The sequence below is a fragment of the Wolbachia endosymbiont (group A) of Apotomis capreana genome, from assembly GCF_964027025.1.
Lineage (GTDB): Bacteria > Pseudomonadota > Alphaproteobacteria > Rickettsiales > Anaplasmataceae > Wolbachia > Wolbachia pipientis.
Genome location: NZ_OZ034721.1, coordinates 749,730 through 807,400 on the forward strand (window position 1 = coordinate 749,730; position 57,671 = coordinate 807,400).

The window sequence follows — 57,671 nt, forward strand, 5'->3', positions numbered from 1 at the left end:
ATAACTTTCAAGTCACAAAATCATTAGAAGCATTCAAAAGAGGTCAATTAACTGGAGTTGGGCCTGGTGAAGGTAGCGTAAAAGCCTCTCTTCCTGATTGCCATACAGATTTTGTGTTTTCTGTTTTAGCAGAAGAATTTGGTTTGATTACGTGCTTAGCCACATTGATGTTATTTGGCATCATTTCCGCCCGCTTGCTTTACATTGCATATAGGGAAAATGAATTATTTAATCTGTTGGTGATTCTCGGTATCTCAATTCAATTCATCACACAATTCATAATAAACATAGGGGTAACATTGAGTGTTTTTCCAACCACCGGCATAACCCTGCCGTTACTTAGCTATGGTGGTTCTTCTCTTTTATCTTCGAGCATCGCACTTGGCATAATGCTGTCTTTCAGTAGAAACCAAGCTATCGCATTAAAGTTTCGTGAGCGTGTTATGCTTGGAAGGTATATGGACTAAACTTGTACCGCTCACAACTATTATTGGTATCCCTCCAAAATGGGTATCTGTTCAGATGAGTGGCAAAATAAGGTAGACGAGAAAAGCAACTATAGGAACAAATGGGTGTCATGCAAGTAGCTGACACTGGTATCCAGTCCTTTTGCACAGTTCCATCAAAAACGTTGTAAAGCGCTTTCGTGTTTACCAACTTAGTGCCCAATCTGGATCCCAGACTGGGATGACAAAAAAAGGAGCACTGGAATTTTTGTTTCAGCATTAGCCATGCATCTGAACAGATACCAGAAAATATTCCACTGACATGCTGAACAACAAATACATCACTATGTCGTTTATCGCAAAAACTTATATTTTTCGTAACCATTCACACTTAATTCTGCAATTCTTTGATCTCACTCATAGAAAGACCAGTAGTTTGAGCTATAATATTAAAAGAAACACCTGCTTTAAGTAGATTCTTTGCGACTTCAATTTCCCTCTCTTTTCTACCTTCCTCTTTAGCAAGATCAAGTCTATATTCAAGAATGGCTTCTTCTTTGCGCAGATCCATTATTCTTTCTTCATAAGCTACTAGATCTTTTTCATTCCAGTGAAACTTATCTAATTCATCATATGCTAGCTTTATTATTGGTGATTTTTCCGCAATTTTTCTGAGATCTTCGTCCGTTGTTTCATCTGCATATTTGAAAAAAAATAGCCAACGGTCTACTACACTTTCTAGTTGTTCTTCTCTACTCTTAGGAAATTTTGGCAGCTCTATGAAGATAAATTGAAAATCTTTTAAGTCATGCTCATTGGTTTTTTCATCTCTTATGGTATGGCTAGATATATAGTCAAGCTTATCAGGGAATAAGGTACAATTTGAAATCGCGATAAAGAAAATCTTCTTTAAATCAACGTATTTACCAGATTTATCAGCTTGTCTTGAGTAAGCCTTAGCAGCATAAAGTTGTGCGCGTTTTTCAAAGCCTTTATCACGAGTGAGCTGGTCAGGTAAGGAAGCAGTATTACTACTACCCCCTCCCTTAGAAACGCAGCATGCAGGTTTCCCAACACTACGCTTGAGCCCCTTATCTAAGTTCTTCTTTTCTAGAACCGGCTTGTCCTTCATGATTCCTCAGGAAACATCATTCTTAATGGTGACACCAACAGTAGAGAACCTTCTCTTGAGAAAGAGCTTGCTAACATTCTTGTTCGTTTCACTCTCTCATCAAAATACTTTTTCCATTTTAAGTCAAGGGGATTTGCATCCGCTCTGATTTTAACATGTCGTCTGATAGGTATATCAATCAGCTTAAGCAGTCTTAAATACCGTATCTCTTTTGGTTTGTTCTTGCATAGGGGTGCAGCAAAAACCCATTGGCGTTGACCCATTACTTTGAAGTAACGATTCTTTATCCAACGTAATCCTTTACGAGGATGTCTTTTCTTTGCCCATTTCCATAAACTATGCCAAATTTCATTGTCGATCTTTCTAAACGCTTTTTTAGCACACACATGGTGATAGTAATTTCCCCATCCTCTCAGTAGAGAGTTGAGTGACTTAATTACTATAGCCTGAGTGTTCGCTATATTTGCTTTTATCAATGTACGTGCTTTATTAAGAAGTCTTTTAATACTTTCTTTCGAAGGTTTAATAATTAACTTCTTATTATATCTACGTACATTACAACCAAGAAAGTCAAACCCTGTTGTGATAGATGTAATCTTTGTCTTCTCTTCTGACAGAATTAAACCTCGCTCATGAAGAAAAGATGATACTGAAGGCTTAACTTCCTTTTCCAGTACTTCATGTGTGAAATCTGAAATAATAAAGTCGTCTGCGTATCTGATTACATTCACTCCACTTCTGATTTTGTTTCTTTTTCTACTGCCGAGTTTACCAAATCGACTTTCCAATAACTTTTCAAGTCCGTTTAAGGCTAAATTGGCTAGTATTGGAGAAATTATACCACCTTGCGGGGTACCTGCAGTTGTGGGATACAGAGTTTTTGATTCTAGGAAGCCAGCTTTTAACCAACTATGCAGAATTTTTTTCTCCATAGGAATATGCTTCATAAGCCATTCATGATTAATGTTGTCAAAGCATCCTTTGATATCACCTTCAAGTATCCATTGTAGTTGATTACGACTTGCCAGTAACAAATGACAAGCTACTGTAGCATCTGCACAGGATCTTTTAGGTCTAAAGCCATAGGAGTGACGATCACTGATCGTTTCAGCTATCGGTTCCAGAGCAAACAGATATAATGCTTGCATGGCTCTATCTTTTATCGTGGGTATTCCAAGAGGTCTTCTTTTGCCATTAGATTTACTGATATAAATCCGTTTTAGCGGAGAAGGTTTATATCCTCTTTGCTTTAACTGCTTTATTCCTTGAAATTTAGCATTGCAAGTTGACCATAGTTGACGATCTACACCCGCTGTGTTTTTTCCTTGGTTTTCAGTTACTCTCTTAACAGCCAAAGCTTTTCCGCTAAAAGAGCGTGTGAGAAGATGTTGTAAAGTTTTTACCTTACCCCATCTTCCTTCTTGGACAGCCTTAACAATACGTCTTTGTAGCCTCACAATAACTTTCTGGCATTTCTTCCATGGCAACTGCTTCCATGCTTCAAAGCTTTTGGTAGATGCACTTACAGGTTTACTTGTAATCATCTGCTTTCCTACCTTAAGTGGTTAACAAAGTTTCTTGTCACGAGGGACCAAACGGAAGTCTGCTCGTTTTCACGCGAATTAATGTTACAAATTCTATCCATTTCGTTACAAAATGGCATTCGCTTTCTCCATTCTCCTTTACCTGCACTTCCATCAGCATTCCTTGCGGTTTGCTTGCCATGTAGGCGAAAATACAGGCTTACCCTGTTTCTCCAGTCATACAATAGTGGGTTAGGTGGCTTCTCTATACCGGTGGAGTTATTATTTGCGTACATCTAGAAATGAAAAAATGTAACTTATCCACATTACCTTTTGGTCAGAGCTTATCAGCATCTTTAGCTCTTTCATCGTATCGGTACTTATAAAGCTTCACTTACGTTCACCATACCACTAGCCTAGCCCTCCAACCACATGATGCTTGCAGTTTATGCCCCTCTCACGATTGAGCATCTTCTTTTTCAAGAGGAGGTTCATTGTCCGCATCGCTTGGCACCAACCGGTTGCCCGATTCGCACTGATGCGTAGACTCAGACGGCAAAACATCTGGTTTAATAAGTTTTAGAATCCTTTCAGTTTCTTTCTGAATGAATTCCTCTCCTTTTAAACAATATGACCGAAGACTTTCAGGTCGCACCATCTCAATTATATACCTGTTTCCACTAGAATCCCTGCAAAGAACATCAACAATGCTTTGTTTATCAGAAGCAATTTCAGGGTCCATAATGGTGCTTAAGAATTCTACTTCTTGTATAGTGTTGACTTCAGTACATCCTAAAATATCGTTTAAAAAATGGATAAGAATATTCTTATTTTTTTCAGTGCCAAAGATTTTCTTAAATGTTAAATCTAACTTTGGATCGAGAAATTTAGAAAGAGCCATAGTAAAAATACTGAGAAAAGATTAATAATTATACACTATTATTAACAACTATTCAACCATATTTTTAAGTATAGCTATACCGCCGCGGCGCTAACACGTAGCGGGATGACGAGCTTATCGTCACGCCGCCACGAACCGTCATACCGCCGCGGTATCTCTTAACATAGATCCCTTACTTAACCGTCATACCTTAACATAGATCCCGCTAACATGTAGCGGGATGACGATTGTCGTTTAGCCATAAATACTTAAGAAATTTACCAAACGAAAAAAAAGGCAAAAGAAGCCCTAGGTCTTGTCGACATAAAAAAAATAGTGATATAGAGTACTCTTTATTAATAGGTAAAGAGAATGCTATATGATTTAAAAGATGAGCAATGGGAGAGAATAAAAAACAGTCTGCCAGGTAAGGAAGGAGATAGAGGAAGAAGCGCAAAAGATAACAGGAGATTCGTAGCTGCAATAATGTGGATAGGTAGAACAGGAGCAACATGGAGAGCATTGCCGGCTGAGTATGGAAAATGGTCAAGTGTACATAAACGTTTTATAAGGTGGGCAAAATCTGGTGTTTGGCAGATGATTTTCAACACATTAGCTGTTAATGGAGACACAGAGTGGCTCATGATAGACTCAACAATAATCAGGGCACATCAACATGCTGCTGGTGCAAGAAAAAAATGTGGAAACTGGTAGACAAGAACAAGAGCTGGGACGGTGCAAAGGAGGATTTTCAAGCAAATTACACGCTGCTTGTGATGCTTTGGGCAACCCACTGAGATTCTTTGTTACTGCAGGGCAAAGATCGGATTACGTAAAAGCTTTAGACCTGATAGAAGGCAAGAACATGGAGGCACTTATTGCCGATAAAGGGTATGACGCAAATTATATGATTGAGGCTGCAGAAGCTGTAAATGCTGAGCCAGTAATCCCACCGCGTTCCAACAGAAAAACACCAAGAGAATATGACAAAGAATTGTATAAAGAGAGAAACTTAATCGAAAGGATGTTCAACAAAATCAAGCACTTCCGCAGAGTTGCTACACGCTACGACAAATTGGCCATAGCTTTTCTGTCTTTTGTTCACATTGCTGGCATTTATCTTTGGTTAAAATAAATGTCGACACTGCCTAGTCATTGTCTATTTTCAGTATTGGCGTTTTTTAAGTCTTAAACACTGCAATTTAGCTGCTTTTAAATGCAACTCACCTTAGTTTAAATGTTTAAGAAATTTACTAAGCAGAAAAAAAGGCAAAAGAAACCCCGTGTTAGCTAGTTGTCACTCTCTAATCCTGCAAATTGGCGTACTATACTGTCTTAAACGACTTATAAGCGCGTTTCAGCTTATATAGGTAAAAACCTAGAAATGTTGTGAAGACATAAGGTGCACATAGTGCAAAAAATTAAAAATAAGACGCCAACTACGTTGTTTTCTTGCTGTTTAATCTGCACAGATGAAGATAACTGAATACCTTCAATACCATGATAAGAGGACTGGCGGAGTTTGTCAAGCAAGTTTTTCGTTTCTGCGGGCTACTACCCTTTCTTGGTGGACTATAACAGCTGCAGAACCTAAATTGCTTCATACTACACCTTTCCCCTTTCCCCTGAAACTAGAATCTATATACTTAACTTTAGAAACTTTAAAATACGATGCGATCTAATATTAGGCAGTTATTTTACTATATAAAGCCTAATCTATCCTATTTTGTCATAGCTTTTATTGCAGTTTTATTTTCAGCCTTAACGATCCTCCTCTTTGGCAGAGGCTTAAGCAATATAATTGATTCTGGCACAGAGCACGATTTTACTACCAAACTATTAGTTGCAATACTTATAGTTTTAGCCATTTCTCTCACTGCATTTACTCGGTTATATTTCATTGGCATTGGCAGCGAGAAAGTTATCGCAAGAATCAGATATGACTTATATAGCAGTATCACTAACTTGCAACCAAGTTTCTTTGAGAACACAGGCGTACAAGATGTTATCTCAGCGTTAATTACTGATACCTCTGTGCTGCAATCAATAATAAACAGCAGCTTACTAACCATATTACGAAATTTTGTGATTCTGATTGGTAGTGTTGCTATGTTATTGTATACAAATATACAACTAACTGCGTATGCAGCCGCAATAATACCTATACTACTCATTATCATGACCTCACTTGGAAAAAAAGTGCGTAGCCATGCACGCTTTGCCCAGGATAAATTAAGTGAGCTTGCGTCATTTAGTGAGGAAAATTTTAGATCTATAGTGACTATCAAATCGTTTGTACTCGAGGAAAACGAAAAAATCCGTTTTAAGGAACATTTAAACTCAGTATCAAAATCATACGTAAAATTAGTACTCTTGCGTGCTATTTTAGTAACTCTAGTTATCACGTGTGTGATAGGTTCACTAGTTGTTTTGCTCTTTTTTGGTATTAAAGAAGTCTTAAGCAATAATATAACTATTGGAGAACTCTCCTCATTTGTGTTTTATTCAGCGCTTGCGGCAGGAGCTATAAATAATTTGAGCGATAATATCAGTGATTTACAACGAGGTCTTGGAATAGTAGAGCGTTTATTTGAATTTAAAAATATGAAAAGCTCTATAGCAGATCCCGATGATCCTATAAAAATTTGTAGTGTTCAAAAGGGAATTTCGTTTAATGGCGTAACATTTTTTTATGAATCTCAGTCTGATAAGCCAGCGTTAAATAACGTATCATTTTCTATAGAGGCAGGTCAAGCAGTATCAATTGTTGGACCATCTGGCAGTGGTAAAAGCACCATTTTAAAGCTTCTGCTCCGTTTTCATGATCCAAACAAAGGTAGCATTACTATCGATGGGCACAATATTAAGTCAATTGCGCTAAATGACCTCAGATCGTTGTTTGGCTTAGTGCCACAAGATCACATGATATTCTCTTGCTCAATAATGGAAAATATACTATATGGCAAACCAGGTGCCGAATATGAGGAAGTGAAGCAAGCAGCCATCAGCGCTTATGCGATGGAATTTATTGATAAGCTGCCTGATAAATTTGATACATTTGTAGGAAAAAGAGGATTAAAACTTTCTGAAGGACAAAAACAACGTATTGTAATAGCAAGGGCCATACTCAACAATCCTCAGGTTTTAATACTGGATGAAGCAACCTCTGCCCTTGATTACAAAAGTGAGAACCTCGTGCAAAAAGCATTGAGCAAGTTAATGCAAAACAGAACAACAATCGTAATTACACACAGGCTATCAACCGCACTCAAGACTGACAAGATTATAGTAATTAATCATGGAAAAGTAGAAGAAGTAGGCACTCATGACTCTCTAATAAGTAAAGACGGGCTATATGCAAAACTGGCGAAGATACAGTGGAATTGAAAGAAAATTTAAATCATACCGTTAGTTGATATGCTAGATTTATAATTAAAATTATTAAATTTTTAATTTTATTATTTTATAATGGTTCCATAGTTATCCGGAAATTTCGTGATCTGTAGTTTCTTTCATTCACGTTATATTCATAGCTTGTTCTATCTTAATGTAATTCCAATTTTGACTGTATAGGAGGTCTCTATGTTAAAACATAACTATAGTGATAAAATCAATAATCGCTATTCATATACTAACAAATTTTCTTATAGTGATGAGGGTGTAGACGAGACGATCAAGGATAAAATCACAACTGAAGATCAGGTAGTAACTGATGATGTTGAAGAGCCTGATGCTGGTAATGATGGTTACAGCGAAGGTATGGCTTTCTCTTACCATGGTTACGGCAACGACTTAATATAAACTCTGATCCAGGAAGATAAAATAGTTAAGATAAACCTTCAACTAGTCCCACTTATTCACTATACTGCTATAGATTTTATAGCAATATAGTGAATGAACATTTTTAAGCAGATTTCTTCTCTAATCTTTAGTAAATTGAATGAGTTGAAACAAAGGGGTGTTATAAGCACAAGTGCAGCAAACTTTATCATAGAGCCTCCAAGCAATAGAGTCCATGGAGACATTTACACAAATGTTGCTATGGTGCTTGCAAAGCATGAAAAGAAGAATCCCATTGAAATTGCAGAGGTTTTAGCCAAAGAATTTGAACTTTTTGATGAAGTTGCAAAAGTGGAAATAGCAGGCTCTGGTTTCATCAACATGCACTTAAAAATAGAAGTGTGGCATGGAATTTTAAAACAAATAAATGAGCTAAAAACAGAGTTTGGCACCCTAGATATAGGGAACAATCAGGCCATTAATGTTGAATTTGTATCTGCAAATCCAACTGGTCCACTGCATATTGGTCATGCAAGAGGGGCAGTATTTGGTGACGTTCTGGCAAATTTATTGAAAAAAGTTGGTTATAAAGTTACTAAGGAATACTATATTAATGATGCTGGAGCGCAGATAGATACACTAATAAAGTCAGTATATCTGCGGTACAAAGAAGCTCTGGGAGAAAAAATCAGCATCGAAAAAGGTTTATACCCAGGTGAATATTTAAAACCAATAGGGACTGGGCTGGCCAAAAAATATGGCGCAGAGCTTCTAGAAAAGCAAGATAATCAAGTGATTAGAGACTATACTTTAAGTTCTATCTTAGAAATCATAAAGGAAGACATGAACTTACTTGGAGTAAGTCATGATGTTTTTACTTCAGAGTATGAGCTACAAAAAAGTGGCAAAATTGAAGAGAGTATAAAGATATTGTCTGACAAGGGTCTAGTGTATGAAGGGTACTTGGAGAAACCAAAAGGCAAAGAAAGTGAAAATTGGACTTCCAGAAAAGAAATGTTATTTCGCTCTACAAAATTTGGCGATGATGTTGACCGCGCACTGAAAAAAGAGGACGGCAGTTGGACTTATTTTGCCTCGGATATTGCTTACCATTTTGATAAGATATCGCGTGGTTTTAACAATATGATCGTAGAGCTTGGTAGTGACCACGGCGGTTATGTCAAAAGACTCAAAGCAGTCGTCTCTGCGCTCAGTGATGATCAAGCAAAAATAGAGGTAAAACTGCATAATATTGTGAATTTTTTCGAGAACGGCAAACCTGTTAAGATGTCCAAAAGATCAGGAAACTTCCTAACAGCAAGAGATGTAGTGGAAGAAGTTGGCAGGGACATAACTCGTTTTATAATGCTAACACGCAAGAATGATATGGTCTTGGACTTTGATTTTGCTAAAGTTAAAGAACAGTCAAAAGACAACCCTATTTTTTACGTGCAATATGCGCATGCTCGTGCTCATTCGTTAATGCGTAATGCTCCAAAAGAGCTCCCAACAGCAGATCCTTCACTTTTAAGGACAGGTGGAGAGCTCTTCCTCATAAAAACCTTAGCAAAGTGGCCAGATGTGGTAGAAATTGCAGCAAGGCTTTGTGAGCCACACAGAATTACTTTCTACTTACTTGAAGTTGCAGAAGCGTTTCACGTTTTATGGGGGTATGGCAAGAGTGATTTAAACATGCGTTTCATACTGGAAGACAACTTAAACCTCACCGCTGCAAGAATGTTTCTCGTGCAGGCCTTAGCACACGTCATCGCTTCTGGACTTTCTATCTTCAATATAGAGCCTTTGGAAGAGATGAGTTGATTTTTTTATGCAAGATTGTTTTTTCAACGAATAGAGAAGTTGACAAAATTAAGTAAAAATGTTATAGTTTATAGTAGTATTTTCTGGTTAATATATGGCTCACAGTCAAAAAAAGCTCAATGTTAATGTAAGTTTTGACAGTAAATTGGCTCAGTATCTTACAGAAATGGCAGAGACTCAAAATAAAACTATTCCTGAAGTTTTAGTAGATTTAGTGGAAGAAGAGTTCGAAGAAGATGTAGAGCTATCCAAAATAGCTGACGATCGCCTCTCTGAAGGTGAAGAAGAAGTAGAGGATGATGAAAACATCTGGAAATAAAACTTACACTATAAAATTCTTAAAAAATGTTATTGAAAAAGAAATTCCAGCTCTTCCGGCAAAGATTAAATTAATGGTTCAGGAGGCCATAAAGAAACGCCTTACAGTTGATCCTTTTAATCTAGGAAAGCCTTTATGTCATAGCTTTAGAGGGCAATATAGGATAAGGGTTAGCAACTACTGTATAATTTACAGCATAAATCATTCAGAGTGCAGAGTACTTATTACTGCAGTGGGGCATAGAAAAAACATTTACAAACACAGGAGATTACACAATTAAAAATATAAGAAAGATCTCACCGCTGCAACTTGTCCAAGCCTTAGCACACGTCATTGCTTCTGGACTTTCTATCTTTAATATAGAGCCGTTAGAAGAAATGAGTTGATTTTTTTTTGTTACAATATGTAATGATCAAAATATTATTCAAAGTAGGGTAAAGTTATGACGATCAGTTTTAGGGAGTATTCAACTGTATTCACTGAAGTTGCGGAACAGACAGATTTAAATGGAAATAACATAATTGAAAGAATAAAAGGGCATTAGCATAGATCCCGCTAACAAGCAGCGGGATGACGGTTGTCAGGGTGTCAGGCTAGTACCTTCTCTTGTCATCCCAGTGCCCAGACACTGGGATCCAGAAAAGTTTGCTTGTTCACAAGCAAACTAGCATGGAAAGTGGTTACAACATTTTCGATGAGATTATATGGAAAACTGTATTCCAGTGTCAAGCACTGGAATACATCACAGGGGCACTGGAATGACACCCTTTACGGGCTCTTAAATTGTAACTATAAATGTTTAAGAAATTTACCAAATAAAAAAAAGGCAAAAGAAGCCCCGTGGTGGTTGGCTATTTACCATGTACTAAAATACCGGCGTTTTTTTTATTCTAAAACGCTTGATTAAGAGCGATTTAGCTGCTTTTAACTTGCAACTAACCTACACCGCAAGTGTTTAAGAAATTTACTAAGCAGGAAAAAAGGCAAAGAAACCCCGTAGTAGCTAGCATTCAAATTCTCCCTTGTCAATTTGACGTTTTTTGCTGTCTTAAACGCTTTGTAAGCGCGTTTCGGCTTATATAGATAAAAACCTAAAAATTTTTAAAGACATGCGATGCACGTAGTGCGAAAAATTAAACATGAGACGCCAAATACCCTAAGTTTTTTGTCATTAACCTGCACAGATTGCGAAGATAAATAAATAGCTTCAGTTTCATGATAAGGGGGTTGGCGAAGGGTGTCAAGTAATTCCGTTCCTTATGGGTAAAAAAAGAGAAACTCTAAGTTGCAGCCGCACAATGTTTCTCTTTTCTGCTGTTGATGATTATTTCGCCTATTGTAACTGCCGCTAGAATAAAGCAATAATATACCTGTGTTAATAAAGAAATAGGTGATACAGAGGCGATGCTACCTGCTAGCAATAGTTGGGAACCATAAGGTAAGATACCTTTTGTAGCACAAGCAAAAACATCTAATAAGTATGCGCTGCGATGTGGCGCAATACTGTGTTTTTGTGCAAGCCTTTTTGCAATGCCACCACTTAGTAAAATAGCAATGGTATTATTGGCAACTAAGGTAGTAAACATAGACGCAATTCCTGCTATCACAAATTCAGCTTTAGTTTTTGTGATATTGCTTTCATCGATGAGTTTATGCAACGCTTTTTGACCTTGCTTGTACATTATATGGCTCAATCCACCGATAAATAGAGCAAATATCACTATTTCGTTTACTTTTTTGAAACCGTCATACACGTCATGAGGAAATTGAATGATAGCATAGTCAAAAAAAGTTATTCCTAGCACACCAGCAATAATTATGTTTATAGTTATTGTTACTAAAGTGGCGACTTCAAGCAGCCCCATGATTATTAAAGAAATGTAAGGAATAATTTTTATTATAGAATAATAATCTAAATTTGATATAGAAATAATTTTTGTACTATTTGAGGCAACTGCTAGGTAGATGAGTGTTATAATGCTGGCAATAAGTGCAACTTTAGAGTTCATTTTAAGTTTATCTTTTGCTGAAGCTTCCTGTGAAGAAACAGATGCAATGGTGGTATCAGATATCATCGAAAGGTTATCGCCAAACACGGCACCACCTACTACAGTTGCAGTTCCTATTTCGAGACCAAAAGCTCCACTTTTTGCCAGATTAACAGCTATAGGTGCCATCAGCGCAACAACTCCCATAGATGTGCCAATTGCAGTTGAAATAAAAGCAGAAGCCAAAAATACTCCAGGCAGCAGTAATCTTGCTGGAAGGAAATTAAGAATTAAATTAGCAACAGTGTCTGCGCTACCAATTGATTGAGTAACTGCAGAAAATGCTCCAGAAAATAAAAAAATTAAACACATAGTAAGGGTGTTTTTGTCACCCATGCCCTTGATAACAGTATCGATGTTATGCTGAGTTTTATTTGTACCACGTGAGACAGCAAAAAATAGTGCTGGTAACAAGCATATTACTGGTGAAACCTGATGAAGTGGATTATCAGTTCCGATAAAAGAAAAATAAGCACCACTTCCAAGATACAAGATTAAAAAAATAATCAAGGGGACAAAAGCTGTCATTTTACTGTACCTAAACTTATAACTATAACTAATTAAGTGGTTTTAAGCAAGTTTGGTTTTCACTAGTTCTACAGGAAGTCAATAGCAGAGTTTTAAACTTTATATTTAATCTACTAAATAAATAGCACATGTAGCTTATTGCTTGACAATAGGATCTAATTGTTGTCTAGATTCCAGCATCACGCGCACAACTGTACGAACATTTGTTTGCGAAGAAATGTTATAGCTGGTTTTGCCTCAAACACAAAGATGTCATCCGAGTAGCTGACTACTTGGATCCAGAAAATTTTGCTGCGAGTAAGCAAATTTGTTTGGTGAGCATAGAAAGTGGAATGTGTAAGCGCAGCCTCAACAGGTTGTCATCCAAGTAGCTGACTACTTGGATCCAGCTGAGTTGGTGAGTATAAAAGTATAGCTAACGCGAGCTCTACGTCATACCGCCGCAGAATAATTAACCGTCATACCGCGATTCATTCGCAGTATCCCTTCGCGGTATCCCTTAGCCGCTAACAAGCAGCGGGATACTATCTACACCGTCATACCGCGATTCATTCGCGGTATCTCAGCCGCTAACAAGAGATCCCGCTAACAAGCAGCGGGATGACGAGTTACTATACCGCTGCGAACCGTCATACCGCCGTGGTATCTCTAGATCCCGCTAACACGTAGTGGGATGACGATTGTCAGGGTAGCTGTCATCCCAGTAGCCTCTTTCTCTTGTCATCCTAGTGCCCTGACTACTTGGATCCAGAAAAAAGAATGGTGTCATGAAAGTAGCTGACACTGGTCTCCATCCAAAAGGGTGTCATCCGAGTAGCTTGACTACTTGGATCCAAGAAACTTAATTGCAAGTAATGCATTGGGTTTGGTGAGTATGGGTTTTGCGTTATAGAATGAAGCACTTTTTGTGAATTTGTAAAGAAAACTGGATCCAAGTAGTCAAGCTACTCGGATGACATCATCCTTTTTTTTGGATTCCAGACTGGAATGACAGCAGTCCTACGTCATACCGCGATTCATTCGCGGTATCTCTAGATCCCGCTAACAAGCAGCGGGATGACGGTTGTCGTTTAGCTATAAATATTTAAGAAATTTACTAAACAGAAAAAAAGGCAAAAGAAGCCCCGTAGTTGGCTAATTACTTACATTATACTTTCAAGTATGGCGTTTTTTTATTCTAAACGCTTAATAACCGCGACTCAGCTGCTTTTAAATGCAACTAACCTTAGCTATAAATATTTAAGAAATTTACTAAACAGAAAAAAAGGCAAAAGAAACCCTAGGGTAGCTAGTTATTCACTATCCATTTTTTAAGTTGGCGTTTTTTTATGTTTTAAACGCTTTATAAGCGCGTTTCAGCTTATGTAGGTAGAAGTTTGATAAAGACATAAGGTGCACATAGTGCAAAAAATTAAACATGAGACGCCAGATACGTGAGTTTTTTTGTCATTTAATCTGTACAGAGAAGATAAATAAATAGCTTCAGTGTTTATGATAAGGGGGCTGGCGGAGTTTGTCAAGCAAGTTTTTTATTTCTAGCGGTTGTTGCCAAAAACTATACAAGAAGTCTATTGAAATTACGTATATCAATCGTTGTAAAATCACACAATTGCTCTGTAGAGCTATGCCCTGTAATAATTACTATACCATTTTGCTCAGAGCGTATTGAGATTAGGTTCAGCACTAATTCACACGTTGCACTATCAAGATTACAAAATGGTTCATCTATCAGCCAAACGTTTGCATTAGAAATCAAGAGGCGAGCAAGCGCAACTCTCCTTTTCCAGCCTGCAGAAAGTTCGCCATATCTAATATTAAGTACAGGTTGCAACTGCAAGCAACAAATAGCTGCCACAATCAATTCTCTAGTATTTCGTATTCCTGCCCAGAATTCTACGTTTTGAGCAACAGTTAAGCTATCTTTACAGGCATTCTTATGGCCTATATAGACCATAGAAGGTATATAGGATTTTGGATCATCATATATATCTTTTCCGCAGTGCCTTATATTGCCTGATACCGGTGGTAAAAGTCCAGATAAACTTCTAATTAAGCTGGTTTTACCACTACCATTTGGACCAGTGATTAGAATCTTTGATTTTAGCTCAGCTTTAAAACTGAGATTCTTAAATAGTACCTTATTATTACGAGCGCAGGATAAATTTTCACATTCAAGCATGGATTATCTGCCCTTCCCCTTATGTTTACCTTGAGTTGAAGCCTGAGCTTTAACAAACAGCTCCCAAAATCCTTTCTGTCCGCCTTCTCTATGTATCAATTGTGCAAAACGCTGCATTAAACCATTACCCATCATAACCATCTTTGTCCATTTACCTACCGGTTTTGCTATGTCAACTATTTCTGGATCTTCTTTATAAACTTGCACATCTTTTTGTTTCTCGCGTAGCGTTTCTTGTTGTTTCATCAACTCTTTTTGCTTATTTTTTTGATATAATTCATTGAATTTTCTGTCTTCTTCCCACTCTTCTTTAAAAACTTTTCTAGGAAATATGATTTTTCTAATGCGATTTTTGTATATTTTTCTCAAAAAGAGAAATACTGCAGCTACAGCAAGTAATGTTACGCTATATAATATGATCTGTGTAAGTGGCATTTCCTGTATCTAATTCATTAAAAATACCCTTACTATTATACCATAATTATAGAAATTGTGCAATTTTTTTGCGGGTAAAGACAATATAAAAGCAGTACTGCTCTATTTCGAAAATTGCGCAAATATCTGACGAACGGGCTTGTATGTAATAAGGTTTATTTCTATACTTCTTAAAGAATTTAGAAGTAAAACAAATATGAACTGCTATAAAACTCATACGTGCAATGAACTGAGGAAGAACGACGTAGAAAAGGAAGTTACCCTTTCTGGATGGTTATATCGTAAGCGCGACCATGGTAACCTAATTTTTGTTGATTTAAGAGACTTCTACGGAATCACTCAGCTAGTATTTAATAATGACAAAGACTTTTTTGATGAGATATCAAATTTAAAATTAGAGAGTGTAATTACTGTTACAGGAATAGTTGAAGCTAGAACTGAAGATACGGTAAACAGCTCTATTTCTACCGGAGAAATCGAGGTGATAGTCAACAATTTGCGCGTTGAGTCGGAAGTTGAGTTCCACTTTGATGAAGAAATAGCAAAAGAAGAAAGAAGTATATTGGCAAGCATTACCGGCGAGCAAGAATACCCAGAAAACATGAGATTTAAATATCGATTTCTTGACTTAAGACGTGAAAAAGTCCGCAACAATATTATTTTGCGCTCACAAATTATTGCAGAGCTCCGCAAGCTCATGATAGAGCGAGGATTTTTAGAGATTCAAACTCCAATACTCACTGCTTCCTCTCCTGAAGGAGCACGCGACTACCTAGTGCCAAGCAGGCTAAATCCTGGCAAGTTCTATGCATTGCCACAAGCTCCGCAGATTTTCAAACAGTTGCTCATGGTTTCAGGGTTTGATAAATATTTCCAAATTGCACCGTGTTTTCGTGATGAAGACGCAAGGGCTGACCGTTCTCCGGGAGAGTTTTATCAGCTAGATCTTGAAATGTCTTTTGTAACTCAAGAAGACATCTTTCAGATTATTGAGTCTACCTTATATAGAGTGTTTGCTAAATTTTCTCGTAAGTCTGTTGATAAAGATTTTCCACGTATTACATATAAAGAAGCAATGCTTAAATATGGTTCTGATAAGCCAGATCTGCGCAATCCACTATTAATCAGCGATGTTACAGAAATTTTTCGTGATTCAGGGTTCAATATTTTCAAAAGCAATATTGAGCGTGGTATGGTAGTGAGAGCCATCCCTGCACCTAAAACAGCAGAGGAACCACGCAGCTTCTTTGATAAAAAGATAGAACATGCGCAAAAAGAATTCGGTGCTAAGGGTCTCGGATATATAACGTTTGATAAAGATGGAACTGCGAAAGGCCCAATTGCTAAATTTCTTGATGAAAATAGGCTAAATCACATAAGAGAAGCAACAAACATAGAGCCAGGAGATAGTGTATTTTTTGCTTCTGACAAAGAGAATGAGGCGGCAAACATTGCAGGAAAAGTACGCACTCTTTTAGGGTCAGAACTCAGTCTTATAGATGATAATATCTTCAAGTTTTGTTGGATCATTGATTTTCCATATTTTGTATATGACGATAAAAGTAAAAAAATCGATTTCTTTCATAACCCATTCTCCATGCCACACGGTGGTCTGAAAGATTTAGAGGACAAAAATCCACTGGATATCCTTGCTTACCAATATGATCTTGTTTGCAATGGAATAGAACTGTCAAGTGGGGCGATTCGTAATAACAAACTGGATATCATGTATAAAGCTTTTGCCATTGCAGGTTATAGCCGGGGAGAAGTTGATACAAGATTCGGTGCACTTGTACGTGCATTCAGATTTGGTGTTCCTCCTCATGGTGGAATAGCACCAGGAGTTGATAGAATAGTTATGCTGCTTGCTGATGAGCCAAATATTCGTGAAGTAATCTGTTTTCCTATGAACCAGCAAGGTGAAGATGTTCTAATGGGTGCTCCTTCCAAGGTGGAGGATAAGCATTTACGTGAATTATCCTTGAAGGTTATTGAATGAAAAATTTTATAGCAAGGAGCACCGGTTAATGATATATTAGGTTATGTTAAATTCAAAGACCATGAATAATATCCAAAAAGCAATACTATCGGGCATGATCTGTAACATGATTGTGTGGTATGAACTCACTCTTTTTGGAGTATTAACAGATACAATCATCAACGTTTTTTTCCCATCAGAAGATCATTATTTGAGTACACTCAAATTCCTTGGTGTTTTTGCAATTGGTTTTGCGTTTAGACCAATTGGTGCAGTAATTTTTGGTTATATGGGAGATAAGTATGGCAGAAGAAAGACTTTACTTACTTCAGTAATATTAATTTCAATATCATCCACAATTATGGGAATTATACCTGGGTATAAAGAAATAGGGTTGCTTTCACCTGTATTGCTTGTGTTTTGTAGAATAGTGCAAGGAATAACTGCAGGAGGTGAAACAAGCATTAATACAGCATTTACGATAGAGCATTCAAAAGATAAAAAAAATCTAGGTTTCTTAGGAAGTATGAAGCCCTTTAGCGGAGCCCTTGGAACGCTCTTATGCATAACAATGATATTTATCTGCAAAAGAGTTACAGGTGAGAACTATGAAATATGGGGATGGAAGTTGCTTTTTTATTTTTGCTTTTTTTTGGGGACAATAGGTTTTTTAACTAGGTACATATTAAAAGAAAGCTTAGCATATAAAACTAATAAGTACGCTAATAATTTAGCACATTCACCATTGTTAGAACTAGTAAGAAACTATAAAAGACCGCTTATTATTTCAATCAATCTGGGAATTGCTCAGAATGCAATTGTCTACGCAGCAATAATGTTTTATAATATATCAATAAAAGAGCTAGTTATTTTATCTATTAGTGTTAAAGATTTAATGAGGATAGTAATACAGGTTGTATTTGCAGCATCTGCGGTACTTTTTGCAATTTTATCTGATAAAGTTGGAAGAAAACGCGTAATGATTCCTGTACTGATTATGCTATCTCTGATTGGTACATGTGTATTACCATTATTATCTTCCGTTAACCACTATGTCGTAATAATAACTTACTTATTGATTACTATACCAGTAGGTGCATCTTTTGGAATATATGGTTCTGTTATTTGTGAACTGTTTCCAACAAAAGTAAGATGCACTGGCGTAAGCTTAGCAAATAATATATCTGCAGGAATTTTTGGTGGCCTTTCTCCATACATATGCATGTGGCTTATAGAAAAAACCGAAACAAAACTTGCAGCAGGCATTTATCTTACTGCCTGCGCATTAATTAGCCTAATATCTGTGCTTCAAATTAAAGCCAAAGACAGAAAAGTTGATTGGTGAAATCGTTTCAGTCGAAAAATAGCGCTTCAATGGATTTTTCGATGTGTTTAGTGATAGGAGTGGTGATAGTGATTTCTTTATTGTTTGGCAGTTTTAAAGATAAAGAATGCGAATGAAGGTGAATTTTATTTGCTATCCCATCAATAAAAGCTTTTTTACCACCATATTTACCGTCACCAAGAATAGGGCAATTTATATGAGCTAAATGTGCACGTAACTGATGGGTTCTGCCGGTAATTGGTTGTAATTTTAAATAAGCAACATTGTGTTTGGATTTTGCTATAATTGAAAAATGCGTAGTGGCATTCTGAGGTGAATTTTCATCAACGACCACTTTTTCTTGACCTGAAACATATTTTTTCACCAATGGATAGTCTATTGTTCCACTATCCTTGCTCGGTATGCCAGAAGTTAATGCTAAATAAGTTTTTTTTACTCTTCGTCCTTTAAATTCTTCCATAAGGTATCTGGCAACATTAGCGTTGCGTGCGAATATTATCACTCCACTCGTATCTCTATCTAGCCTATGGACAATTTTAAATGTTTCTCCCTCTCTTATTTGGTCAAGCAAATCACTCATGCTAATCTTTACTTTTACGCCACCTTGAACGATGACCCCTGCGGGTTTGTTTATAGCTAGTATATATTCGTCTTCATATAATATGTTCTCTCTTAGTAGATTCACTAACTTTTCATTATATTTGCGATCAGAATTAGCGTTTTCAATATAATGCAAGTGCTTCAGCGTTATAGTTTGCCCAGAATTTACTCTATCACTGGACTTTGCTTTGCAATCATCAACTTTGATTAATCCTTTCCTTAAAGATTTTTCAATTACAGATTGCTTTAGATCAGGAAAGATTCTTCTGATGTACCTATCCAGCCTAACGTTATCGTCTTCTATTAATATGGTTTTTATACTTTGTAGCATTCCATTATTTATAATGAATATCTAGTGAAATGTCAATTATTGGTGTCATTCCAGTGTCAAGCACTGGAATGACACCGAAGGGGCTACTGCCGTCATAAAGGAACCAGTGTCAGCTACTCGGATGACAGGAGAAGGAGACTACTGAGATGACAGCTAGCCTGACAACCGTCATCCCGCTGCTTGTTAGCGGGATCTAGAGATACCGCGAATGAATCGCGGTATGACGGTTCGCGGCGGCATGACGTAGAGCTTGCGTTAGCTATACTTTTATACTCACCAACTCAGCTGGATCCAAGTAGTCAGAGCACTGGGATGACAAAAAAAGGAGGGCACTTGGATGACGGGAGAAGGAGCTATTTGGATGACATCGTTTACTATACAATGTTTGTACAGTTCTGGATAAAAAAATTAGCTAACAAATTTATAAACATCAGTATACAGCTCATCAACGCTTGGTTCTTTACTATTTTTGGCAAAATCTTCCGACTTTTTTACTAAATCACGTATTTCCTTATCAATTACTTTGCACTCTTCTTCTGAAGCCATTTTATTATCTGTCATGTATTTCTTTAAAGTGCTTATAGGGTCATGATTTTGCTTCATATCTTCAACTTCTTCTTTTAAGCGATAAGTAGCAGGATCTGACATTGAGTGACCGCGATATCGATATGTCTTCATTTCAAGCAGGATAGGCCCTTTTCCGCTGCGTGTGTGTTCCGCTGCTTCGCTTGTAGCCTCATAAACAGAGAAAAAATCCATTCCATCAACTTGTTTTCCAGGAATACCAAAACTTTCTCCTCTTTTATATAACTCTGTTACTAAAGTTGACCTTTGCACGGAGGTTCCCATTGCGTATTCATTATTTTCTATGATGTAAACCACAGGCAACTCCCACAAAGATGCCATATTAAACGATTCATATACTTGTCCTTGATTTGCAGCACCGTCGCCAAAATATGTAAATACCACATTATCTTTTTTCTTATATTTATTAGCAAATGCTATTCCTGTGCCAATTGGAACTTGTGCTCCCACTATTCCATGCCCGCCGAAGAATTTTTTTTCAACGTCAAATACGTGCATCGAACCACCTTTACCTTTCGAGCATCCTGTTTCTTTGCCGGTAAGCTCTGCCATTACAACATTTGGATCAGAATCACATGCGAGCATTAAGCCATGGTCTCTATAACTTGTGATAAAAGCGTCACCTAATTTTGATGCAGCTTGAGTTCCAACTGCAACTGCTTCTTGTCCTATTGATAGGTGACAGAACCCGCCTATTAATCCCATCCCATATAATTGTCCTGCTTTTTCCTCAAATCTGCGTATGAGTAGCATTTTCCTGTAGAATCCAATTATCTGTTCTTTAGTGAAATTTTCTGCTTTCATATCGATTTCTTTTTCATTAAACTAACACAATACCAGGAATTTTAAATTTTTGCTAATGAACTATTACCACTGGCTTGAGGCTTTTCACGTTATCTCTGTTATCATGTGGATGGCAGGTATGCTTTATTTACCCAGGCTTTATGTCTACCATGCAACTGTAAAACCGGGATCGGAAAATGATAGCTTGCTTCAAACAATGGAAAAGAGGCTACTTAGATATATCATAAACCCTGCAATGCTTTTCTCACTTGGTCTTGGAATTACACTAATGGTTATTAGGGAAGCATATCGTGAAGGATGGTTTCATGTAAAAGCATTTGCAATACTTTTGATGTTAATTATTCATATGCTACTTGCAAAATATAGGAAAAATTTTGCAATGGGTTCGAATAAGAAGTCACATATTTATTTTCGCGTTTTAAATGAAGCAGTTACAGTATTGATAATAGTTATAGTTATTATGGTTGTTGTAAAACCTTTTTGACTGACCTTACCCAAAAAAAGCAGAAAGCTCGTATCTGTTCAGATGCATGGCTAATGTACAATACTGAAATAAAAATTCCAGTGCTCCCTTTCTTGTCATCCCAGTGCTTGACACTGGGATCCAGCTTTCTTTACAAATTCACCAAAAGTGCTTCATTCTATAACGCAAAACCCATACTTACCAAACTCAATGCATTACTTGCAATTAAGTTTCCTGGATGCCAGTGTCAAGCTACTCGGATGACACCGTTCTTTTTCCTGGATCCCAGTGTTAGCTACTTGCATGACACCATTCTTTTTCCTGGATCCCAGTGGGCTTTGTTGCATCGCTAGCTATGATGGATAAAGATAAAAAAGGTAGAGAATATCAGTAGCTTATTATTCTGGTATTTATAACAAGAACGGTCAGTGAATACCTAAATTTGAGTAAAAGAAATTTCACTACCACTCACTAATCCGGCTAAAATTCAAGAATTTCAATGCTTTAGCTATTTTCAATAGAATTAAATTTATTAATATAAATAATAAATTACTATTCTTAAATTTGATCAGATTGATTGCAAAAAAACAAGATTTTCAATAGGTTGCTTATAATCCTAACTATAGTTAGCCTTTCATAAGTAGCGATGCAACAAAGCCATCCCAGTGTCAAGCACTGGGATGACAAGAAGAGGGCACTGCCCTCTTGGATGGAAGCCAGTGTTAGCTACTTTCATGACACCCTGACAACCGTCATCCCGCTACTTGTTAGCGGGATCTAGAGATACCGTGATGGTATGACGTAGGGGTTGCCGAGAACTTGTCATCCCAGTGCTTGACACTGGGATCCAGTTTTTCGTATAATTTTGTCAAAATCTATTGTGCTAGCAAGTTCACTAGCGTCACGCGCTGGTCTGTTAGACATTTACGTGTAGGGTGAAGAAATTTTGAAAAAGACATACCAAATATGAAAGGCCTATATATTAAAACTTACGGCTGTCAGATGAACGTTTATGACTCCGTTTTAATGGAAAATGTAATTAAACCTTTGGGGTTCAACGTTGTTAGTGATGCAGGGAAAGCCGATTTAGTGATACTGAATACTTGTCACATTAGAGAGAAGGCAGCAGAAAAACTTTACTCAGAGCTTGGGAAGATTCATTCGTTACGAAAAGAAATGACTATAGTGGTGGCTGGGTGTGTAGCGCAAGCAGAGGGAGAAGAAGTGTTCAGAAGGGCTCCTTTTGTTGATATTGTTGTTGGTCCGCAGAGTATCGCTACCTTACCGGAGCTGATAGTCAAAGCAAGCAGAAGTAAAGGTCATGTAATAAACACTGATTTTCCTGAAGTTGCAAAGTTTGATAAATTGCCAGATGAATGCTATGGCAATAGCCAGGGATCTTCTGCGTTTCTTGCCATACAAGAGGGTTGTGATAAATTTTGTACGTTTTGTGTAGTGCCCTATACTCGTGGAGCTGAGTATTCACGGCCAGTGAATGAAATATTTCGTGAAGCATTGAAATTAGTTGCAAATGGGGCAAATGAGATCAATTTGCTTGGTCAGAACGTCAATGCTTACCATGGGGAGTGCGAAGGGGAAGTGTGGGATTTAGGAAAATTAATTAGTCATATTGCTAAAATTGAAAAGCTAGAGAGGATTCGTTATACAACTTCTCATCCAAGAGATATGCATGAATCTCTCTACTTGGCACATGCGGAAGAGCCAAAGCTCATGCCGTTTGTTCACCTGCCTGTGCAGTCTGGTTCGAATAAAATATTGCACGCGATGAACAGGAAACACACTGCAGAGGAGTATTTGGAAATAATAGACAGATTTCGCAAATTGAAACCTGAAATCGAATTTTCTTCTGATTTTATTGTTGGTTTTCCTGGAGAAACCGAAAAAGATTTTGAAGAAACTATGAAATTAGTAGAAAAAGTTAGATATGCTCAGGCTTATAGTTTTAAATACAGCCCAAGACCAGGCACACCGGGAGCGGAAAGAAAAGATCAAGTACCAGAAGAGGTTAAAACAGAGCGCCTTCTTCGTTTACAGAAATTAATTAGTAAGCAACAACTTGAGTTTAACCAGAGTATGGTAGGTAAAACTATACCTGTTCTATTTAGCGATAAAAAAGGTAAACACCAAAACCAAATTATTGGTAAAAGCCCATATATGCAATCAGTGTGCATTGATGATTCTGAAGATAAATACAGGGACAAAATAGTAAATGTGAAAGTGTTGGAAGCTCGGCAGAGTAGTTTGCTGGGGTGTGCATTTCGCTGATTTTAAGCAGCGTTAAATATAAATCTTAAGCAAAGAGTATTGAAAAAATGCAATCATAATCTTTTTCAAAAGTTACAAAGTTTAATTGCTACCTCTGCTGAACGGGTACCTTAAACCTACAAATTTGAGCTTACCTATATCAATTTTTTGTACAAGATGAGTTAGTAACAACTTTATGTATAAAATTGAAGAAGAATAAAAATACAATAACGAGCATTAAATTAAATATTCCCACCTTTAAAAAACCCTCTTTATATATTTCTAAAGATTCTAAATAATTTATTTTACCATTTACTGAAGGAACTGACATAAATTTTGATATTGCAACTCCGGCTAGGTTAGAAAACGCTAATGACAGCATTACTATACCCATCACTACTCCTCTAAGGTTTTTGGGGGCTAGTGTAGTTGCTTGTTCTTGGACTAATGGAGCAATACATAATTCTCCCAGTCCCATAAAGGAGATAGCAATTATTAAATATAAGTATTCTACTTTACCTTCAATGTTAGAGTTTAAACATCCTATGTACAGTGTGAAAAAACACATAGCCATTGTCAGAAGGCCAAGGGTAAACATGGAAGTTGCATATTTTTGCTTAAACTTCATGTATGTTCCAAAAAGAAAGCCAAATATTATAATTGACAAAGGATTTATGGCTTGAGAAACTGAAGCTGGGATTGTTATACCTAATACATTGTTAATAACGTTTCTTTCGGTGAATAAGTTAACCAAAGAGCCAAGCTGCATTTCTAAAGCAAAAAAACACAAGAAAAATACCACAAGAATAGATAATGCCACTAATTTTCGTCTTTGTTCTGCTGATAATTTAGATATTATATAAATAAATATGCCCAGAGCTGTTATTCCAATAAATATGAGCATATTAGTAAAAAATTCACTATGTATAAGCATTTTAGCAATTATTGATGATGACAGAAAGCTTCCTATCAATACTATACCAAAAATTTTAATCCCTAATATGCGCTTATTCATAAGCTCTGGATAAGGAGAAAGGCCGCTATCTCCTAAAAGATTCTGAAATTTGAGAAAAAAGATTAGCCCTATAGACATCCCAATACCAGCTAAACCAAAGCCGTAGTGCCAGCCAAACAAGTGGGCTACATAACCACATGAAATAGAAGCCAATATTGCTCCAATATTCACACCTACGTAAAATAAAGTAAAGCCTCTGCTACGTTCAGGATCGTCTTTGCCATAGCATGAACTAAGTAAGTTAGTTACGTTCCCTTTAAACATACCAGTACCTATGGCTATTAGAGATAAACCTAAATATAATAAACCTGGTTCAAACTTAACCAATGACATGCAAGCATGACCTGCTATCATCACTATCCCTCCAAGCAACACCATGTTGCGGAATCCCATCAACTTATCAGCTAAAAAACCTCCAAGTATTGGTATAGCATAACCTGTTGCAGCAAATAATGAGTAAATAGTAAAGGCCCTCTCATCAGTGAAACCTAAGTGAGAAGTCAAAAATAGGACCAAAAGTGCCCTCATTCCATAGTAAGAGAAACGTTCCCACATTTCAACAAAGCACAACATTTTTAAAAATTGTGGAAACTTATCTGTCTTCTGATCCATAAAATACCCCTAAAGCTTGGGTTAATGTTAAGTAAAACAATAAAAACTGCAAGTAAAACTTAAAAAAAGGTATTGGAAGCTCGGCAGAATAGTTTGTTGGGGTGTGAGCTACGGAAATATTTTTGAATTTGTAATTTTTCAGAAAGCCCTATATTCTTTAGTTTTACATAGCGAACATGAAGTCAAAGCATTATCCTGATACAGTAAGTAGTCCTGATTTTTTATCGTTAGAAAAGGAAATCATAAAATTTTGGCAGGAAAACAAAGTTTTTGAGCGGTCAGTTGAAGAACGTTCCAAGGATAATTGTTTTGTCTTTTACGATGGGCCTCCGTTTGCAAATGGACTTCCGCATTATGGACATTTACTCACTGGTTTCATCAAAGACGCATTTGCAAGATATCAAACTATGCTTCAAAAAAGGGTTGAACGTAGATTTGGCTGGGATTGCCATGGATTGCCGGCTGAGATGGGTGCAGAAAAAGAACTTGGAATATCTGGTAGAACTGAGATAGAGAAGTTTGGTATAGATAAATTTAACGATCATTGCCGTACTTCTGTGATGAAATTTTCATCAGAGTGGGAGAAGTATGTAAATAGGCAAGCAAGGTGGGTAGACTTTCACAATGACTATAAGACTATGGATAAATCATTCATGGAGTCGGTCATGTGGGCATTCAAGCAGCTTTATGATAAGGGTCTGGTGTATGAATCAGTGCGCGTTGTACCATATAGCTGGGCATGCGAAACTCCATTATCTAATTTCGAAACAAGGCTTGATAACGCGTATAGAGAAAAAGTTAGCAAAGCTGTAACTGTTGCATTTGAGCTTTTAGAAAACCCACAGCAATTTAAAAGTGTTAAACGAAAGTGTAAATTACTTGCTTGGACTACAACTCCTTGGACGTTGCCGAGCAACTTGGCTTTAGCAATAGGAAAAGATATTAAGTATTGTGCAGTGTCAGTCCACCCTTTGATGTCATTCCAGCGCGTGACGCTGGAATCTATTTCTGGATCCCAGTGTCTGGGCACTGGGATGACAGGGAGTAGTGAAGGAAGTTCAATGAATGGTGAAATATACATTTTTGCTGAAAGCTACTTAGAGAAATTTATCAGCCACTCTGAACAAAACAATATTCCATATGAAAACTGCAATATAAAACTTAAAGCGAATGATCTTGCAGGTCTTTCTTACAAACCACTGTTTGACTATTTTAAAGACACAAAAAATGCATTTCGCGTTTTTATTGCTGATTATGTGACGGAAGAAGATGGTACTGGCGTTGTGCATACTGCTCCTGGATTTGGTGAGGAAGATTTTTACCTTTGCCAAAGCCATGATATTCCAGTTATTTGTCCAATTGATAACAGTGGAAAATTTACTGCTGAAATTTCAGATTTGGCAGGGGTTCATGTTTTTGATACCAATGATACAGTAATAAAAAAATTAAAAGAGCAAGGGAATTGGTTTAAAACTGAACAATATATTCACAATTATCCACACTGCTGGAGAACTGACACTCCTTTGATCTATCGCACTATGCCTTCTTGGTATGTTGCTGTTACAAAATTCAAAAGCAGAATGGTAGAGCTAAATAAGAGAGTTAATTGGATACCAAACCACATTAGAGATGGTCAATTTGGAAAATGGCTTGAAGGGGCACACGACTGGTCAATTTCACGCAATCGATTCTGGGGTACACCAATCCCTGTATGGAAATCAGACGATGCGAGATATCCAAGAGTAGATGTATATGGTTCAATAGAAGAACTGGAGAGAGATTTTAATGTTAAAATAGACGACTTGCACAGACCATTTATCGATACTTTAACAAGACCAAATCCTGATGATCCAACAGGAAAATCAGTTATGCGCCGTGTACCTGACGTGTTTGACTGCTGGTTTGAATCTGGCTCGATGCCATTTGCGCAAATCCACTATCCGTTTGAAAATAAGGAGTGGTTTGAATCTGCGGATTTTATCACTGAATACATAGCGCAAACCAGGGGGTGGTTTTATACGCTCTTTGTATTGTCCACTGCTTTGTTTGATAGGGAACCATTTAAGAACTGCATATGCCACGGTGTTGTTTTGGATGTAAAAGGGCAAAAATTGTCCAAACGTTTGAATAACTATGCAGATCCAATGGAGGTTTTTGATAGATACGGTTCTGATGCACTGCGTTTTCTTATGCTTTCTGGATCTATTGTTTGTGGTGGTAATTTGCTACTCGATAAAGAAGGAAACTCAATACGAGATGTTCTAAAAAATGTAATAAAACCTATTTGGAATAGTTATCACTTTTTTACTATGTATGCAAATGCAGATGGAATTAAAGCTGAAGTGTGTAAGGACTATAGAAGCACTATTGATCGTTACATGATTTCCAAGTGTTTTGAAGCTGTAGAAGGTATCCAAGCTTCTATGAACAACTATAACTCCCAAGAGGCTTGCAAAATTTTAATGAACTTTTTTGAAGTGCTAAATAATTGGTATATTCGTCGCAGTCGCGAGCGTTTTTGGAAAGGTGATTTGGATCAGGATAAAACTGATGCTTATAATGTTCTATATACGGTTTTTTATTACATACTAAGAGCTGCAGCTCCTTTGTTGCCACTTATAACAGAGAATATATGGCAAGGGCTTAAGTATGAAGAAACATCTGTTCATTTGGCTAATTTTCCACAATTAGAGAAGTTTGATAGTCAGCTCATTGCCAAAATGGATCTAGTGAGAGAGATATGTAACTCTGCACTCTCTATTAGAAACACTTTTAACATACGTATCAGACAGCCACTTGGCAGTATGAGGATTTATCATCAGTCTTCCTGTGGTTTTCTTGAAGGTGAATATCAAGAGATGATAAAAGATGAGGTAAATGTAAAAGAATTAGAAATAGTGGATAAGTTGAAAGAAGTTGCATCACTAGAGTTAAAACTCAACTTCCCTGTGCTTGGAAAGAGAGTTCCAGGCAAGATCAAGAAATTAGTTCAATACGTCAAAGAGGGAAAATGGAGGCAAGTTGGAAATGAACAGATATTTCTGGGAGACGAAACAGAGAACTATACTATAAAAAAAGGCGAATATGAACTATTATTAAAAGCAAACAGTGAATTCTCCTCTGTATTTGATAACAACAAAGGGGTTGTTATCCTAAACACTACTTTAAATGATGAATTGATTCTAGAAGGGCTAGCGAGAGATGTCGTGAGGCTCATTCAGGAAACTAGGAAACAAGCTGATTTTCATATATCAGATAGAATCAGAGTAATAATCAAAACAGAAGATGAGAAAATTAAGGAAGCAATAAATACGTGGTTTGAATATATAAAAGAGCAGACCCTTGCCTTATCTTTGGACATTAATACAGAAATTGGAACTAACTTCTATTCTAAGGAATATCAGGATTTAAGTGTTAGTATTGAGCGTTAAATTTTTAATAAAGTTGCAAGATTGTCAGTATTTATGCTATACTTAAGGTAATTGGATAAGGTTATAATATGAATAAAGCTGTTGCAGATGATTATGAAGAAGTTGTTAACAATAGTGGTGGTTTAGGTAAAGCAGAATCTGTTGTTACTTTGGAGGAGGAAGAAGAGTTTTTTGATGCTATGGAAGCTGTTTCTAATGTAGAAGAAGGGAATAATTTAGGTCTTGCTACTTCAGAAGAGGAAGAAGAATTTTTTGATGCTGTGGAAGAACAAGAGCCGTTAGCTAATTTTAACGTTCCACTCAGTATATTTCATTATAAAGATTATAACTCTGATTTTTTTACTTCCTGGTATAATATATCAAGCGAAATATTTAAGGAAATAAATAGAACTTGCCCAGAAAAGAAAATATTAAATTTAGCTCTGTCAGTTTTAATGCTTCCTTATATTGCTTCTACTGCACTGGGATTAGTCGTATGCAGTAGATTTCAAGCAAACAGCAAGACACAAGACAGTGTAGGGGAAGATAAGACAAAAAAGAGTGAAACTGGCGTGCCAAAAAGATTGGCATATGGTGTTCTTGCTGCAATAGCAATTTTTGTTAATATGGCTGTACTTGTAGCCTTAGTTGTTCCTGCAACAATTGCTTTGGCTACTTTTTATCTTTTAAATAGAGATTTATCTCACTCTTTAGTTACTGCTCTTAAAATAAGTATGGGGCGGTATTCTAATAAGCATCAAAATATTGAGGTGTCTTTTCATGAAAAGGAAGTTACTGGACCAAATATTGCGTGGGATATGGAAATAGAATTTCCACCGCAATTTAAACGATTGCTTAGAGATTTGTATGAAAATGAAAATAACAAGTGGTTTGATGTGACGCGGGATTCAGAGCATAGCATCGTACTGAAATTGTCAACTAACATCAATTTAAAAAATGGTCTTAAGCCCTTACGCAATGAAATCAAGGATGTGCTTGCAACTTCTATTCAGGAATTTGCGAAGACTATGGAAGAACTGATAAAGCTAGAAAAGAAAGAGATTACATATGATAAATTGAAGGAATTATTGAACGAATTCAAGTCGAAAGTGGTAGATAGTATAGGTCCTAATTTGACAAGTCACTTAATACAAAGTGCTTATCAAGTTGCCTTTATACAAGCAATTAAGTTTCAGCGAGATAGACGGGGAGAAGATTTTTCGCTGGAAGATGAGATAAAAAATTCTTTAGTGAGACAGGAATTAGAGAGCCAAGGTAAGGAATTACCAAGTAGAAAAGAGATTATAATAGAAGATTTGAAAAACGCAGGAATGGAAGTAGAAGACTCAAAAGATGATGAATTTTCTGTACATGAGGCGGAATGGAAAAAGCTTATAAAGGAAGGCGAAATAGTTAAAAGGACAGTAATTGATATTTATAAAAATAAGCATCTCCAAGCAACAGAGAAAGCCTTAGGTAATGCGAAAGAAGAAATTGAACGTTTAAGAGGAATAGGTCAAACAAGGTGTAACAATATATATAAGAAATTAAAAGAAATACATGAAAACAGTAGCTTAACAAATGACACCTTAAAAAGGGGGTTAGAAGACCTTTTTAAATTCGAATATGATGATCAAGAGATTGAGCGCAGGCTGATAAAATCAGTAATGAAAAAAGTTCAAGGTAAGTTAAGTCAATCAGATATACCGGATAAGGAGAAGCAAAGCCTAAGGAAGCAGCTTGAAGATTTAGAAAAAAAAGTAAAGGTTCCATCGGATAAGGAAGCTTCAGCTAAAATAAATGACTTTATAGAAAAGATGTATTTAGAAATAAAAAAATATAAAGTGCAAAGGTTACTTCGAGAACAAAAAAAGGGTGTTTTACGTTTATGCAAGAAATTAAGAAAATATGGTGAATCAGGTCTAGCAGAAATAATTGAAGCTTTTCGCGTGCAAGATGAAGGACATTTAGAAAAATCTACATTAGAACAAACACTCAAAGATCAAAATAAGCGTTTACAAGCTGAACAAAATAACAGGGAAAAAGGGCATCCGGGTACAAGATCAATAGAAGTGCTCTTAAAAAGGAATGAAGAAATTCTGAAAGCATTAAAACAGTTAGAATTAGGCAAAAAAGAATTATTGATAAATGAAGAAACAAAAAATGATTATAAAGAAGAACTAACGTCTCGTGAAAAAATAAAATTTGCAGTAATAGAAGATGATTTACTGAAGGTATTCAAGCTTGAAACTTTTGATGAAAAAGAAATCAAGAAGTTATTAGAAAGAGCAGAACTGGAGTACTGTTTAGCAGAAAAACGCATCAAATATCCTGTAATTAAAACAAAAGATAATATCAAACATTTTAGTCAAAATTTATTGTCTCCTTTGATAGACAATTTGACAAAAAATATAATAAATAATATACCAGGAAATAGTGAAGGTTGTATACAGAAAGTTAAGAACTGGAGTAAAGTTATGTTTGGTGCAATAAAGATTGGAGCATCAAATGCTTATAAAGAGACTACAGAGAGAAAAGCGTTAAATGTGGCACATAATACTTATAAAGAAGGAGAGACATTTCTTCAATGTTTTCAGTCAAATTATGAAGGTATTGGAGCCTTTTTAGGTAATTTATTTTCTGATGATGGGGTAACATTTAAAAATGATGTGTGGCCTAAAATAGAAGAGCATTTGCATGGAATGTGGGATAGATTTTTCAAGGATATTGAATTCAATATTGGAAATAAATTGGATGAAGTAAGTGTGACACAGCAACGGCAGGAAACTATGATTGTGACTCAACGATAAGTTCTCAAAGTTCCTCCGGTATTTTCACATACTAAATTAACTATAGCACTTGATTCTTTTTGGATCTCTTTTTCAGTTAAAGTGTGGATTGGAGAGCAAAAAGTAACTGACAACGCTATAGACATCTTATTCGGTTCTATATTATTTCCATGGTATACATCGAATATCAAAACTTCTGTGATGAGCTCTGAGCTTTTTTTTATCACATTGATTATGTTACCTACTTCCACATCCTTATTTACTATAAATGCAAAATCACGTTTTACACTTTGGTATTTATAATCGATAAATTTCTTTCTACTTACAGGTAAATTTTCAATATTTTCTAGTATTACCTCAAAACCTACAACTTTTTGCTTGATATCAAAAAGATCTAATATATTAGGATGCAACTCTCCAAAATAACCTGCTACTTTATTCTTAAAAGAGAGAGTGCCTGACTTTCCTGGGTGGTAATGTTCTTTTTCTGCTTTCTCTATCGTTAAATTATCACAATTAACGTTAAAAAACTCCAAAGCTGCTATGCAATCAGCCTTTGCGTCAAAAACATCTACTTTCCTATCAGTATTATAATGGTTTCGCGGTAAATTATTTCCTGACCTAATTCCACTTAAAACATACTTAGACTGAGCTTCACCATCGTAAATCGGCCCGATTTCGAAGATTGCAAGATCAGATATTCCATGGGCAATATTATCAGCAGTAACTTGCAATAAATTTGGCATAATACTTGGTCTCATTATATTAAAGCTATTGTTAAACGGATTATCGATGATAAATAACTTATTCGAGTAACCAAATTTTTCAGCTGTTGATTCACTCATAAACGACCAGGTTAGCACTTCATGAAACCCTCTGTTTGTCATCAAAATACGCAAATTGTCGTATGTACTATCTACTTCTTCAACATTATTTGGTAGTGGTTCTTCTTTTATTTTGTCATAGCCGTATATCCTTGTTACTTCTTCGATTAGGTCAGCCGGTATTGTCACGTCCGGTCTCCAGCTTGGTACTTGTACATTCCAATTGCCTTCGGTTTTTTTATCAATACTAAACCCTAGTTTCGTTAAGATATCAAGCACCTCATCAGGCGATACAGACACACTTCCAAACTTGTTCACATCCTGATAATCAAAGCTCACCTTGGTGTCAGCACTATCTAAACTGCCAGCAGACACTACGCTTGAGGTTTCTCCACCACATAAGTCCAGAATCATTTTAGCTGCAAGGTTGAGTCCATCAAAAGTAAATTCAGGATCAACTGAACGTGCAAATCTGTAACTAGCGTCTGTGGAGATGCCGAGCTGCCTTGAAGATTTAGTAATAGAGATGGGATCGAACCAAGCAGACTCTAAAAAGATATCAGTAGTTTCAAGAGTACATTCACTGCACTTACCACCTATAATTCCAGCAATTCCATGAATATTTTTATCACCTGCAATAACGCTTATGTCTTTGTTTAATAAGTATTCTTTACCGTTCAAACCAGCAAATTTTTCTCCGTCGTTTGCTTTGCGTACTGTGAGCTCTCCTTCTATTTTTTTTGCATCATACGCGTGCATTGGGCGGCTGAAAGATATCATAATATAGTTCGTGATATCAACTGTTGCAGAAATGGAGCGCATTCCTATCGATTCCAGCCTATCTTTTAACCATTTTGGGCTTTCTTGATTTTTTACATTGGCGATGTATATTCCACTAATAAAACTTTCCCCGTCAGTAACTTCAACATCGATTGGTGAATTTATGGAGCTGGTAAGTTGTGGAATGCTTAAAGTCTTTAATGTCCCAATTCCAGTTGCAGCAAGGTCGCGAGCTATTCCATAAATGCCTAAGCAATCTCCACGGTTTGGAGTAACATTTATATCAATTACAGGGTCACAATTGAAAAATTTATCCCCTACTTTATAATCATCGGAAAGCTCGATTATTCCTTCACTTTCCTCTTGAACCAGCGCAAGTTCAGAAGCAGAGCAGAGCATCCCTTCACTTAGCATTCCTCGTATTTTTGTGGACTTAATTGTGAGATCACTTTCTGGCAACGTGCTACCAAGAGATGCAAGTACAGTTTTCATACCTTCTCTAACATTGTTTGCTCCACAGACTATTTGTAGAATTTTACTTCCATCATTTACTTTACATAATTTTAATTTATCAGCATTTGGATGAGGTACGACTTCTAATACCTCTGCAACAATAAACCCAGTCAATCTGGAATTATCGATCACATCTTCTACTTCTAACCCTATGTGAGTTAATTTATCGGTAATTTCTTCTAAACTAGCATTGGTTTCTAAGTGTTCTAATAACCAAGATAATGTGAATTTCATGGACCTAAAAAGAAGTGAAAAAGTTATTGTAATATAAAATGTAGTGCTTTTAAAGCTTGTTGTAGTGGAATACTTCTACATCATTGTTTATGATGTAGAAGCTTTTGTAACTTTATATCTTCTTGCGAAGAGAAAGAATTTTTTCTATATCACCTTTTAAATCTATCTCCAGAAAGAATTTAAGACTTTCATAATCCCAGGCATCCTCATCAATGTTACCATCAAAAAAGAAGTGTATTATTGCATTGTTGAGTCCTATGTAATAATCGCGAGTATCTTCGTCAAGGAAACAATCTACTGATTCGATGTATCCGTTACCAAATTCCTGCTCCAAATTTAAAGGATGATTAGTGTTAATAAAATCTATTTCGTTCATTATATACCTCACTAAAAATTAAATTATAATCAAAATAAGATATTAAGTCAAGATATTGAATAATTTAACAAGATTAGTAAATTTTAAAATACAGAGCTGACTGTAATTAACATTCTAATTACATATTTTGTTAATATGTTAATGTTATAATAATACAGAGCCTTATCTTAATTCTTGACTTTGTCCTATAAAATTCATACTTTATTTACTGTTTATAATTCAGATTAAAATGGCATTAAATCCGCTGGAACAGTTTAAAGTATATACGGTAATAGAGTTACCTAGGTTATTTGGGTATGACGTAAGCTTTACCAATTCATCTCTTTTCACGATGATTTCGGTGATATTGGTGATACTCTTTTTGCTTTTTGGAATAAAGAAGGGGGCAGTAATACCAGGATATTTGCAAGCTGCAGTTGAGTATGTATATGATTTTGTTATTTCAATAATAGAAAATAACACTGGAAGCAAAGGCTTGCAGCACATTCCATTGATATTTACAGTGTTTATTTTCATTTTATCGTGTAATTTAGTTGGTGTTCTTCCTTATAGTTTCACGGTCACAAGTCATGTGATAGTCACCTTCGCTTTATCGATGGTGGTTTTTATTTATATAACGATTGTTGGATTTAAAGAAAGGGGAGTAGAATTTTTACGCATATTGCTACCAAAAGGAACTCCTTCGTGGCTTGCACCTATAATAATTATTATTAAGTTGTTTGCTTATTTAGTAAGGCCGGTTAGCCTATCAATAAGGCTTGCAGCAAATATGATTGCTGGTCATACAATCATCAAAGTGATAGCAGGGTTTATTGTAAATATGAACATATTTTTCACTCCTGCGCCGTTTTTGTTCATAATTGCATTGATAGGATTTGAAGTATTTGTTGCAATTTTACAAGCTTATATATTTACTATATTAACATGTGTATATTTGTCAGATGCAGTAAAGTAATTGACTTCCTTGTAGAATATTTTACAATTATATTATAAAGAAATAATTAAAGGTAATATATGGATTTAGTAGCTTTAAAATTTATAGCAATTGGTTTAGCTGTGTTTGGAATGCTCGGTGCTGGTTTAGGTATAGCTAATATCTTCTCTGCTATGTTAAATGGGATTGCGAGAAACCCTGAATCAGAAGGTAAAATGAAAAGTTATGTTTATATTGGTGCTGCCATGGTTGAAATCATGGGATTGCTTGCGTTTGTACTTGCAATGTTATTAATATTTGCTGCTTAACAGATGCCACAGCTTGATGTTTCAACCTTCTTTTCTCAAGTTTTTTGGTTTTTAATTTTTTTCTCTTCACTTTTTTTCGTAGTAAGTTGTTTATTTTTGCCAAAGTTAGATGAAATAATAAGCACTAGAAGTAAAGAAGTATTGGATTCTTTTAATAGTTCTGTTCATCTTTTAAGACTCACGGAAGATCAGGTTGCCAAGTATAATGCCGCTTTAAACCAAGCTAGAATACAGGCAAAAAAAATCATAGATGATGCACTTGCTCAGGTAGAAGAAATGAGAGCTAATGTTAAGAATATATTAGAAGAGGAAGATAAAAAAAAGAGCAAGCTTATTGAAAAAAAAGTGGCAGAATTTAAATCTGAATATACTGATCAGTTAAAACAAATGGCTACTAGTATTGCTTTAATTTATTATACTAAATTGACTAATTCTGAAATTGAAGAGGAATTTATTGCTGACTTGGTGTCCAAAGAATTTTAGGGGTTTTTATGTCTACATCACTGATTATCGGTCTTGCCTTCTTGGTAAGTTTTGTCCTTTCGTATAAATTGCTAAAGAAAGTGATAAAAAATGCGCTTAACAATAAGCGTAACAAAAGCAAATTTTCAAGTGAAGAAACTGAAAAATTCAGGAAAGATATGTTGGAGTATTACAAAAAATCTTCTAAAAAATACAAAGAATTAGATGCAGAAGTTAATAAAATGATGAATGAAGCACTTGATAAAGCTAATAGTATCATTAAGCACAATAGACAGCAGCTAGATCAGACATTAGATGACAATGCCCATTCTAACTTGAAGAAAGTCACTGACCAAGTTGAAAAAGCTCTTGGAGATTTACAGGCTAACACAGCGAATATAGCTGCTGATGCTGTAAAAAAAATAATGCATGAACGTAAAGATGATAAGCGTAGTAGCGAGGTCATATCTTCATTTTCACGTGACTTAAATAAAAAATTGCATTAGGTTCAATGCAACAATTGCCTATACTTCAAGCTGATAATGTAGAAAAAATTAAGTTTGATTCTAGTTTGTGCAAAGAGCCAGAGAAACTTTTTTACTATAAATTTAATATAATTCCTTGGCAAAAATTAAATAATACTACTTTTTTTATGGTTGAAGACACAAGCCGAGATATCAACCGTTGGGTCGAAGCTCATTACGGTATTGACTATGTATTAATAAAAGTGGATAGCGAACAGATTTTAAATCTTCTTAACTCGCACTTTGGTATTTCAGAATTTGCAAGCAACTACTTATATTACAAGAATCCTAATTTTTCAGCTAAAAGCATTAAACTAAGCTCAATATTTTTTGCTTCTTTCTTTATTGTAACTTCAATTTTAACACTAACAGAGAAATATACATATTTTGCTTTGATGTTGATATTTATAATCGGATGTTCTAGTTATTTATTCAAGTTTATAGCTACAATTTTTAACTTATGTGAAACCTCTAATCAAAAAGTGGATTATAGTAAGCTGAATGAAGAAGATTTTCCTATATATACTATTTTATTGCCTGCTTTTAAAGAAAGTGCAGTGATAGAGCAATTGATCGAAAGCATTGAAAGTTTGGATTATCCAAAATCAAAATTAGATGTGAAGCTTCAGGTAGAAAGTGATGACCAAGAAACGCTAGCAGCTATAGAAAAGTACACTTTACCGCAGTATTTTGAAGTAATAAAAGTGCCTCATTCTTTGCCTAGAACAAAAGCCAAGTCATGCAATTATGCTATGAGCTTTGCTAGAGGAAAGTATGCAGTAATATATGATGCGGACGATAAACCAGACCCATTGCAGTTAAAAAAAGCACTGATTGAATTTAATAAGGGCGACGATAAGTTAGCCTGTGTACAGGCGAAATTAAATTACTATAATTGTGATTGTAATTTTCTCACAAAATCCTTTTCTCTGGAGTATATGAACTGGTTTCAATACTTATTGCCTGGATTCCAAAAAATGAACATGCCAATGCCTTTGGGTGGTAGCAGTAATCATTTTTCAGTAAAAATTCTAAGAAAAATGTTTTTCTGGGATGCTTATAGTGTTACCGAAGATGCTGACCTCGGTTTGAGACTTGCGCAAATGGGATATAAAACCAGGATGATTGACTCAGAAACATTGGAAGAGTCACCAATTGCTGTATTTGCTTGGATTAAGCAAAGAGCGCGCTGGATCAAAGGCTATATGCAAACTTATATTGTTCATTTAAAAAATATAAAGTCTCTTTATAAACACACTGGATTTAAGGGAATTTTGCTATTGAATCTTTTTGTTGGCTCTGCAGCTTTTATATTTTTTACTACTCCATTTTTACTGCTTTCATTGATATTAACTAAAGTTTTAAATGAATTATTTTTGTACTACTTTGTAGTGGTATACGTTACTAACCTGATTCTTTTGGTAATAGCTGTCAAACAGCAAAAGATGCCTTTTTATTTTTATATAGTATCGATATTTTTTCCGGTCTATAGTCTGCTACATAGTGTTGCAGCTTTTCTTGCCTTGTGGGAATTTATTCTTTACCCTGAGCGATGGAACAAAACTCAGCATGGTTTATGGAAGCAAAACCTGTAGCTATTTGGCTTTTTCTCTGCTCGGTCATGGTAATTCTCATGGTAGGGATTGGTGGATTTACCAGACTTTCAAAAGCAGGATTGTCAATCACGGAGTGGAAACCAATTACTGGAACATTACCACCACTGAGTGAACAAGACTGGCTACAAGAAAAATTAAAATACGAAGCTACACCTGAATATAAAGCACTTAACTATGGTATTAGTATGGAGGAGTTTCGCGCTATATACTTAATAGAATATATACACAGATTGGTTGCAAGACTAACAGGTTTAGTTTTTGTCCTGCCATTTATATATTTCATATTAAGAAGAAAAATATCTAAAAAGGTAGTAATAAAGCTATTTGTGGCATTATTATTTGGAGCTTTACAAGCTTTTGCTGGTTGGTATATGGTTAAAAGTGGTTTAGTAACTGAACCTCATGTTAGCCACTATAGGCTTGCACTTCACTTATTATTAGCATTAATTATCTTTGCATTATTGTCATATCAATTTTTTGATTACCAAATATGGATCCCAGTGTTACGTACACAACTATACGAACATTGCAGTATAAGAGTAATTTTCACCAAGAAAGATGTCATCCCAGTGCCCAGACACTGGGATCCAGAAAACTTAACTTTAAATAAGTGGCTGCATAGTAAAAGCTGGATTCCAGTGTCAGCTACTTTCATGACACCATTTGCTGTGCAATTTATTTTCAAAAGTAAGCGTTCGTACAGTTGTGTGTCAGCTACTCGGATGACAGGATTTCAATCTACTAACAGTAGTATATATTACACAATACTTATTCTGATTCTAATTGTAATACAAATAATTTTCGGCGCATTTGTTGCGGGATTAAATGCTGGTTTGATTTACAATACCTTTCCACTAATGGACGGACAAGTCGTTCCAGAAGATTTATTTTTCTTACAGCCTATATGGCTGAATATCTTTGAGAACAGAGCGACAGTGCAATTTATACATCGAGCACTGGCATTGCTAATACTAACTTTGGTAGTAATACTCACAGTAAAAAATGCTAGCGTAAAACCGGTATATATTATGCTGCTCTCCATCATCATTCAGATAATTTTAGGAGTGGTTACTCTTTTGTTACACATACCAATAGCCATTGCCATAGCTCATCAAGTGTTTTCATTTATCTTATTTGGGTCAAGTTTGTACTTCTTGTGTTATTTAAGAAAGCAGACTACATCACCGATCTGCACATTTTTTCCTTCTTGAACGGGAATATTTTTTATCACCATTGCTGCTTCAGCACATATGATATTTTCCATTTTCATTGCCTCCACCACAAATAAAGGTTGTCCTATTTCCACCTGATCTCCTACATTTACGTGTAATTTAACTAATAAGCCAGATATTGGGGATTTTACAACATCTACTGAAATCTCTTCTGTTTCATTATTTAGCATTAACTTACTTAATTCAGCTACATGAGGTTTTAATATACAACACTCAGCTTTCATACCTGCATGTCTTATGAAGTACTTGCTGCCTTGTCTTTCTATTTTAAGTGCTATATTGGTATCGTCATTAATTGTGATATATAGCAATCTATAACTTGATTTCCACTTGCCTATAACGGAGTATTTATTGTGATTATATACCGTTATTAATATATTATCTTGGTATTTTGCATTTACGGAGTACTCATTGTCATTTATATTCACTATGAATAAATCTCTTGCACGGTCACCTGCCATCCGAGTAGCTGATACTGGTGCCCCTTCTTTTTTACTAGATTCCAGTGTCACGCACTGGAATGACACCTGAGATGTTTCATTCACTGCTTTATGATGGTACCTTTCTTCATTTTCCAAATGAACATATAACGCAGTGAAAATAAATATTTTAATATACTCCTCTGTAACAAAATCGCCGTGAAACCCACTAGGGTAATGATCTGGAATGAATCTCGTATGGAGCTTTGCTGCGATAAAATTTGGGTGATGGAAGATGGATTCTAGAAATTCTATATTATTTGTTACTCCTTCTATATAGCATTCAGACAATGCTTTTTGCATTCTGCTGATCGCTTCTACTCTATCTTTTCCATATGTTATCACTTTGGCAATCATCGAATCATAGAACATGCTAATTTCTGAACCTGCAGCAACTCCATCATCTATTCTTACATAATCATTTTCACCCGGTTTATCGTAATATTTTATTCTTCCGCTGGAAGGGAAAAATTTCTTCGATGGGTCTTCAGCGCAAATTCTACTTTCTATTGCAGAACCAGTAAGTTTAATATCATCCTGATTGAATCTCAATTTCTCTCCACAGGAAGTTCTAATCATTTCTTCTACTATGTCTATTCCAGTTATAAATTCTGTTACTGGATGCTCAACTTGCAATCTCGTATTTACCTCAAGAAAATAGAAGTTTTGGTCTTTATCTACAACAAACTCAACAGTGCCTGCTGAAAAATAGCCAACTTGCTTTGCCAGAGAAACACATTGAACATACATTTTTTGTCTTACTTCTTCACTAATGAATGGACTTGGCGTTTCTTCTATTATTTTCTGATTATTCCTTTGTATCGAGCATTCTCTTTCTCCAAGACAAACTATATTGCCATATTTATCTGCTATGATTTGTATTTCAATATGTCTTGGCAACTCTATATATTTCTCTATAAAGATACTGCCATCCTTAAAACTTTTCTCTGCTTCATTTGTGGCTGATGTAAATGCTAGTTCAATTTCTTTTTTGGAGTTTACAATTCGCATTCCTTTGCCACCACCGCCTGATGCAGCTTTAAGCATAACGGGAAAACCGATCTCTTCAGCAACTTGAGCTGCATGGGCAGCATCGCTGATCTTACCCATATATCCTGGCACTACATTCACTCCAGCTTTTTTTGCCGCTTCTTTTGCTGTTATTTTGTTGGCTGTAACTTCTATTGTTTCTGCACTGGGACCTATGAAATCTATATTGTGTTTTTGCAAAGCACGTGGAAAATCTGGATTTTCTGCTAAAAAACCATAGCCAGGATGAACTGCCTCAGCACCTGTTTCAACTGCTACTTCACATATTTTTTCAATGTTTAAATAACTGAGGCAAGATGGCGAAGGGCCGATATATCTTGACTCATCTGCTTGTCTTACATGCACAGAATTTACATCTGCATCCGAATATATGCATACACAAGATATACCCATCCTACGAGCAGTTCTGATAATCCTGCAGGCAATCTCTCCTCTGTTTGCTATTAAAATCTTACTGTACTTCTTTTCCGTCATCGTATGAGTATACTTTCTTAAGTTGAGAAAGTAAATTATTGCCTGCAAGTAATTTTTAGCTTCATGCTACAGCTAAATCACTATTTAAAAGTTGCATAACATCAGGATCTGTCACTATAGTACTTTCATCATACAAGCCGTATATCCCGTTACATGCCTTAAACAACAAACATGTAGATCCTCCAGAAGCTATTGTAGCTACTGAAGCTAGTGCAAGAGATTGAGAAACCAAAAATAAAAAGTACAAGGATAAACATAAGGCAGCAATACACGCTATAGCTCCTATTATGTATAAGCACAAATGAAATTTGCTATTACATATAAAACCGCCCTTTATACCTGCAATTTGCTTAGCTTCTTCCCGTTCTGCAGCATTTAAAAAATAAAGAGGAGCTACCGCTACTCTCCCATGAAGAATGCAGCTTTTATCACAGAGTGCTTCTTTAATATATCTCTTATTATCCTTAAGTTTCTCTTTTAATCTTTCTGATTCTTTCCAATTTTTAGCTTCTTCTGCTTTTTTAACCTTACTCTTAGTACCTTCTTCCAAATTTCTCATAATCTCTTTGAGTGCAGGTAGCAGAATTTCTTGACTTGCTGCTATATGAAATGGGTTCCCATTTTCATCAAGCCTATGCTTAGCTGCATAAGCAACATTCTCTGTGCAAATTCTGACAAATTCATCTTTATTTCTTGCTTTTGCAACTTCAAATAAGTCAGCCATAACATACCTCGCTATATTTAACCAACACTAAATTATACAACATAACTTACGAAAAACAAGTAGATTTTATCTCTCAGAATAAATAAATTCCACATTGTTACAAGCATAAATTTTAGCTATCATCATTTACATTACTGTAATAGACAAATATGCCAGACGTAGTCACTAGATTCGCTCCATCACCAACAGGGTTTTTGCACATTGGTGGGGCTCGCACTGCGTTATTTAATTGGCTCTATGCAAAGCATCATGGTGGCAAGTTTTTGCTGAGAATTGAAGACACCGACAGAAAACGTTCAACACAAGAAGCAATTGATGCAATTATAGAAGGGCTAAGATGGCTCGGTATGAGCTATGATGGGGAAATAGTATATCAGTCAAAAAGAATAGAGCGGCATAAAGAAGTAGCAAACCTTTTAGTTGAGAAGGGTAGGGCGTATCACTGTTATTGCCCTGAGGATGAAGTTGCAGAAAAGAAAATAAAAGCAAGAGAAGAGGGCAAGATATACAAGCATAAATGTACTACAAAACCTCCTTCTTGTCATCCAAGTAGCCGATACTGGAAAAATATGTGGTCACGCGCTGGAATGACATCGGGTGTGAGGTCAGTTGTCCGCTTTAAAGTGCCAGATTCGCAAGAGATCGTTATTGATGATAAAATATACGGCCAAATTAAAGTAAATAGCAACCAGCTTGATGATATAGTGATCTTACGCTCTGACAACACTCCAACATATATTTTTGCTGTCGTAATTGACGATCATGATGCTGGAATAACTGATATAATACGCGGTTCTGACCATCTCACTAATACCTTTAAACATCTGCTAATATACCAGGCTCTTGATTTTGACATTCCACGCTTTGCACATGTGCCGCTTATCCATGGGGAAGATGGGAATAAGCTATCCAAAAGGCATGGTGCCACAAGCGTTTGCGATTATGAAAAGATGGGAATATTGCCAAAAGCGATGCGTAATTACTTGCTGAGACTTGGCTGGAGTCACGGCAACGATGAAATTATTAGCGATGAGCAAGCAATAGAGTGGTTTAATTTAGAAAGTATTGGTCGTTCACCTGCACGGCTCGATTTCAAAAAGCTGGAGCATTTGAATAACCACTATATTAGTAATATGAGCAATGAAGATATTCTGGCTCTAATACTTGGAGAAAATACTCTAACTGACAAAAAAAAGAACTATTTATTACAGGGGCTAACGGAACTAAAAAAAAGAGCAAATTACCTGGCTGAACTGCTGGATTTAGCACAGTTTTATATAAGAGATCCGCCACTTGATTTAAGTGAAGAGGCTGAGCAAATTGTCAAATCTAACCTCAATATAATTAAGTTACTCGCATCATTTCTGTCAAAGATCGGTGATGAAAATTGGAATAAGGGTTTTTTATCTTCTCAGATCAAGGAATGTGCAAAATTGCACGATATGAAAATAAGCGATGTATACCACTCATTACGCGCCCCTATAACTGGAGTAATGGATGCACCTGGAATCATTGATATCATGGTGATTCTTGGTAAAGATGAGTGTATAAGAAGGTTACAAGCAATTTAAATGAAATAAGAAAATTTCTTGACAAGCTTTGCCAGCCCCTTTATCATGACAGTGAAGCTATTGTATTTGCTTTCGCCAATCTGCAGATTAAAAGGTAAGGATTACTTAATGTATCGGCGTCTTATGTTTAATTTTTTGCAGTATATAGATACTGTATGTCTTTACAAAACTTCATCTACATCTAGATTTTTATCTAAATAAGCTGAACGCGCTTATAAAGCGTTACAAGACATCAAAAAATGCCAATACTCGACAAAGATAGTAAAAGACTAGCTAACTCGGGGATTCTTTGTCTTTTTTTCTGCTTGGTAAATTTCTTAAACATTTGCAGCGTAGGTTAGTTGCAATTAAAAGCAGCTGAATTTCGCTTGTCAAGCGTTTAAAACATAAAAAACGCCAATATTTTAAAGCGGATAATAACCACGGGGCTTCTTTTGCCTTTTTTTTCGTTTGGTAAATTTCTTAATGTTTATAGCTAAACGACAATCGTCATCCCGCTGCTTGTTAGCGGGATCTAGAGATACCGCGAATGAATCGCGGTATGACGGTTCGTGGCGGTATGACGGTTCGCGGCGGCATGACAATAAGCTCGTCATCCCGCTACGTGTTAGTGGCTGAGATACTGCGGCGGTATGACGTAGGATTGCTGTCATCCCGCTACTTGTTAGCGCCGCGGCGGCATGACGTCTTAACTATAGAAAACTTGTATAGATTTTTTCTACTTCTGTGATATCATAAGCCTGTAATGATAAAATAAGTAAATATGGATAAGTCAGCGTATGAGATCATAGAACATGAGTATGACGTGGTAGTAGTAGGTGCAGGTGGAGCAGGGCTCAGAGCAACGCTTGGGATGGCTGCAACTAATTTTTCAGTTGCCTGCATTTCTAAAATTTTCCCTACACGAAGTCATACAGTTGCAGCACAAGGCGGAATTAGTGCAGCTTTAGGTAATATCGGTGAAGACGATTGGCGCTGGCATGCATATGACACAATAAAAGGTTCAGACTGGCTTGGTGATCAAGATGCAATAGAATATATGTGTAAAAACGCTGCTAAAGCTGTTATTGAACTTGAAAATTTTGGCGTACCTTTTTCTCGTACAGAAGATGGCAAAATATACCAGCGTTCCTTTGGTGGAATGACAACTCACTTTGGTAAAGGAAAATCAGCGCAGCGCACTTGTGCGGCAGCAGATAAGACTGGGCACGCAATCCTTCACACTCTATATCAGCAGTGTCTTAAATTCAACGCTGAATTTTTTGTTGAATACTTTGTGATTGATTTAATTATGGATAGCGAAACATGCTGCGGAGTTCTTGCTTGGTCGCTATGCGACGGCACATTACATAGATTTCGTGCGCATAGAGTGGTGTTAGCAACAGGTGGATATGGACGTGTTTATTTCTCTGCAACAAGTGCGCATACCTGCACAGGTGATGGTAATGGCATGGTAGTAAGGGCTGGATTACCACTTGAAGATATGGAATTTGTACAATTTCATCCAACAGGAATATATGGCTCAGGGTGCTTGATGACAGAAGGATGCCGTGGTGAAGGGGGGTACCTCGTTAATTCTCAGGGCGAGAAGTTTATGGAACGTTACGCACCAAAAGCAAGAGATTTAGCTTCCCGTGATGTGGTAAGTCGCGCAATAACAATTGAAATTAGAGAGGGAAGGGGGGTTGGACCAAAAAAAGATCATATGTATTTAACTATAGCGCATCTTGATCCGGAAGTAATAAAACTCAGATTGCCGGGCATCAGCGAAACCGCAAGAACTTTTGCTGGAGTTGATGTCACTAAAGATCCAATACCGGTCATTCCGACTGTTCACTATAACATGGGTGGCATTCCAACCAATTATTATGGAGAAGTGATCACGCTGAAGCAAGGTAAGGAAGAAGTGGTAGATGGACTATTTGCAATTGGAGAAGCTGCGTGCGTCTCTGTGCACGGTGCAAATCGACTTGGTTCTAACTCGCTTCTTGATCTTGTGGTTTTTGGCAGAGCTGCAGCGCTCAGAGCAAGAGAGAAACTAAAATCCGGTACACCACATAAAAAATTGCATTCAGACTGCACAGACTGGATAGTAGATAGATTTAATAAAATGCGATTTGCCTCCGGTGGGCTAAAAGTAGCAAAAATACGCGGTGAAATGCAGAACACTATGCAAAAATACGCATCAGTTTTCCGTGTTGCTGAAGTTTTAGAAGAAGGCAAAAAAGCTATAAAAAAGGTAGCAAAAATGATGCCTGATATTTCACTTGAGGATCGCAGTATGATGTGGAATAGTGATTTAGTTGAAGTACTGGAGCTTGCTAACATGATCCCACAAGCGGTTATTACCATGGAATGCGCAGCTAATCGCGAGGAAAGCAGAGGTGCCCATGCTCGTGAAGACTTTCCTGAACGTGATGACAAAAACTGGATGAAGCACACTATAGCGTGGCTTGAAGAAAAGAAAGGGCAAATTAACGTAAAAATTGATTATAAAAAAGTGGCTGAAAAAACTCTGAGCGGTGAGATTGATTTCATAGCGCCAGAGAAGAGGGTTTACTAGTTACACTATCCCTACACAATTTTTCAACGAGTTTTATTGATATGGCACTCATTTTAGTGTCTGGAGGACTCTCAGTATGCTCTGATTGATTTGATGATTTTTGCACCTCTTGCTCTTCTAAATCGTTGGACTTATTTTCTATATCTTTAACAGAGTTATTGCATTGTGTATCATTTTTTGGTGCATTATCTTGAAGTGTAAGTTGCTTTTCTTCAGTAAACTTTCCTTTAATTTTTCCAAATCCTTCATAAATATTTTCTAAATTCAAGTAAATAAGATAACAAACTCCAATAACTGCTATAATAGATGAGGCAGTTGCAATTGTAATAATTCCTTGAGAAGCACTGAATATTGCTGCACAGGCTAAAGCAGCAAATACAAGCGTTGTCACTGCTTTACAAGCAACATTATTGATGTACTTCACAATATCGCGTGCTTTTAACTTCCTGCCAAAGTTGCACTTCAGTTCAGTTCTCATATCATCTGGAATAAGCGCTCTACCCATTGATTTCTCTATTCCTTTTATAGTTTTATAATACTCTTTGCTCCATAATCTTTCGGGTAGTATTAACTGCTTTGGGTCAACACCATTTTGCAATAATTTTACACAGAACTTGATCGTGTTATCACGGCTCTTAGGATTGACCAAATTATGTTTATCTTTTGTCGTCTTAGTAATTAGCGCTACTTGTAGTGGTGTGCGTTCTTTTTCGTTAGCGGCGTTTGCAGCTTTACTAAATTTCTCTTTTTCCACCGAATTTAAAATCAACTCTAAACATGTAACTTTTTGTTCTCCTTTGAATGAAGCAATATAGTGCAGAGCATTTTTTTCATCTTTATCTTGCACAGTAATATCTGCACCATTTTGTAGAAATAACTCTAAGGTTTTATACCTGCCAGTATCCTTAAATTCTTTTTTTATTACATTCTTTATTTTATTTTTCAATGAAGGTTCTTTACTCTTTTCTTGTATGCGCTGGAGTACCTGATGGAGCGGTGTTTGCCCTTCCTTGTTAGTAGTATTTACAGCATCATCTTTATTTGAAATCAACTCTAAACATGTAACTTTTTGTTCTCCTTTTAGTAAAGCAATATAGTGCAGAGCATTTTTTCCATCTTTATCTTGCACAGTAATATCTGCACCGTTTTTTAGCAATAGTTCTAGGGTTTCATACCTTTTAGTTTTTTCAAATTTCTTAAGTGATCGGTTCTCACTCTTCTCTTGTATGCGCTGGAGTATCTGATGGAGCGGTGTTTGCCCTTCTTTTTTATCATTTACAGCTTTTATAAATTGTTCTTTTTGGCCTGTTTCTAGCAATATATTGAGAAGTTTAAGTTTTTGTTTTGTTTCAGGTTTAACAATCAAGTGTAAAGCATTGTTACCATCTGTGTCTTTAAGGCTAATATCCGCACCTTTTTCCAATAGTTCTTTAAAAAGTTTTTTATCACTATTTTTAATTACTGGATGTAATAGATAATTATCATTACTATCTGGAGTATTTATGGTATGTGCTACAATTTCTTTAACTTTTGCTTCTGTCTTGATTTTTATTTCCTGCTTTAGCTCAGCCTTTTTAGCTAATTTCTTTAAAAATTTACAATAGTATTCATTTTGCCCCTTAGACAATTTTTTTAAGCTTTCCTCAGGTAATTCTAACTGATCATGGCTGGCTCCATGCTCTAACAATTTTGTAAGAAACTTAAGTGTGTTATCGTTATCTTGGATTGTGTGAGACTCATGTTTTTCTTTTGTTATCTTGTTAATTAGTGCCACCTGAAGAGGGGTCTGATTTTCACTATTAATGAGTTGTGCTAGATCTTTCTTGGTGACCGTTTTTATTAGAATACCTAGAAACTTGCGTTTCTGTTTCTTTTCCAACGATACGATAAGGTGTAAAATATTGTTTCCTTTTTCATCTTTTATGCTGCTAATATCCGTACAATCTTTTAGATATTTTTCAAATTTCCTGTTATTTCCATTTTTGATCGCTTTTAGTAATAGAGCATTGCTATTTGTTATTTCGTTGCTTTTCTCTACTTCTTGATCTTCATTTGCTGTATTAGGGTTACTGATTGAATGTTTCTCATAATCATCACCAGCATCGCTACTGTAGTCACTTTCAATTCCACTGTCCCTACGATCATTTTGGTTACAATATTTGCTATTATAAGTAATTTCTGAAATTGCTTGCTTTACTCGCTCTTTTGTTTCATTTGATATTTTTTTCGATCGTTCTATTGCTTTATCTAGCACTGGAAGAAAGCATTGGACATAATACCTATAATATTTTTCTTGTTCTCTAAGTGATTCTTCTAATTTAGTTAATACTTCAGGACTAGCATCTTTTTCAAATAACCTTTTACACTTCTTGAGGGTTCCATCTTGACCTCTTGGTTTTTCACGCTTGTGTTCTTCTTTTTTTACCTTTCTCTCTATAGTGCAGTGCAATTGCTCGTCTTTTCTATCCTGCTCTTGCTTTTTATTTTTATCTATGCATTCACCTAATTTATCTGCATTAGTAGTTAGTGCAGTTATATCTATACCCATACTAAAACCTCAATATTAAAAGCTATTTAAGTTGTCAGCACTAAACTAACAACCAAGAAGTTTGACTTTTAAATTGAGCTAAACGTTGTATATGTGATCAAAATATAGGTGGAAAGGCAGAAAATTAATTTCTGTGAGAAAATTTGCCGTCATAGTTAAACCTCACTTGAACAGTTGCTACTATTTTAACCATTTAATCTTAAAAAATAATAAATATAGCTAAACTGCGAAACGTGCTACTGGCTAAAATAGGATAAGAAACTATAGCTGCAAATATCCAAATTGATGTTTTTATCAGTCTTCCAGACTTGGTTTTTCTTTTAGTTTTTTAAGTCTTTCTTTATTTAGTATGGAGCTTATCTCTTCTACACTTTTATCAATATCATCATTGATTATTACATAATCATATTTATCACGTTTGCTTATCTCTTTTTGAGCTTCGGCTAATCTGCGCTCTATTTCGCTTGCATCATCACTATTACGCTTTTGCAAACGCAACCTAAGTTCTTTCATTGAAGGGGGAAGTATAAAAACACTCACAACTTTTTTTCTCATGAGCTTGAATAAGTGAAATGCTCCTTGCCAGTCTATGCTGAGTAAAACGCTTATTCCATTGCTTAAGTTTTGCTCTATAAAATTTCTTGGTATACCATAAAAATTCTCAAAAACTTTGGCGTATTCAAGCATTTGGCCAGCTTTGCATAACTCGTGAAATTTTTCTTCGGTAACGAAAAAATAGTCTTTTCCATTTATTTCGCCGGGGCGAGGCTTGCGCGTAGTCATAGAAACAGACCTAACTAAATTAGTTGATTGCTCAAGTAATTTTGCTGATATAGTAGTTTTTCCAGCTCCAGAAGGGGAGGATAGAACCAATAATACGCCCTCACTTTTTACGGTCATTTTTCTTTGCATTTTTTAACATGGTGCTTTTTGGATCAGAGTTTAAAAAGCTAGAACCTTCTAAATTAGAATTTGATAAGTTGGTGCCAATGAGAGAAGAGTTATCAAAGACAGTATAGCGCAAATCGGTCTTTTCAAAATTTGCCTTATTCAAATTAACGTTTACAAACTTTGCTCTACTCAATGTTGAATTAGAAAAATCGGCATTTTCTAAATTCATATTCTTAAATTCAAAGTAAGAATAATTTACATTAAATTTTTCACCCTGTGATATTTTCTCTTGCAAATCTTTAATCGAAGTTATAGCATTTTCTGAACCTGCAAGTTTTTTCTGTCCTTTATTGTCAATCAAAATTGAATTATCAAATTTGCAACCTGTTAAGTGAGCATCAACAACTGAACTTTTATATATGCTTGAAGAGAGAAAAGACATATCACTAATTGTTGAATTACTCAAATTGCTAAGAAAAAAACTAGTTTTCCTAAAGGCATTAGCGTGAAGCAAAGAAGATCTGAAATCGCTTTCAATAAAATTTGAATTAGTTACTTTTAAATTGGACCAGCTCGAATTATCAGCTAATAAATTAAAGAATGTTGAATTTTCTATTTCACTGGAATCAATATTATGGCGAGAAAGTGTACTGTTATAAACTTGAGAGTCTTGGATTTTTATCTTATACATTGAAGTTGTAGAAAGGTCTGAATCTTCTATCTTCGCAGAGGTGAATAGTGAATGGTCAAAAAATGAGCCATTCATGTTAGAATTTGCAACTTTAGTATTATGAAACTTTCCGTGACGAATGTCAGCATTAGAGACATTAACTTGATGCAGTTCACTAAAACTAAAATCAATATTGGATAAATCAGCATCATGAAGATTTGCTTCAGAAACATATGCATGTTTTATCTTGGAACCATTTAGTATAGATTGAACAAAACTTGAATTATCGTCATTCACATAGGAAATTTGTGTGTTGCTTAAATTAGCCTCGTCGAAGTTACTGTTAATTATGATAGAAGAATTAAGGCAGGCATCGGAAAGATTGCTACCTGTAAAGTCTGATTCTTTTAACTCTGCACCATATATGTTAGCATTTTTTAATGAAGAAAATTGTATCTTTAATTTATATGCATCCACTCCAAAGAAACTTGCATTATCAAGGTTGTTTTTCTGCATAACGGTATCGTTTATTTCACTATCACTAAAATTTACGTAGCTAACATTCGAGTTTGATAAGCTAGAAAAACTCATTTTCACATTCGAGAAATTAGTATGCACACCAATTACATTGTGCATACTTACTTTTTTGAGATCGGAACTGATAAAATCAGCATAACTAACATTAGACTGGTCAAATACGATATCTGTTAAATTTGCAGAAACAAATTTTGTAAAACTCAAATTTGTACCTTTTATTTTAATGCCATGTAAATTAGCATTGGAGAAATTAGCACCACGTAAATCAACATCAATGAAAGACACATCTGATAAATCGGTGTTAGAAAAATCAGCACCAATTAGACTTACTCCATCAAAAACAGATTTATTGAGATATAATTGACTAAAATTAGCTCCATTTAAGTTAGAACCAAAACCTTTCTTAAAATCTTCTGGCACGCCCTCTTTGTGGCACTGCACCAAAAATTCAGCAAAGTCTTTTTTGCTGTAAGATACATATTTTACATCATGCAGAGCGTTTAAAAAATCACTAATCGGATTTTTTTCATCATTTATTTCGTTTCCATAACATAAATGACCAACTAAAATTAATATCAAAAATCTAATCATCTTGCTTATCGCACTGTATTTCTTTCGTTTTCACAGCCCAATCGTACATTGCTGAGCTTTCTTTATTGTCTATTTTTCTATCCTCCAAAAGGTGTGGCATCATTTCGGCAATCGCATTTATTATCTTGACCTGCTTTTTTTCGATTGCTATATCAATTGGGGATTGAAAATTATTATTAACTACTCTAAGATCAGCACCTTGTAATAAGAGAAAGCGCACTATGTCTACCTCACCTTGTTTAACTGAATAAATGAGAGGAGTATCACCCAATTTATTTCTAAATCTTAGTATCTCTTGAATTGTTAATCCAATTTTTTCTAGCTTACTTATTACTCCTCTTAAGCAAGTTAAGTTGTTCTTCTTAATGCAGTAAAAAAATTGCTTACTGTAATCATCAATAAACACAGTTGTAGGAAGATGCTCATTAAGGCTATCATATTGTCGTTTATATATTGACTTGCTTTGTATGTCTTTATGACCCCATTCTTTTATTGGTTCTCTGTTTAGCTTTGTCCATTTTTGTAAACTTTTCTTTTCACTTTGCTCTTCTTCATCTTTTTTAGTTATAGGTTTTACTCTATTGCGGTCCTTGGAATTACTGTTTGTTTCTTTCACTTTTTTTTCTTCAGACTGATTCTCTACTTTTTCTTTTTTTCCCTCTAATAATTGACTCGCATCACTTTTTGAAAGTTCATTATCTTTTATATCGATCTTCTGATCAGCTTGTAGATTTTTTTGCGGGTTAGCTGTATTCTCATTTAAATCAGCACTTAAAGGCAAAGGCTCTGGTTTCAAATCTTTATTCACTTCTTTATTGGCCACATTTGGTAAATTTTGAGCAAATTTGTCTGTGCTTCCTTCTAGCTGGTCATTTGGCAAATCTTTATCAATCCTTTCACCTTCACTTATAGTTTTTTCAACCACGAAAGCTTTGTTCTCGTTGTGTTGCAGTTTCTCTTTATCGGTAGTGCCGTCTAATCTTTTGCTCTCAGCTTCTTGTGTTTGTTTAGCATCGACGTTGCTTTTCAACTCATCTTTTTGATTTGTGCTGCTCAGTAAATCTTCCTTTCTTGCACCTACATTTTCGTTTTTATGAACTGACCCAATTTTCTTTTCTTCAAGCTGCTCTACGGCAAACAGGATGGGTGATCCGAATACGACAGCTAATAATATAAAATATAAAATATTCTTCATAAATATCCCAAGCATAAGCTTAATTAAAATGATACTATAATCAAATGATTAATCTACAGTAAAAAATGCCTTAGGATTTAATTTATAAAAAAACAATAGATTTTTTGTATCTGTTCAGGGGCATCGCAAATATTGAAGCAAAGTGGTCAGTGCTTACTGTACGAACATTGTGATTTGAGAGCAATCTCCGCTAGGGAGGATGTCATCCCAGTGCCCAGACACTGGGATCCAGAAAACTTAACTTTAAATAAGTGGCTGCATAATAAACTACACATTAAACCTAAAGTGCATTATATCACCATCTTGCACGATGTAATCTCTGCCTTCAAAGCGAATTTTTCCTGCGTCTTTACAAGCCGGTTCACTTCCATACTTTATGTAGTCTGCAAAGCCTATCGTTTCTGCTTTTATAAAGCCTTTCTCAAAATCAGTGTGGATTACACCTGCTGCTTTATCGGCTGTTGACCCTATTTTTACTGGCCAAGCTCGTGCTTCTTTTGGCCCTACAGTAAAGAAAGTTATCATACTCAGCACTTCATACATAATACGCGCTACTCCATCAAGCCCTGATTCTTGTAAGCCAAATTCTGATAAAAAACTCTGTTTTTCCTCTTCACTATCAAGATTTGCAATATCTGCTTCGAGTTTTGCTGAAATGCAATAAAATTTGCTTTTATTTTCCTCTGCCATTCTCTCTACCTTTTTAGATAATTCATTGCCAGTTATAACATTTGTATCTTCAACATTGCAAACGTACATAAAGGGCTTTGTTGTCAGCAATTGAAGCAACTTCATCTCATCTCCATCGATATTCTCCAAACTTCTTGCAGGTCTACCTGATTTTAAAGTAGCCAGTACCTCTTGCATTAATTCAAGTTGTCTCTTTAGCTCTTTATCACCTTGCTTTGCTTTCTTTTCCAATTGAGGAAGCCTTTTTTCTATGCTATCAATATCAGCTAGGATTAATTCCATTTCTACCACTTCAGCATCTGATATTGGATCTATTTTACTGTGTATATGGCTGATATCGTCATCCGTAAAGCACCTGAGCAGATGAACGATGGCATCAACTTCTCTGATATGGCTTAAAAATTTATTGCCGAGCCCTTCGCCTTTGCTCGCACCCTTTACCAGACCTGCAATATCTACAACTTCTAATTGGTTGTAGATTACCTTCTCTGAGCCTGCAATTGCTGCGATTTGTTTCAAACGTTGATCTTTTATCGAAATCTTGCCTATATTTGGCTCGATTGTGCAAAAAGGATAATTTGCAGCTTCGGCTGCACTTGACTCTGTAAGCACATTAAATAAGGTTGATTTTCCTATGTTTGGTAACCCAACTATACCGCAGTTAAAACTCATATTTGCTATGTAAAATTATAACTATTGCATAATTTAAAAATTTCTGCTATACTTAGTTAGTCGCTTATTGACAATTTTGTTGGTATAGTAATATATAGCTTAAATTAAGGTAAAACTATGACTACATCTAAGAAACGGAAACTACCAAGTGACTTTCATGGTGTTGAGGTTGGAATAAAAAGGCCCAGGATCTCAGGGCAAGAAATAACTCTTTTAAATAGTAACCCTTACCCTGACAATTTCTATGTAGGGCAAGCAATTGGTAATGGAAGCTGTTTTTTTGACTCGTTCAGGCAAAGTCTAGAACAACAGACAGGAGAGCAAGTTACTGCCGAAAAATTAAGAAATGATTGTAGGGAATTTGCGCAAAAGAATCCACCAAAGTGGTTTACAAATGCAATTGTCAATAGTCATGATAACAATGGCCAGCACCGTAGTGAAACTGTAGATAATTATACAGCAGAAATTATGCGTAACAGTAGGTGGGGTGATCCTGACGTTGAAGGCAGAATACTTTGTGAAAAGTATAAGGTAAAGCTACATGTTATAGAGAACCAGACTGTTGATAACCAAGATCTGTCTTTGCATGAATTAATAGACAATTCAGGTTCAAAAAGTGCAGGTGAATACAATAAAGTTGATTATGATGATAGTAGTATTGTGCATATAATAAACAAAGGCGGATTGCATTTCGAACCATTGCTTGATAGAAATAAAAGTTTAGCAAAACAACTGCAAGAGGAAACCAAACTTAAACAAGAGCAAGAACAAGAAGATTTCCTATTAGCAAAAAAACTGCAGCTAGACGAGATCTTAGAATATTGTAACCTTTCAAAGGATATCTCTGAGAGAGCAGAGGTTGAAAAGGGATTTGATAAGTTATTGGCAGAAAATGCTGATGGAAAAATTGGTGATGTTGTAGAGCAGTGCGTTAGTGAGATAAAGCAGCGCATAGAGTGCTCTGAAGAGCAAAACCCTTCAAGTTTACCAAGACGTAGTATGGAGGAATCAAGAACAGAAAAAACATTTCATCAACAACAAATATCATAATTGGAAGTGTAAAATAAATCTTCATAGCCCTGTATATTTTTATATAGGGCTTTTGCAAGCATTTCATATAATATGAGCTTGCAGTACGTACTAACCTAAATGCAAGTTGACCATGAGACTAGTTTAATTATTGATGCCATAGAGGAATTTGGTGGTGAGGCTAGGCTTGTCGGCGGGTGTGTGAGAGACTCAATTTTGCAGCGTGATGTCCACGACATCGATTTAGCTACTAATTTGCTTCCCAATCAAACGATTAAAGCGCTAAAACTCCGTAATATTAAAACTATTCCAACTGGCTTAAAACATGGAACTATCACTGCGGTTCTAAATCAAAGATCTTTTGAGATCACAACACTAAGGCATGATGTGAAATGTGATGGTAGGCATGCAAAAGTAGAATTTACCAATAATTGGCAAGCGGATGCTTCAAGGCGCGACTTTACATTTAATGCTCTGTATGCAGATAAGCATGGCCATATATATGACTACTTTGGTGGTATAGAGGACTTAAAAGCGCGAAGGTTAAACTTTATAGGCAACGCTGAAGATAGAATTAAAGAAGACTATCTACGTATTTTAAGAGCATTTCGTTTTCATGCAAAAATATGTGTCGGAGATTTGAGTGATGAAATACTAAACGTATGCAAAAAGCATTCGCATATGATTCAAAACCTCTCTGGAGAGAGAATAAGAGATGAAATACTTAAATTGCTGGAGTGCAATGATCCTTTTCCAACACTTAAGAGCATGCAAGAATCTGATGTTTTGCAAAAGATTATCCCAAAAGAAGTAAAATGCGAAATTCTGTCTTCGTCACTTCTTTTGGGCACTGATGCACTAGTAAAATTAGCGTTACTCCTTAGGACTACTAAAAAAAATGACAGGCTAAGTCTTGGAGAATATGTAAGCAAATTTTTACGTCTTTCGAACAAGCAAAAGAAAAAGCTGCTATTTTTACTATCCAACGATATCAAAACAGAACTCTCAGAAAAAGAGCAAAAAAAATACATATCTTTATTTGGTAGAGAATTATATTGTGATTTAGTGAAAATTTGTGGTGTTGAGTCTGGAGAAAATGTTGATGAATACATTTCATTTGCTAACACATTCAATATTCCAAAATTTCCTTTATCTGGCGATGATTTAATAAGTATAGGTCACCAGCCAGGAAAAAGTTTAGGTAGAAACTTGGAATTGCTAAAACAACATTGGGAAGATAGCTCCTACACTTTAACAAAAGAGGAGCTGGTGCTTTATGCTAAGGGCCTATTCTAACTGCTTTCCGACTGTTCAATGAATGTATGCTTGCAATATTAGTGTGACTCATCGAGGAATTAGGTGTGTATTCTTTTTTAGCTTTTTCTGTTAATTGATATTCGTTTACTCCTCCTTGAGTTTGATTACACATTCCCTGATCTGGAGATAAAAATTTATCTCTTATGCTTAATGCCAGTTGTAACTCTTGAATCTTATTTGAAAAACATTTCATTTTAGCCTCTGTTAATTTTCCTGTAACAATTTCTTTAAGCAATTCTCCTGAGTCGTTATTATTATTATTCTTGCTATTAAAGCTGTGCAAGATAGAGTCTACAATCTTATTTACCCCTTCTTGTTTGTTAAATTCTAATTTTTTTACGCATTTTCTAACAGAAGGTGACAACTTGGCTTTTAACGTGTCATCTCGTAGTTCTTTACCCATATTTTTTCCAATTAACGAGCTATTTTTTGATTGTAAGTCCGCTTTAAGCCTTATGATTATAGATCGCAATTCTTCAATTTTCACTTCCAATAAGCCATTTTTTGATTGTAAGTCTTCAACCTGCTGTGCTTGATCACTATTTTTATCCGTTGTTTCGACGTATTCGGTCTGCATTGCTATATCGTGAAATGTTACTTTATTAGTTTGAACCTCTCCATCCTTACTTATTACTCCACTTTGGCTCTCTCTTACTGCTACTTCAGGTTTTAAGTCAACTTGAACACTTCCATCTATTGTCTTAAAAGCATCAGTTTGAACTTCATTGTTTGCAGTAGTTTTATCGTAGTACAAAATATTTTCTGCCCATCTGTTCCATCTCTTGGGCAATATTCGTCCAATCGTTTTTAGAAACAACCAAGCAAATACAGTAGACCAACTGTATTTTTTTTCCTTTCGTTTAACATTAATTTCATAATTAGCCGTATTATTAATATTTGGCATAAAATTACCTTGTTTTTTAACTTTAATTTACAGAAAATTTTAACAGTGATAAAGTTATATATGTTAGTGTAAATGTTAAATAAATACTAACGCAGGTGTCAAATTATGGTAAAGTCTTTGCCCACCTAATACACTTTATAGCTAATCCAAGAAAAGTTTTCCTACGTCATACCGCCGCGGTATCTCTAGATCCCGCTAACAAGTAGCGGGATGACGAATTTTTGTTTTTCAAATTATCGGTAAACCAAGTCACTTTAGCTATAAGCAGAAATACACGTGTTTGTAAGTACAGCATTTGCTTTTTCTATCGCTCTTGCTAACATTTCCTGTTCATTGTTCTGATTTTTCACATTGATTACCTGAGCAGCTAAGTTTGCAGGAAAAGTGACCAAACTGACTTCCCATAATTCCACTTGTTTTAACACTCTAGCTCCGCTTTTATGATCAACATCATACTCTATAGGTATATAGCCGATGGAAAGTCCGTTAATTGCTCCAGCTTTGAGCATCAAATACACTTCTTCTGCTTTCTGAATACCCAAAAGTAAATGTGCAATTATATATAGACCAACATCATTTTCGTAAATATCTATGATACTACCTATAGGTTCGTCAGGATTATGCTGCCAAAGGAGTTTTATTTTATTTCTGTTTAAATTTTCCTTAAATGCTCCA

General features: G+C 35.8%; 46 protein-coding genes and 2 pseudogenes (2 of these 48 cut by a window edge). 25 read left to right on the forward strand and 23 right to left on the reverse strand.

Annotated features, from left to right (window positions below; all coding sequences use genetic code 11):
• A protein-coding gene (locus tag AAGD50_RS03745; RefSeq protein ID WP_264339356.1) for an FtsW/RodA/SpoVE family cell cycle protein crosses the window boundary here: on the forward strand, positions 1-467 show its 3' end. Its footprint begins 649 nt before the window's first position; only the last 467 of its 1,116 coding nucleotides appear in the window; its start codon lies off the left edge, out of view; the stop codon is at positions 465-467.
• 370 nt (positions 468-837) lie between these two features.
• Here the strand turns inward: AAGD50_RS03745 and AAGD50_RS03750 are convergent, their stop codons facing one another.
• From AAGD50_RS03750 to AAGD50_RS03765, 4 genes and pseudogenes are all read right to left on the reverse strand, one after another.
• A complete protein-coding gene (locus AAGD50_RS03750; protein WP_341809995.1) occupies positions 838-1,578 on the reverse strand; it encodes an Rpn family recombination-promoting nuclease/putative transposase in 741 nt (246 codons plus the stop codon).
• A complete protein-coding gene (gene ltrA, locus AAGD50_RS03755) occupies positions 1,575-3,122 on the reverse strand; it encodes a group II intron reverse transcriptase/maturase (protein ID WP_341809996.1) in 1,548 nt (515 codons plus the stop codon). Before ltrA ends, AAGD50_RS03750 begins: the two co-directional genes overlap by 4 nt.
• 8 nt (positions 3,123-3,130) lie before the next feature.
• On the reverse strand, positions 3,131-3,397 hold the full coding sequence (locus AAGD50_RS03760; RefSeq protein ID WP_338482311.1) for a hypothetical protein: 267 nt from the start codon (positions 3,395-3,397) through the stop codon (positions 3,131-3,133).
• A 359-nt stretch (positions 3,398-3,756) separates the two neighbouring features.
• Positions 3,757-4,002, reverse strand: a pseudogene (locus AAGD50_RS03765) (PD-(D/E)XK nuclease family transposase); the annotation flags it as partial.
• Positions 4,003-4,353: 351 nt separating this feature from the next.
• Between AAGD50_RS03765 and AAGD50_RS03770 the strand changes: the two are divergent.
• From AAGD50_RS03770 to AAGD50_RS03800, 7 genes and pseudogenes are all read left to right on the forward strand, one after another.
• Positions 4,354-5,116, forward strand: a pseudogene (locus AAGD50_RS03770) (IS5 family transposase).
• A gap of 536 nt (positions 5,117-5,652) precedes the next feature.
• Positions 5,653-7,368, forward strand: coding sequence for an ABC transporter ATP-binding protein (locus AAGD50_RS03775; RefSeq protein WP_264724193.1), 1,716 nt, complete (start codon positions 5,653-5,655; stop codon positions 7,366-7,368).
• A gap of 195 nt (positions 7,369-7,563) precedes the next feature.
• The gene (locus AAGD50_RS03780; protein ID WP_010962563.1) at positions 7,564-7,782 is read left to right on the forward strand and encodes a hypothetical protein; all 219 of its coding nucleotides are present in this window, start codon (positions 7,564-7,566) and stop codon (positions 7,780-7,782) included.
• 93 nt (positions 7,783-7,875) lie between these two features.
• Positions 7,876-9,582 carry an arginine--tRNA ligase gene (gene argS / locus AAGD50_RS03785; protein ID WP_264724192.1) on the forward strand — a complete coding sequence of 569 codons (1,707 nt, stop codon included), beginning with the start codon at positions 7,876-7,878 and terminating at the stop codon, positions 9,580-9,582.
• A gap of 94 nt (positions 9,583-9,676) precedes the next feature.
• Entirely contained in the window at positions 9,677-9,901 is a 225-nt protein-coding gene (locus AAGD50_RS03790) for a hypothetical protein (RefSeq protein ID WP_010962565.1), read from the forward strand.
• A complete protein-coding gene (locus AAGD50_RS03795) occupies positions 9,882-10,181 on the forward strand; it encodes a type II toxin-antitoxin system RelE family toxin (RefSeq protein WP_264724191.1) in 300 nt (99 codons plus the stop codon). The genes AAGD50_RS03790 and AAGD50_RS03795 overlap by 20 nt, the downstream gene beginning before the upstream one ends.
• A gap of 326 nt (positions 10,182-10,507) precedes the next feature.
• Positions 10,508-10,663, forward strand: coding sequence for a hypothetical protein (locus tag AAGD50_RS03800; RefSeq protein WP_167347043.1), 156 nt, complete (start codon positions 10,508-10,510; stop codon positions 10,661-10,663).
• Positions 10,664-11,181: 518 nt separating this feature from the next.
• Here AAGD50_RS03800 and AAGD50_RS03805 read toward each other — a convergent pair.
• The 4 genes from AAGD50_RS03805 to AAGD50_RS03820 all read right to left on the reverse strand — a co-directional run bounded on the left by AAGD50_RS03805 (position 11,182) and on the right by AAGD50_RS03820 (position 15,091).
• A complete protein-coding gene (locus tag AAGD50_RS03805) occupies positions 11,182-12,477 on the reverse strand; it encodes a Na+/H+ antiporter NhaC family protein (RefSeq protein ID WP_341809997.1) in 1,296 nt (431 codons plus the stop codon).
• A gap of 658 nt (positions 12,478-13,135) precedes the next feature.
• Positions 13,136-13,261: a hypothetical protein gene (locus AAGD50_RS03810; protein ID WP_264705915.1), complete on the reverse strand. Its 126-nt coding sequence runs from the start codon at positions 13,259-13,261 to the stop codon at positions 13,136-13,138.
• 771 nt (positions 13,262-14,032) lie between these two features.
• On the reverse strand, positions 14,033-14,656 hold the full coding sequence (gene ccmA, locus AAGD50_RS03815; RefSeq protein ID WP_155968378.1) for a heme ABC exporter ATP-binding protein CcmA: 624 nt from the start codon (positions 14,654-14,656) through the stop codon (positions 14,033-14,035).
• 3 nt (positions 14,657-14,659) lie between these two features.
• Positions 14,660-15,091, reverse strand: a complete 432-nt coding sequence (locus AAGD50_RS03820) for a hypothetical protein (RefSeq protein ID WP_174515653.1) — start codon at positions 15,089-15,091, stop codon at positions 14,660-14,662.
• Positions 15,092-15,287: 196 nt separating this feature from the next.
• Here AAGD50_RS03820 and aspS point away from each other — a divergent pair, with 196 nt between their 5' ends.
• A complete protein-coding gene (gene aspS, locus AAGD50_RS03825; RefSeq protein WP_007548818.1) occupies positions 15,288-17,090 on the forward strand; it encodes an aspartate--tRNA ligase in 1,803 nt (600 codons plus the stop codon).
• A 61-nt stretch (positions 17,091-17,151) separates the two neighbouring features.
• Positions 17,152-18,414 carry an MFS transporter gene (locus tag AAGD50_RS03830; protein ID WP_006280528.1) on the forward strand — a complete coding sequence of 421 codons (1,263 nt, stop codon included), beginning with the start codon at positions 17,152-17,154 and terminating at the stop codon, positions 18,412-18,414.
• Positions 18,415-18,421: 7 nt separating this feature from the next.
• Here AAGD50_RS03830 and AAGD50_RS03835 read toward each other — a convergent pair whose 3' ends face one another.
• Complete coding sequence (locus tag AAGD50_RS03835) at positions 18,422-19,345, reverse strand: RluA family pseudouridine synthase (RefSeq protein WP_265041163.1); 924 nt, start codon at positions 19,343-19,345, stop codon at positions 18,422-18,424.
• A gap of 408 nt (positions 19,346-19,753) precedes the next feature.
• Complete coding sequence (gene pdhA / locus AAGD50_RS03840; protein WP_006279887.1) at positions 19,754-20,734, reverse strand: pyruvate dehydrogenase (acetyl-transferring) E1 component subunit alpha; 981 nt, start codon at positions 20,732-20,734, stop codon at positions 19,754-19,756.
• Positions 20,735-20,789: 55 nt separating this feature from the next.
• Here pdhA and hemJ point away from each other — a divergent pair, with 55 nt between their 5' ends.
• The 3 genes from hemJ to miaB all read left to right on the forward strand — a co-directional run bounded on the left by hemJ (position 20,790) and on the right by miaB (position 23,483).
• Positions 20,790-21,218: a protoporphyrinogen oxidase HemJ gene (gene hemJ, locus AAGD50_RS03845; protein ID WP_010082641.1), complete on the forward strand. Its 429-nt coding sequence runs from the start codon at positions 20,790-20,792 to the stop codon at positions 21,216-21,218.
• 53 nt (positions 21,219-21,271) lie between these two features.
• Positions 21,272-21,550: a hypothetical protein gene (locus tag AAGD50_RS03850; RefSeq protein WP_155968384.1), complete on the forward strand. Its 279-nt coding sequence runs from the start codon at positions 21,272-21,274 to the stop codon at positions 21,548-21,550.
• A 613-nt stretch (positions 21,551-22,163) separates the two neighbouring features.
• Positions 22,164-23,483, forward strand: coding sequence for a tRNA (N6-isopentenyl adenosine(37)-C2)-methylthiotransferase MiaB (gene miaB / locus AAGD50_RS03855; RefSeq protein WP_341809998.1), 1,320 nt, complete (start codon positions 22,164-22,166; stop codon positions 23,481-23,483).
• A 139-nt stretch (positions 23,484-23,622) separates the two neighbouring features.
• Here the strand turns inward: miaB and AAGD50_RS03860 are convergent, their stop codons facing one another.
• Positions 23,623-25,089 carry a peptide MFS transporter gene (locus AAGD50_RS03860; protein WP_007548626.1) on the reverse strand — a complete coding sequence of 489 codons (1,467 nt, stop codon included), beginning with the start codon at positions 25,087-25,089 and terminating at the stop codon, positions 23,623-23,625.
• Between the two features lie 176 nt (positions 25,090-25,265).
• On the opposite strand from AAGD50_RS03860, the gene AAGD50_RS03865 reads away from it, so the two are divergent.
• Together AAGD50_RS03865 and AAGD50_RS03870 are read left to right on the forward strand one after the other, a co-directional pair.
• Complete coding sequence (locus AAGD50_RS03865; RefSeq protein WP_264339380.1) at positions 25,266-28,520, forward strand: isoleucine--tRNA ligase; 3,255 nt, start codon at positions 25,266-25,268, stop codon at positions 28,518-28,520.
• Positions 28,521-28,588: 68 nt separating this feature from the next.
• On the forward strand, positions 28,589-31,309 hold the full coding sequence (locus tag AAGD50_RS03870) for a hypothetical protein (RefSeq protein ID WP_341809999.1): 2,721 nt from the start codon (positions 28,589-28,591) through the stop codon (positions 31,307-31,309).
• Here AAGD50_RS03870 and pheT read toward each other — a convergent pair.
• Together pheT and AAGD50_RS03880 are read right to left on the reverse strand one after the other, a co-directional pair.
• Positions 31,300-33,639: a phenylalanine--tRNA ligase subunit beta gene (gene pheT, locus AAGD50_RS03875; protein ID WP_264724187.1), complete on the reverse strand. Its 2,340-nt coding sequence runs from the start codon at positions 33,637-33,639 to the stop codon at positions 31,300-31,302. The genes AAGD50_RS03870 and pheT overlap by 10 nt on opposite strands.
• A 112-nt stretch (positions 33,640-33,751) precedes the next feature.
• Positions 33,752-34,015, reverse strand: a complete 264-nt coding sequence (locus AAGD50_RS03880; protein ID WP_010962582.1) for a hypothetical protein — start codon at positions 34,013-34,015, stop codon at positions 33,752-33,754.
• A gap of 229 nt (positions 34,016-34,244) precedes the next feature.
• Between AAGD50_RS03880 and AAGD50_RS03885 the strand changes: the two genes are divergently transcribed.
• The 6 genes from AAGD50_RS03885 to AAGD50_RS03910 are packed head-to-tail and all read left to right on the forward strand — an operon-like array spanning position 34,245 to position 39,070.
• Positions 34,245-34,970 carry a F0F1 ATP synthase subunit A gene (locus AAGD50_RS03885; RefSeq protein WP_155968396.1) on the forward strand — a complete coding sequence of 242 codons (726 nt, stop codon included), beginning with the start codon at positions 34,245-34,247 and terminating at the stop codon, positions 34,968-34,970.
• A gap of 59 nt (positions 34,971-35,029) precedes the next feature.
• Entirely contained in the window at positions 35,030-35,257 is a 228-nt protein-coding gene (locus AAGD50_RS03890; RefSeq protein WP_006014985.1) for a F0F1 ATP synthase subunit C, read from the forward strand.
• A gap of 3 nt (positions 35,258-35,260) precedes the next feature.
• Positions 35,261-35,740: a hypothetical protein gene (locus AAGD50_RS03895; protein WP_065094794.1), complete on the forward strand. Its 480-nt coding sequence runs from the start codon at positions 35,261-35,263 to the stop codon at positions 35,738-35,740.
• An 8-nt stretch (positions 35,741-35,748) separates the two neighbouring features.
• The gene (locus tag AAGD50_RS03900; protein ID WP_065094793.1) at positions 35,749-36,225 is read left to right on the forward strand and encodes a hypothetical protein; all 477 of its coding nucleotides are present in this window, start codon (positions 35,749-35,751) and stop codon (positions 36,223-36,225) included.
• Positions 36,226-36,239: 14 nt separating this feature from the next.
• Complete coding sequence (locus AAGD50_RS03905) at positions 36,240-37,838, forward strand: glycosyltransferase family 2 protein (protein WP_319803554.1); 1,599 nt, start codon at positions 36,240-36,242, stop codon at positions 37,836-37,838.
• Positions 37,796-39,070, forward strand: a complete 1,275-nt coding sequence (locus AAGD50_RS03910; protein ID WP_264724184.1) for a COX15/CtaA family protein — start codon at positions 37,796-37,798, stop codon at positions 39,068-39,070. Before AAGD50_RS03905 ends, AAGD50_RS03910 begins: the two co-directional genes overlap by 43 nt.
• Here AAGD50_RS03910 and AAGD50_RS03915 read toward each other — a convergent pair.
• The gene (locus AAGD50_RS03915; protein ID WP_264724183.1) at positions 39,019-41,094 is read right to left on the reverse strand and encodes an acetyl-CoA carboxylase biotin carboxylase subunit; all 2,076 of its coding nucleotides are present in this window, start codon (positions 41,092-41,094) and stop codon (positions 39,019-39,021) included. The two genes, AAGD50_RS03910 and AAGD50_RS03915, sit on opposite strands and share 52 nt — an antisense overlap.
• A 61-nt stretch (positions 41,095-41,155) precedes the next feature.
• The gene (locus AAGD50_RS03920) at positions 41,156-41,818 is read right to left on the reverse strand and encodes an ankyrin repeat domain-containing protein (protein ID WP_264724182.1); all 663 of its coding nucleotides are present in this window, start codon (positions 41,816-41,818) and stop codon (positions 41,156-41,158) included.
• A gap of 149 nt (positions 41,819-41,967) precedes the next feature.
• Between AAGD50_RS03920 and gltX the strand changes: the two genes are divergently transcribed.
• Both gltX and sdhA read left to right on the forward strand, forming a co-directional pair.
• On the forward strand, positions 41,968-43,389 hold the full coding sequence (gene gltX / locus AAGD50_RS03925; RefSeq protein ID WP_264724180.1) for a glutamate--tRNA ligase: 1,422 nt from the start codon (positions 41,968-41,970) through the stop codon (positions 43,387-43,389).
• Between the two features lie 763 nt (positions 43,390-44,152).
• A complete protein-coding gene (gene sdhA / locus AAGD50_RS03930; RefSeq protein WP_264724179.1) occupies positions 44,153-45,952 on the forward strand; it encodes a succinate dehydrogenase flavoprotein subunit in 1,800 nt (599 codons plus the stop codon).
• Here sdhA and AAGD50_RS03935 read toward each other — a convergent pair.
• The 6 genes from AAGD50_RS03935 to ychF all read right to left on the reverse strand — a co-directional run bounded on the left by AAGD50_RS03935 (position 45,924) and on the right by ychF (position 53,746).
• A complete protein-coding gene (locus AAGD50_RS03935; RefSeq protein WP_264724178.1) occupies positions 45,924-48,500 on the reverse strand; it encodes an ankyrin repeat domain-containing protein in 2,577 nt (858 codons plus the stop codon). The genes sdhA and AAGD50_RS03935 overlap by 29 nt on opposite strands.
• A gap of 294 nt (positions 48,501-48,794) precedes the next feature.
• Complete coding sequence (gene gmk, locus AAGD50_RS03940) at positions 48,795-49,400, reverse strand: guanylate kinase (RefSeq protein ID WP_264724248.1); 606 nt, start codon at positions 49,398-49,400, stop codon at positions 48,795-48,797.
• Positions 49,384-51,189 (reverse strand): pentapeptide repeat-containing protein, encoded by a 1,806-nt coding sequence (locus AAGD50_RS03945; protein WP_264724177.1) that lies wholly within the window; start codon positions 51,187-51,189, stop codon positions 49,384-49,386. The genes gmk and AAGD50_RS03945 overlap by 17 nt, the downstream gene beginning before the upstream one ends.
• Positions 51,182-52,384, reverse strand: a complete 1,203-nt coding sequence (locus AAGD50_RS03950) for an ankyrin repeat domain-containing protein (protein WP_264724176.1) — start codon at positions 52,382-52,384, stop codon at positions 51,182-51,184. Before AAGD50_RS03950 ends, AAGD50_RS03945 begins: the two co-directional genes overlap by 8 nt.
• Positions 52,385-52,530: 146 nt before the next feature.
• Positions 52,531-52,659 carry a hypothetical protein gene (locus AAGD50_RS06815; protein WP_410529689.1) on the reverse strand — a complete coding sequence of 43 codons (129 nt, stop codon included), beginning with the start codon at positions 52,657-52,659 and terminating at the stop codon, positions 52,531-52,533.
• Positions 52,652-53,746, reverse strand: coding sequence for a redox-regulated ATPase YchF (gene ychF / locus AAGD50_RS03955; RefSeq protein WP_341810000.1), 1,095 nt, complete (start codon positions 53,744-53,746; stop codon positions 52,652-52,654). The genes AAGD50_RS06815 and ychF overlap by 8 nt, the downstream gene beginning before the upstream one ends.
• A gap of 117 nt (positions 53,747-53,863) precedes the next feature.
• On the opposite strand from ychF, the gene AAGD50_RS03960 reads away from it, so the two are divergent.
• Positions 53,864-54,796, forward strand: a complete 933-nt coding sequence (locus tag AAGD50_RS03960; RefSeq protein ID WP_341810001.1) for a hypothetical protein — start codon at positions 53,864-53,866, stop codon at positions 54,794-54,796.
• 99 nt (positions 54,797-54,895) lie between these two features.
• A complete protein-coding gene (locus AAGD50_RS03965; RefSeq protein ID WP_264724172.1) occupies positions 54,896-56,071 on the forward strand; it encodes a CCA tRNA nucleotidyltransferase in 1,176 nt (391 codons plus the stop codon).
• On the opposite strand, the gene AAGD50_RS03970 is transcribed toward AAGD50_RS03965, so the two are convergent.
• Positions 56,055-56,996: a hypothetical protein gene (locus AAGD50_RS03970; protein WP_264724171.1), complete on the reverse strand. Its 942-nt coding sequence runs from the start codon at positions 56,994-56,996 to the stop codon at positions 56,055-56,057. The genes AAGD50_RS03965 and AAGD50_RS03970 overlap by 17 nt on opposite strands.
• A 254-nt stretch (positions 56,997-57,250) precedes the next feature.
• Positions 57,251-57,671, reverse strand: the 3' portion of a protein-coding gene (locus AAGD50_RS03975; RefSeq protein ID WP_264724170.1) for an HK97 family phage prohead protease. Its footprint extends 119 nt past the window's final position; only the last 421 of its 540 coding nucleotides appear in the window; its start codon lies off the right edge, out of view; its stop codon occupies positions 57,251-57,253.

Coding starts and splice junctions, on each gene's coding strand:
- AAGD50_RS03750 (WP_341809995.1), bottom strand. CDS start 1,578: ATGAAGGACAAGCCGGTTCTAGAAAAGAAGAACTTAGATAAGGGGCTC.
- ltrA (WP_341809996.1), bottom strand. CDS start 3,122: ATGATTACAAGTAAACCTGTAAGTGCATCTACCAAAAGCTTTGAAGCA.
- AAGD50_RS03760 (WP_338482311.1), bottom strand. CDS start 3,397: ATGTACGCAAATAATAACTCCACCGGTATAGAGAAGCCACCTAACCCA.
- AAGD50_RS03775 (WP_264724193.1), top strand. CDS start 5,653: ATGCGATCTAATATTAGGCAGTTATTTTACTATATAAAGCCTAATCTA.
- AAGD50_RS03780 (WP_010962563.1), top strand. CDS start 7,564: ATGTTAAAACATAACTATAGTGATAAAATCAATAATCGCTATTCATAT.
- argS (WP_264724192.1), top strand. CDS start 7,876: ATGAACATTTTTAAGCAGATTTCTTCTCTAATCTTTAGTAAATTGAAT.
- AAGD50_RS03790 (WP_010962565.1), top strand. CDS start 9,677: ATGGCTCACAGTCAAAAAAAGCTCAATGTTAATGTAAGTTTTGACAGT.
- AAGD50_RS03795 (WP_264724191.1), top strand. CDS start 9,882: ATGAAAACATCTGGAAATAAAACTTACACTATAAAATTCTTAAAAAAT.
- AAGD50_RS03805 (WP_341809997.1), bottom strand. CDS start 12,477: ATGACAGCTTTTGTCCCCTTGATTATTTTTTTAATCTTGTATCTTGGA.
- ccmA (WP_155968378.1), bottom strand. CDS start 14,656: ATGCTTGAATGTGAAAATTTATCCTGCGCTCGTAATAATAAGGTACTA.
- AAGD50_RS03820 (WP_174515653.1), bottom strand. CDS start 15,091: ATGCCACTTACACAGATCATATTATATAGCGTAACATTACTTGCTGTA.
- aspS (WP_007548818.1), top strand. CDS start 15,288: ATGAACTGCTATAAAACTCATACGTGCAATGAACTGAGGAAGAACGAC.
- AAGD50_RS03830 (WP_006280528.1), top strand. CDS start 17,152: ATGAATAATATCCAAAAAGCAATACTATCGGGCATGATCTGTAACATG.
- AAGD50_RS03835 (WP_265041163.1), bottom strand. CDS start 19,345: ATGCTACAAAGTATAAAAACCATATTAATAGAAGACGATAACGTTAGG.
- pdhA (WP_006279887.1), bottom strand. CDS start 20,734: ATGAAAGCAGAAAATTTCACTAAAGAACAGATAATTGGATTCTACAGG.
- hemJ (WP_010082641.1), top strand. CDS start 20,790: ATGAACTATTACCACTGGCTTGAGGCTTTTCACGTTATCTCTGTTATC.
- AAGD50_RS03850 (WP_155968384.1), top strand. CDS start 21,272: ATGTACAATACTGAAATAAAAATTCCAGTGCTCCCTTTCTTGTCATCC.
- miaB (WP_341809998.1), top strand. CDS start 22,164: ATGAAAGGCCTATATATTAAAACTTACGGCTGTCAGATGAACGTTTAT.
- AAGD50_RS03860 (WP_007548626.1), bottom strand. CDS start 25,089: ATGGATCAGAAGACAGATAAGTTTCCACAATTTTTAAAAATGTTGTGC.
- AAGD50_RS03865 (WP_264339380.1), top strand. CDS start 25,266: ATGAAGTCAAAGCATTATCCTGATACAGTAAGTAGTCCTGATTTTTTA.
- AAGD50_RS03870 (WP_341809999.1), top strand. CDS start 28,589: ATGAATAAAGCTGTTGCAGATGATTATGAAGAAGTTGTTAACAATAGT.
- pheT (WP_264724187.1), bottom strand. CDS start 33,639: ATGAAATTCACATTATCTTGGTTATTAGAACACTTAGAAACCAATGCT.
- AAGD50_RS03880 (WP_010962582.1), bottom strand. CDS start 34,015: ATGAACGAAATAGATTTTATTAACACTAATCATCCTTTAAATTTGGAG.
- AAGD50_RS03885 (WP_155968396.1), top strand. CDS start 34,245: ATGGCATTAAATCCGCTGGAACAGTTTAAAGTATATACGGTAATAGAG.
- AAGD50_RS03890 (WP_006014985.1), top strand. CDS start 35,030: ATGGATTTAGTAGCTTTAAAATTTATAGCAATTGGTTTAGCTGTGTTT.
- AAGD50_RS03895 (WP_065094794.1), top strand. CDS start 35,261: ATGCCACAGCTTGATGTTTCAACCTTCTTTTCTCAAGTTTTTTGGTTT.
- AAGD50_RS03900 (WP_065094793.1), top strand. CDS start 35,749: ATGTCTACATCACTGATTATCGGTCTTGCCTTCTTGGTAAGTTTTGTC.
- AAGD50_RS03910 (WP_264724184.1), top strand. CDS start 37,796: ATGGAACAAAACTCAGCATGGTTTATGGAAGCAAAACCTGTAGCTATT.
- AAGD50_RS03915 (WP_264724183.1), bottom strand. CDS start 41,094: ATGACGGAAAAGAAGTACAGTAAGATTTTAATAGCAAACAGAGGAGAG.
- AAGD50_RS03920 (WP_264724182.1), bottom strand. CDS start 41,818: ATGGCTGACTTATTTGAAGTTGCAAAAGCAAGAAATAAAGATGAATTT.
- gltX (WP_264724180.1), top strand. CDS start 41,968: ATGCCAGACGTAGTCACTAGATTCGCTCCATCACCAACAGGGTTTTTG.
- sdhA (WP_264724179.1), top strand. CDS start 44,153: ATGGATAAGTCAGCGTATGAGATCATAGAACATGAGTATGACGTGGTA.
- AAGD50_RS03935 (WP_264724178.1), bottom strand. CDS start 48,500: ATGGGTATAGATATAACTGCACTAACTACTAATGCAGATAAATTAGGT.
- gmk (WP_264724248.1), bottom strand. CDS start 49,400: ATGACCGTAAAAAGTGAGGGCGTATTATTGGTTCTATCCTCCCCTTCT.
- AAGD50_RS03945 (WP_264724177.1), bottom strand. CDS start 51,189: ATGATTAGATTTTTGATATTAATTTTAGTTGGTCATTTATGTTATGGA.
- AAGD50_RS03950 (WP_264724176.1), bottom strand. CDS start 52,384: ATGAAGAATATTTTATATTTTATATTATTAGCTGTCGTATTCGGATCA.
- AAGD50_RS06815 (WP_410529689.1), bottom strand. CDS start 52,659: ATGTGTAGTTTATTATGCAGCCACTTATTTAAAGTTAAGTTTTCTGGA.
- ychF (WP_341810000.1), bottom strand. CDS start 53,746: ATGAGTTTTAACTGCGGTATAGTTGGGTTACCAAACATAGGAAAATCA.
- AAGD50_RS03960 (WP_341810001.1), top strand. CDS start 53,864: ATGACTACATCTAAGAAACGGAAACTACCAAGTGACTTTCATGGTGTT.
- AAGD50_RS03965 (WP_264724172.1), top strand. CDS start 54,896: ATGCAAGTTGACCATGAGACTAGTTTAATTATTGATGCCATAGAGGAA.
- AAGD50_RS03970 (WP_264724171.1), bottom strand. CDS start 56,996: ATGCCAAATATTAATAATACGGCTAATTATGAAATTAATGTTAAACGA.